Annotated in this window: 50 protein-coding genes (1 of these 50 only partly in view); 17 read left to right on the forward strand and 33 right to left on the reverse strand. The window is 69.8% G+C overall.

Going from position 1 to position 57,671, the window contains the following annotated elements; all coding sequences use genetic code 11:
• The 3 genes from FDO65_RS11355 to FDO65_RS11365 all read right to left on the reverse strand — a co-directional run.
• Nucleotides 1–838 carry the 5' portion of a FecCD family ABC transporter permease gene (locus FDO65_RS11355; protein ID WP_137449839.1) on the reverse strand. Its footprint begins 302 nt before the window's first position, so only the first 838 of its 1,140 coding nucleotides appear in the window; it begins with the start codon at nucleotides 836–838; its stop codon lies off the left edge, out of view.
• A gap of 7 nt (nucleotides 839–845) precedes the next feature.
• On the reverse strand, nucleotides 846–1,898 hold the full coding sequence (locus FDO65_RS11360) for an ABC transporter substrate-binding protein (protein WP_166442146.1): 1,053 nt from the start codon (nucleotides 1,896–1,898) through the stop codon (nucleotides 846–848).
• A gap of 105 nt (nucleotides 1,899–2,003) precedes the next feature.
• Entirely contained in the window at nucleotides 2,004–3,080 is a 1,077-nt protein-coding gene (locus FDO65_RS11365) for a LacI family DNA-binding transcriptional regulator (protein ID WP_137449841.1), read from the reverse strand.
• A 316-nt stretch (nucleotides 3,081–3,396) separates the two neighbouring features.
• Here FDO65_RS11365 and FDO65_RS11370 point away from each other — a divergent pair, with 316 nt between their 5' ends.
• Nucleotides 3,397–4,524 carry an ABC transporter ATP-binding protein gene (locus tag FDO65_RS11370; protein ID WP_137449842.1) on the forward strand — a complete coding sequence of 376 codons (1,128 nt, stop codon included), beginning with the start codon at nucleotides 3,397–3,399 and terminating at the stop codon, nucleotides 4,522–4,524.
• 218 nt (nucleotides 4,525–4,742) lie between these two features.
• Here FDO65_RS11370 and rlmB read toward each other — a convergent pair whose 3' ends face one another.
• From rlmB to FDO65_RS11425, 11 genes are all read right to left on the reverse strand, one after another.
• Nucleotides 4,743–5,771, reverse strand: coding sequence for a 23S rRNA (guanosine(2251)-2'-O)-methyltransferase RlmB (gene rlmB, locus FDO65_RS11375; RefSeq protein WP_137449843.1), 1,029 nt, complete (start codon nucleotides 5,769–5,771; stop codon nucleotides 4,743–4,745).
• Between the two features lie 25 nt (nucleotides 5,772–5,796).
• Complete coding sequence (gene cysS, locus FDO65_RS11380; RefSeq protein WP_137449844.1) at nucleotides 5,797–7,218, reverse strand: cysteine--tRNA ligase; 1,422 nt, start codon at nucleotides 7,216–7,218, stop codon at nucleotides 5,797–5,799.
• Nucleotides 7,219–7,337: 119 nt separating this feature from the next.
• Nucleotides 7,338–7,688, reverse strand: coding sequence for a histone-like nucleoid-structuring protein Lsr2 (locus FDO65_RS11385; protein ID WP_137449845.1), 351 nt, complete (start codon nucleotides 7,686–7,688; stop codon nucleotides 7,338–7,340).
• A 179-nt stretch (nucleotides 7,689–7,867) separates the two neighbouring features.
• A complete protein-coding gene (locus tag FDO65_RS11390) occupies nucleotides 7,868–8,713 on the reverse strand; it encodes a sugar phosphate isomerase/epimerase family protein (RefSeq protein WP_137449846.1) in 846 nt (281 codons plus the stop codon).
• A 94-nt stretch (nucleotides 8,714–8,807) separates the two neighbouring features.
• Nucleotides 8,808–9,485, reverse strand: coding sequence for a response regulator transcription factor (locus FDO65_RS11395; protein WP_137449847.1), 678 nt, complete (start codon nucleotides 9,483–9,485; stop codon nucleotides 8,808–8,810).
• The gene (locus tag FDO65_RS11400) at nucleotides 9,486–10,706 is read right to left on the reverse strand and encodes a sensor histidine kinase (RefSeq protein WP_240757564.1); all 1,221 of its coding nucleotides are present in this window, start codon (nucleotides 10,704–10,706) and stop codon (nucleotides 9,486–9,488) included.
• A 198-nt stretch (nucleotides 10,707–10,904) separates the two neighbouring features.
• Nucleotides 10,905–11,648 (reverse strand): phosphoglyceromutase, encoded by a 744-nt coding sequence (locus FDO65_RS11405; protein ID WP_137449848.1) that lies wholly within the window; start codon nucleotides 11,646–11,648, stop codon nucleotides 10,905–10,907.
• Between the two features lie 103 nt (nucleotides 11,649–11,751).
• Nucleotides 11,752–14,787: a C40 family peptidase gene (locus tag FDO65_RS11410; RefSeq protein ID WP_137449849.1), complete on the reverse strand. Its 3,036-nt coding sequence runs from the start codon at nucleotides 14,785–14,787 to the stop codon at nucleotides 11,752–11,754.
• 255 nt (nucleotides 14,788–15,042) lie between these two features.
• Nucleotides 15,043–15,531, reverse strand: a complete 489-nt coding sequence (locus FDO65_RS11415; RefSeq protein WP_137449850.1) for a type III secretion system chaperone family protein — start codon at nucleotides 15,529–15,531, stop codon at nucleotides 15,043–15,045.
• A complete protein-coding gene (mshA, locus tag FDO65_RS11420) occupies nucleotides 15,528–16,886 on the reverse strand; it encodes a D-inositol-3-phosphate glycosyltransferase (protein WP_137449851.1) in 1,359 nt (452 codons plus the stop codon). Before mshA ends, FDO65_RS11415 begins: the two co-directional genes overlap by 4 nt.
• Nucleotides 16,887–16,918: 32 nt before the next feature.
• Nucleotides 16,919–18,184 (reverse strand): L,D-transpeptidase, encoded by a 1,266-nt coding sequence (locus tag FDO65_RS11425; protein ID WP_137449852.1) that lies wholly within the window; start codon nucleotides 18,182–18,184, stop codon nucleotides 16,919–16,921.
• 101 nt (nucleotides 18,185–18,285) lie between these two features.
• On the opposite strand from FDO65_RS11425, the gene FDO65_RS11430 reads away from it, so the two are divergent.
• From FDO65_RS11430 to FDO65_RS11455, 6 genes are all read left to right on the forward strand, one after another.
• Complete coding sequence (locus tag FDO65_RS11430) at nucleotides 18,286–19,377, forward strand: UDP-N-acetylmuramate dehydrogenase (protein ID WP_137449853.1); 1,092 nt, start codon at nucleotides 18,286–18,288, stop codon at nucleotides 19,375–19,377.
• 47 nt (nucleotides 19,378–19,424) lie between these two features.
• Complete coding sequence (locus tag FDO65_RS11435) at nucleotides 19,425–19,844, forward strand: hypothetical protein (RefSeq protein ID WP_137449854.1); 420 nt, start codon at nucleotides 19,425–19,427, stop codon at nucleotides 19,842–19,844.
• A 147-nt stretch (nucleotides 19,845–19,991) separates the two neighbouring features.
• Entirely contained in the window at nucleotides 19,992–20,519 is a 528-nt protein-coding gene (locus FDO65_RS11440) for an RNA polymerase sigma factor (protein ID WP_205849984.1), read from the forward strand.
• A 239-nt stretch (nucleotides 20,520–20,758) separates the two neighbouring features.
• Complete coding sequence (locus FDO65_RS11445) at nucleotides 20,759–21,742, forward strand: hypothetical protein (RefSeq protein ID WP_137449855.1); 984 nt, start codon at nucleotides 20,759–20,761, stop codon at nucleotides 21,740–21,742.
• A gap of 286 nt (nucleotides 21,743–22,028) precedes the next feature.
• Entirely contained in the window at nucleotides 22,029–22,661 is a 633-nt protein-coding gene (locus FDO65_RS11450; RefSeq protein WP_137449856.1) for a hypothetical protein, read from the forward strand.
• A 134-nt stretch (nucleotides 22,662–22,795) separates the two neighbouring features.
• The gene (locus FDO65_RS11455) at nucleotides 22,796–23,197 is read left to right on the forward strand and encodes a hypothetical protein (RefSeq protein ID WP_137449857.1); all 402 of its coding nucleotides are present in this window, start codon (nucleotides 22,796–22,798) and stop codon (nucleotides 23,195–23,197) included.
• Between the two features lie 1,568 nt (nucleotides 23,198–24,765).
• On the opposite strand, the gene FDO65_RS11465 is transcribed toward FDO65_RS11455, so the two are convergent.
• From FDO65_RS11465 to FDO65_RS11485, 4 genes are all read right to left on the reverse strand, one after another.
• Nucleotides 24,766–25,422 carry a chymotrypsin family serine protease gene (locus FDO65_RS11465; protein WP_137449859.1) on the reverse strand — a complete coding sequence of 219 codons (657 nt, stop codon included), beginning with the start codon at nucleotides 25,420–25,422 and terminating at the stop codon, nucleotides 24,766–24,768.
• Between the two features lie 1,168 nt (nucleotides 25,423–26,590).
• A complete protein-coding gene (locus FDO65_RS11475) occupies nucleotides 26,591–27,856 on the reverse strand; it encodes a Mu transposase C-terminal domain-containing protein (protein ID WP_137449860.1) in 1,266 nt (421 codons plus the stop codon).
• A 151-nt stretch (nucleotides 27,857–28,007) separates the two neighbouring features.
• A complete protein-coding gene (locus FDO65_RS11480; RefSeq protein WP_137449861.1) occupies nucleotides 28,008–29,459 on the reverse strand; it encodes a WD40 repeat domain-containing protein in 1,452 nt (483 codons plus the stop codon).
• 2 nt (nucleotides 29,460–29,461) lie between these two features.
• Nucleotides 29,462–31,618: an nSTAND1 domain-containing NTPase gene (locus FDO65_RS11485; protein WP_137449862.1), complete on the reverse strand. Its 2,157-nt coding sequence runs from the start codon at nucleotides 31,616–31,618 to the stop codon at nucleotides 29,462–29,464.
• Between the two features lie 217 nt (nucleotides 31,619–31,835).
• On the opposite strand from FDO65_RS11485, the gene FDO65_RS11490 reads away from it, so the two are divergent.
• Entirely contained in the window at nucleotides 31,836–32,048 is a 213-nt protein-coding gene (locus FDO65_RS11490; protein ID WP_137449863.1) for a hypothetical protein, read from the forward strand.
• A 378-nt stretch (nucleotides 32,049–32,426) separates the two neighbouring features.
• Here FDO65_RS11490 and FDO65_RS11495 read toward each other — a convergent pair whose 3' ends face one another.
• Nucleotides 32,427–33,974: an APC family permease gene (locus FDO65_RS11495; protein WP_137449864.1), complete on the reverse strand. Its 1,548-nt coding sequence runs from the start codon at nucleotides 33,972–33,974 to the stop codon at nucleotides 32,427–32,429.
• A gap of 123 nt (nucleotides 33,975–34,097) precedes the next feature.
• On the opposite strand from FDO65_RS11495, the gene FDO65_RS11500 reads away from it, so the two are divergent.
• Complete coding sequence (locus FDO65_RS11500) at nucleotides 34,098–35,552, forward strand: gamma-aminobutyraldehyde dehydrogenase (protein WP_137449865.1); 1,455 nt, start codon at nucleotides 34,098–34,100, stop codon at nucleotides 35,550–35,552.
• Between the two features lie 30 nt (nucleotides 35,553–35,582).
• Complete coding sequence (locus FDO65_RS11505) at nucleotides 35,583–37,097, forward strand: fused MFS/spermidine synthase (protein WP_137449866.1); 1,515 nt, start codon at nucleotides 35,583–35,585, stop codon at nucleotides 37,095–37,097.
• A 15-nt stretch (nucleotides 37,098–37,112) separates the two neighbouring features.
• Here FDO65_RS11505 and FDO65_RS11510 read toward each other — a convergent pair whose 3' ends face one another.
• From FDO65_RS11510 to FDO65_RS11525, 4 genes are all read right to left on the reverse strand, one after another.
• Complete coding sequence (locus tag FDO65_RS11510) at nucleotides 37,113–38,057, reverse strand: serine/threonine dehydratase (protein WP_205849985.1); 945 nt, start codon at nucleotides 38,055–38,057, stop codon at nucleotides 37,113–37,115.
• 31 nt (nucleotides 38,058–38,088) lie between these two features.
• Nucleotides 38,089–38,814, reverse strand: coding sequence for a VOC family protein (locus FDO65_RS11515; RefSeq protein ID WP_137449868.1), 726 nt, complete (start codon nucleotides 38,812–38,814; stop codon nucleotides 38,089–38,091).
• Between the two features lie 514 nt (nucleotides 38,815–39,328).
• Nucleotides 39,329–39,961, reverse strand: a complete 633-nt coding sequence (locus FDO65_RS11520) for a hypothetical protein (protein ID WP_137449869.1) — start codon at nucleotides 39,959–39,961, stop codon at nucleotides 39,329–39,331.
• 35 nt (nucleotides 39,962–39,996) lie between these two features.
• A complete protein-coding gene (locus FDO65_RS11525) occupies nucleotides 39,997–40,773 on the reverse strand; it encodes a MerR family transcriptional regulator (RefSeq protein ID WP_338101048.1) in 777 nt (258 codons plus the stop codon).
• Between the two features lie 692 nt (nucleotides 40,774–41,465).
• Here FDO65_RS11525 and FDO65_RS11530 point away from each other — a divergent pair.
• Nucleotides 41,466–41,972 carry a DUF5994 family protein gene (locus FDO65_RS11530; protein WP_205849986.1) on the forward strand — a complete coding sequence of 169 codons (507 nt, stop codon included), beginning with the start codon at nucleotides 41,466–41,468 and terminating at the stop codon, nucleotides 41,970–41,972.
• Nucleotides 41,969–43,042 (forward strand): fatty acid desaturase family protein, encoded by a 1,074-nt coding sequence (locus FDO65_RS11535; RefSeq protein ID WP_137449871.1) that lies wholly within the window; start codon nucleotides 41,969–41,971, stop codon nucleotides 43,040–43,042. The genes FDO65_RS11530 and FDO65_RS11535 overlap by 4 nt, the downstream gene beginning before the upstream one ends.
• Nucleotides 43,043–43,074: 32 nt before the next feature.
• On the opposite strand, the gene FDO65_RS11540 is transcribed toward FDO65_RS11535, so the two are convergent.
• A complete protein-coding gene (locus tag FDO65_RS11540) occupies nucleotides 43,075–43,776 on the reverse strand; it encodes a GAF and ANTAR domain-containing protein (RefSeq protein WP_137449872.1) in 702 nt (233 codons plus the stop codon).
• Nucleotides 43,777–43,949: 173 nt separating this feature from the next.
• Here FDO65_RS11540 and FDO65_RS11545 point away from each other — a divergent pair, with 173 nt between their 5' ends.
• On the forward strand, nucleotides 43,950–44,993 hold the full coding sequence (locus FDO65_RS11545; protein WP_137449920.1) for a zinc-dependent alcohol dehydrogenase family protein: 1,044 nt from the start codon (nucleotides 43,950–43,952) through the stop codon (nucleotides 44,991–44,993).
• Between the two features lie 73 nt (nucleotides 44,994–45,066).
• Here the strand turns inward: FDO65_RS11545 and FDO65_RS11550 are convergent, their stop codons facing one another.
• The 4 genes from FDO65_RS11550 to FDO65_RS11565 all read right to left on the reverse strand — a co-directional run bounded on the left by FDO65_RS11550 (nucleotide 45,067) and on the right by FDO65_RS11565 (nucleotide 49,362).
• Nucleotides 45,067–46,209, reverse strand: a complete 1,143-nt coding sequence (locus FDO65_RS11550; RefSeq protein ID WP_137449873.1) for an ABC transporter substrate-binding protein — start codon at nucleotides 46,207–46,209, stop codon at nucleotides 45,067–45,069.
• Nucleotides 46,210–46,274: 65 nt separating this feature from the next.
• Nucleotides 46,275–47,321, reverse strand: coding sequence for an ABC transporter permease (locus FDO65_RS11555; protein ID WP_137449874.1), 1,047 nt, complete (start codon nucleotides 47,319–47,321; stop codon nucleotides 46,275–46,277).
• The gene (locus FDO65_RS11560) at nucleotides 47,318–48,082 is read right to left on the reverse strand and encodes an ATP-binding cassette domain-containing protein (RefSeq protein ID WP_137449875.1); all 765 of its coding nucleotides are present in this window, start codon (nucleotides 48,080–48,082) and stop codon (nucleotides 47,318–47,320) included. Before FDO65_RS11560 ends, FDO65_RS11555 begins: the two co-directional genes overlap by 4 nt.
• Before the next feature lie 89 nt (nucleotides 48,083–48,171).
• Entirely contained in the window at nucleotides 48,172–49,362 is a 1,191-nt protein-coding gene (locus tag FDO65_RS11565) for a winged helix DNA-binding domain-containing protein (RefSeq protein ID WP_137449876.1), read from the reverse strand.
• Between the two features lie 198 nt (nucleotides 49,363–49,560).
• On the opposite strand from FDO65_RS11565, the gene FDO65_RS11570 reads away from it, so the two are divergent.
• From FDO65_RS11570 to FDO65_RS11580, 3 genes are read left to right on the forward strand one after another with little or no spacing between them, the layout of a single operon-like run.
• Nucleotides 49,561–49,926, forward strand: a complete 366-nt coding sequence (locus tag FDO65_RS11570; RefSeq protein ID WP_137449877.1) for a group I truncated hemoglobin — start codon at nucleotides 49,561–49,563, stop codon at nucleotides 49,924–49,926.
• A 9-nt stretch (nucleotides 49,927–49,935) separates the two neighbouring features.
• Entirely contained in the window at nucleotides 49,936–51,075 is a 1,140-nt protein-coding gene (locus FDO65_RS11575) for a globin domain-containing protein (protein WP_137449878.1), read from the forward strand.
• Between the two features lie 52 nt (nucleotides 51,076–51,127).
• On the forward strand, nucleotides 51,128–51,994 hold the full coding sequence (locus tag FDO65_RS11580; protein WP_137449879.1) for a DivIVA domain-containing protein: 867 nt from the start codon (nucleotides 51,128–51,130) through the stop codon (nucleotides 51,992–51,994).
• On the opposite strand, the gene FDO65_RS11585 is transcribed toward FDO65_RS11580, so the two are convergent.
• Nucleotides 51,982–52,659: a TetR/AcrR family transcriptional regulator gene (locus FDO65_RS11585; RefSeq protein WP_137449880.1), complete on the reverse strand. Its 678-nt coding sequence runs from the start codon at nucleotides 52,657–52,659 to the stop codon at nucleotides 51,982–51,984. The genes FDO65_RS11580 and FDO65_RS11585 overlap by 13 nt on opposite strands.
• Nucleotides 52,660–52,715: 56 nt before the next feature.
• Between FDO65_RS11585 and FDO65_RS11590 the strand changes: the two genes are divergently transcribed.
• Nucleotides 52,716–53,279, forward strand: a complete 564-nt coding sequence (locus FDO65_RS11590; protein WP_137449881.1) for an ester cyclase — start codon at nucleotides 52,716–52,718, stop codon at nucleotides 53,277–53,279.
• Here the strand turns inward: FDO65_RS11590 and FDO65_RS11595 are convergent.
• The 4 genes from FDO65_RS11595 to ilvD all read right to left on the reverse strand — a co-directional run bounded on the left by FDO65_RS11595 (nucleotide 53,272) and on the right by ilvD (nucleotide 57,537).
• A complete protein-coding gene (locus tag FDO65_RS11595; protein WP_137449882.1) occupies nucleotides 53,272–54,654 on the reverse strand; it encodes an MFS transporter in 1,383 nt (460 codons plus the stop codon). The two genes, FDO65_RS11590 and FDO65_RS11595, sit on opposite strands and share 8 nt — an antisense overlap.
• Nucleotides 54,651–55,409 carry a glycerophosphodiester phosphodiesterase family protein gene (locus FDO65_RS11600; protein ID WP_166442150.1) on the reverse strand — a complete coding sequence of 253 codons (759 nt, stop codon included), beginning with the start codon at nucleotides 55,407–55,409 and terminating at the stop codon, nucleotides 54,651–54,653. Before FDO65_RS11600 ends, FDO65_RS11595 begins: the two co-directional genes overlap by 4 nt.
• A gap of 98 nt (nucleotides 55,410–55,507) precedes the next feature.
• Nucleotides 55,508–55,693: a hypothetical protein gene (locus FDO65_RS22175; protein ID WP_166442151.1), complete on the reverse strand. Its 186-nt coding sequence runs from the start codon at nucleotides 55,691–55,693 to the stop codon at nucleotides 55,508–55,510.
• 152 nt (nucleotides 55,694–55,845) lie between these two features.
• On the reverse strand, nucleotides 55,846–57,537 hold the full coding sequence (ilvD, locus tag FDO65_RS11605; protein ID WP_137449884.1) for a dihydroxy-acid dehydratase: 1,692 nt from the start codon (nucleotides 57,535–57,537) through the stop codon (nucleotides 55,846–55,848).
• Between the last annotated feature and the right edge of the window lie 134 nt (nucleotides 57,538–57,671).

Consider the following 57,671-nt stretch of genomic DNA (forward strand, 5'->3'; position numbering starts at 1 on the left):
CGACGACCCCGGCGACCAGGGTGGCCACCAGGAGCAGCAGCAGGACCCGGGTCCGCTGCGGGCGGAGCCCCAGGGCGGCGGCGGTGTCGTCGCCCAGCCGCAGGATGTCGAGGGCGGGCACGGTGAGCAGGGTGAGCGGGAGCAGCGCGGCCAGCCAGAGCAGCGCCGGGATGGCGGTCGCCCAGGTGACACCGGCCAGGCTGCCGGCGAGATAGGTGAAGAGGGCGGCGATCTGGAGTTGCTCGGCCGAGGCGACGACGGCGACGACCAGCCCGGACACGGCGGCGGCGATGGCCGCCCCGACGAGCAGCACGGCGGTCGGCCCGCTCACCGAGCGGGCCACCAGGACGGTCAGCCCACCGCCGGCCAACGCCCCCATCAACGCAGCCACGGGATACAGCGCAGCGGGGACGGCGAGCCCGGTGACCACGACGACGGCCATCACCAGGGCCGCCCCGGGCCCGACGCCGAGCAGGTCGGGGGTGGCCAGCGGGTTGCGCAGCGACTCCTGCAGCACCAGCCCGCACGCCCCCAGGGCGGCCCCGGCGACGAGGGCGACGAGCAACCGGGGCAACCGCAGCTCGGTGACGACGATGCCGGCCACCTTCGGCTGGGCCACGAGGTCGAGCAGAGCGGCCGGGCTGACGGTGGGCGTACCGAGACACACGGTTAGCACTGCGGTTCCGGCCAGCAGCAGCACCAGCACCGCCGTGACGACCGGCGCCCGACGGCGGGTCCGGGTGGGCCCGGCCGGGTCGTCACCGACCCGGCCGGGCGGGGTCGCCCGCCCCGTGGACCACGTGGGTCGCGGTTCGGGCAACCCGGTGACGTGACGCATCGACGGGTCAGGACGCCGCGGCGACGGCCTGATCGAGGACGAGGCCGAGGGACCGCGGGCCGCGTCCAGCGGTCCACAGGTCGGTGTCGACCTCGACGACCTTGCCGTTCTTGACGGCCGAGACCTGCTGCCACACCGGGTTGTTCGCGAACTGCTGGGAGCCGGTGGGGCCGTCGGGCCCGTCGGTGAAGCTCTGGATGAAGACGATCTGCGGGTCGACGGCGAGGATCTCCTCGAAGCTGTAGGCCTGGGCGGTGTCCCAGCCGCCACCCTTGTTGGGCCACGGGTAGGTGAACACCTCCCCCATCAGTCCGCCGAGCAGGTCGTCCTGCGTGTTGACGCCCTGCCCCCCGCCGCTGATGTACATCGTCAGGGCGGTGGTGTTCTTGAGACCCGCCGCGCTGGCCGCGCGGGCGGCGGCCAGCTTGGTGTCGAACGACTGCTCGGCCGCGACCTGCTGGTCCGGACGGTCGGTGAGCGTGGCGAAGGCCCGCAGGTAGTCGACGGAGCTGTGCCAGTCCTTGACGTCCAGCAGCCACAGCGGGGCGAACTGTTCGACGGCAGACCGCATCTGGTCGTGCGCGCCGGCCAGGCCGACGACCAGGTCGGGCTTGAGCGCGGCGATGCTCTCGACATCCTCGCTGCCGAACGAACCGGGGATGGTGGTGACGGTGGTCGAGTTCGCGCCCATGAATTCAGGCAGGGCGAGCAGGCCGGGGGTGCTGGTGCCGACCGGGGCCAGGCCGAGCTCGACGAGCACGTCGTCGCACAGGCCGGTAAGGCAGACGATGCGCTGCGGCTTGGCCGGCAGGGTCACGGCCTCCCCGCCGGGCCCGGTGATGCTGAGGGCCGGGGTGACCGGGGTGACGGCGACTGATCCGGTCGGCGCGGACAGCGACACAGCCGTGCCGGACACCGTGGCGCCCTGGCTGGAGGCCGTCGCGGTCGCAGCTCCGGTGGTGGCTGCCGTCGGGGCGGGGGAACCGCAGGCGGCCAGGCCGACGGCGAGCGCCGCGGCGAACAGGGATCCGGTCAGTCGCCGGACGAGGGGGGTGGACATGGGAGCTCCAGGGGGTCGAACCATCGGATGCTCACCATACGTTACTGATTCTCGTTATCAATGGTGGGAACGGTTCGGCCCCTCCAGACGGCGGTGCCGTCACGACTACAGACGGGGCGGGGCCGTCGTGCGACCCGGCATGAACGTGGTGGGCAGCACGAGCTCGCGCCCCTGAGCCCGCCGGCCCGGCTCCAGCAGCAGGCGACCGGCCTGCCGGCCCTTGTCGACCACCGGCTGGGCGACCGTCGTGATGCCGGCGTCCAGCGCGGCCTTGACCCCGTCGAAACCGGTGACCGAGACGTCCTCCGGCACCCGCTGGTGGCGGCGGGTGAGCTCCTCGACGGCGCCGAGCGCATACACGTCCGAGGTCGCGATGACCGCGGTGATCCCCGGGTCCATCGACAGGACCTCGGCGGTGGCCGACGCCCCGGCGGCCACCGAATGCTCGAAGCGTTCGACCACGGGCACGCGGTCCCAGGCGACCCCGGCCTCGGTGAAGGCCGCCTCCAATCCGGCCAGCCGGTTGCGCTGCACGTGATATCGCGCGGCGTGCTGCCGGGCCAGTGTCACCGCTCCGTCCATCACGGCGCGTCCGAGACGCATGCACACCACGCCGATGCGCCGGTGGCCGAGTCCGATGAGGTGGTCGGCGACCTGACGCATCGCCCCGGCATCATCGATGCCGACCAGGTCGGCGCCGGACAGTCCCGGCTGGTCGCAGATGACGGCGGGGACCGGCCGAGCCAGGGCCGCCTCCAGGTGGGGATCGTCGTCGGGCATGGAATAGACGATGAATCCGTCGACCGCGGCGCGACTGACGGCGGCGACGTCCTCGGCGTCCGGCCGGGCCGGGACCAGGAGCAGACCGACCCGGGCCCGGTCGCACTCCAGGGTGAGACCTTCGAGGAAGGCGACCGCCGCGGGGTCACGGAAGGCGTAGGAGACCTGATCGGTCAGCAGCAGCCCCACGGCGCCGGCCTTGCGGGTACGCAACGAGCGGGCCACCGGGTCGGGGCCGGGGTAGCCGAGCCGGCGGGCCGCCTCCATGACGCGCATGCGCAACTGGGGCGAGAGCTGGTCGGGCCGGTTGTAGGCGTTGGAGACGGTGGTGCGGGAGATCCCCAGTTCGGCGGCGAGCGAGGCCAGGGTGGCCGGCGGTCGCGTACGCGGTGAGGAGTCCATCGCTGCACGTTAACCGGTATGCCGTCACCAGCCCAAAGAGCCACGACGGGGGGTCTGCACCGTCTGGTGGAGGGGACCGGCCAACACGATTCAGCAGGCCGGATGGCGATGCCGAGGCAGGCCGACCGGCCATCTCACCGGCCGCGACGGTGACCGGCCGTCACCACCCGTCCGGCGCAGCGCCGAACCTCTGGAAAACCCTTTCCACACCCTTCCGTTGCGGTGGTGTTTCCGCTAGCGTTGCCGCACACCCCCTCCCGCGGCCGGTTCGCGTCGATGCGGACGACGGATGCGCGGGGTCTGAAAGGTCGTGACAATGGCTGACGTCAAGTACGAGGGCGCCTCGCGGGTCTACCCGGGCACCCCGCCGGTCCGCGCGGTCGACACCCTGAACCTGGAGATCCCGGACGGCGAGTTCCTCGTCCTGGTCGGTCCGTCCGGTTCCGGCAAGTCGACGGCGCTGCGCATGCTGGCAGGCCTCGAGGACGTCAACGAGGGCAAGATCATCATCGGCGGTCGCGACGTCACCCACGTCCCGCCGAAGAACCGCGACATCGCCATGGTGTTCCAGAGCTACGCGCTCTACCCGCACATGACGGTCGCCGAGAACATGGGCTTCGCGCTCAAGCTGCGTGGCGTCAACAAGAGCGAGATCGCCTCCAAGGTCAAGGAGGCCGCCGGTCTGCTCGACCTGGAGAAGTACCTGGACCGCAAGCCGAAGGCGCTGTCAGGTGGCCAGCGGCAGCGTGTGGCCATGGGCCGCGCGATCGTGCGTGAGCCCGCCGTCTTCCTCATGGACGAGCCGCTGTCGAACCTCGACGCCAAGCTCCGTGTCGAGACCCGCGCGAACATCGCCGAGCTGCAGTCGCGCCTCGGCACCACCACCGTCTACGTCACCCACGACCAGGTCGAGGCCATGACCATGGGTCACCGGGTCGCCGTGCTCAAGGACGGCATCCTGAACCAGGTCGACACCCCGCGGAACCTGTACGACAAGCCGGTCAACGTCTTCGTCGCCGGTTTCATGGGCTCCCCCGCCATGAACCTGCTGACCGTCCCGCTCACCGGCGAGGGCGCCCAGCTGGGCTCCACCACGTTCGCGCTGCCGCGCGACGTGCAGTCCGAGTGCTCGGGTAAGGGCCTCAAGGAGGTCACCTTCGGTGTCCGCCCCGAGAACCTGACCATGGGCTCCGAGGGCATCCCGGTCACCATCGACCTCGTCGAGGAGCTGGGTGCGGACTCGTTCGTCCACGGCCACACCCCCGAGGGCAACCGGCTGGTCATCCGCGCCGACGCCCGACTGCACCCGTCGCAGGGCTCGACCGTGCACGTCCTGCCGACCGACGCCGAGCACACCCACGTGTTCGACCCGGGCACCGGCATCCGCCTGAAGTCCTCGGGCGCCGTCCCCGCCGACGCCTCGATCGCGTCCGCCGGTCTCTGACCGACACCGCCTGAGCCCGAAGCCGGGTCACGCCTCCCGCGTGGCCCGGCTTCGCCGTTCCCGGGGCGGAAGTGTGACCGACGCCGACGGAACCCGCTGACGCTGATCACCTCCGCGCCCGAGCGAGGAAAACGCCCCCTCCGACGGAAAGACGATCAGCGTCAACATCATTCAGCCGCGTGAGCCACTTCGGGCGGCGTCGACCCACGTGGGCGGCGTCAGCCGCCGACCGCCTCCGCGCGACGCCGCCGGGCCACCTCGGCCAGCACGACACCGGTGGCGACGGAGGCGTTGAGCGACTCGACGTTGCGGACCATCGGGATGGAGACGGTGACGTCGCAGACGGTGCGGGTCAGGCGGGACAGCCCGCGGCCCTCCGAACCGACGACGACGACGAGCGGTGAGGTGGCCAGCTCGAACGTGTCCGTGTCGACGGTGCCGTCGGCGTCCAGGCCGGCGATCATCAGGCCGGCCTCGGCGTAGTCCTTGAGCACCCGGACCAGGTTCGGGCAGCGGGCCACCCGGATCCGGGCGGCGGTCCCGGCCGAGGTGCGCCAGGCCGATGCGGTCATCCCGGCGCTGCGGCGCTCGGGCACCACCACCCCGTGGGCGCCGAACGCGGCGGCCGACCGCACGATGGCGCCGAGGTTCCGGGGGTCGGTGACCCCGTCGACCGCCACGATGAGGGGGGCCCGGCCGGAGTCGGCGGCCCGGGACAGCAGGTCGTTCGGGTGCGCGTACTGGTAGGGCGGCACGGACAGGGCGACGCCCTGATGGACCGCCCCACCGGTCAACCGGTCCAGCTCGGTGCGGGCGACGTCCAGCTGGGCGATACCCCGCTCGGCCGCCGCGGTGATGGCCTCGGCGATCCGCTCGTCGGAGGCCAGGCCGGTGGCCACGTACAGGGCGGTCGCCGGCACCCCGGCGCGCAGGGCCTCGACGACCGGGTTGCGGCCGACCACCGTCTCCGGCAGGTCCGCGTGCCGGCCACCGCGGGCCTGGCCGACCGGCGCCCCGGTGGTGCGGGTGCGCGGAGCCGCACCAGCGGAACGTCCGGTCCCCTGCTTGTTGGCGACCTCGGCGCGCTTGGCCGCGCGGGCCTTGGCGTGCCCCTTGCGATCCTCCGCGGGCGGGGTCGGGCCCTTGCCCTTCAGGGCCCGCCGGGCCTGTCCGCCCGATCCGACCTGGGCGCCCTTCTTGGTGCCGCCCTTGCGGATCGCTCCGCGCCGCTGTGAATTCCCGGCCATGTCGTTTCTCCTCGATCGTCCGGTGTCAGCTGCGCGACTCGGCCACGGACCACTGCGGCCCGTCGGCGGTGTCCTCGATGGCGAAACCGGCGTGCGCCAACTGGTTGCGGATGGCATCCGCACGAGCGAAATCGCGGGCGGCCCGGGCGGCCGCCCGTTCGGCCAGCAGATCCCGGAGCAGCTCGCCGGTCGCCGCGACCAGCGCGCCCCCGTCGGCTCCGGCCCGCAGACCCGGGGTGGTGGATCGCCACGGCTCGGCGAACGGGTCGACCCCGAGCACGGCGACCATCGCCCGCACCGCTGCGGCCAGGTCGAGGGCCGCGGCCAGGTCCCGGTCGGCCAGCGCCGCGTTGCCCCGGCGGACGTGGTCGTGGATGACGGCCAATGCGCGCGGCACCGACAGGTCGTCGTCCATCGCTTCGGCGAACGCCGGCGGCACGGTTCCCACCGGCAGTTCCCCGTCGGCCTTCTCGGCCGCGCGCACGAGGAATGCCTCGATGCGCTCGTAGGCCTTGGCCGCGTCGTCCAGTGCGGGCCGCGAGTATTCGATCGACGACCGGTAATGGACGCTGATGAGGTAATACCGCAACGCGACCGGCCGGGTGTGCGCGGTGATCGCGGGAACGGACAGGATGTTCCCCAGCGATTTGGACATCTTCTCGCCGGCCATGGTGACCCAGTGCGAATGCATCCAGTACCGGGCGAACTCGTCACCGACGCCGTGCGACTGCGCCGCCTCGTTCTCGTGGTGCGGGAAGATGAGATCCAGTCCGCCACCGTGGATGTCGAACCGATCACCGAGATAGCTGCGGGCCATCGCCGAGCACTCGATGTGCCATCCGGGTCGCCCCGGCCCCCAGGGGGAATCCCAGAACGGTTCGCCGGGTTTGGCGGCCTTCCACATGGTGAAGTCGGCGGGATCGCGCTTTCCGCCGGCCTCCGTCTCCCCCTGGGTCATCTCGTCGATGCGCTGACCGGACAGGAATCCGTAATCGGACTGGGTGCGCACCGCGAAATAGACGTCACCCGCGGCGGCATAGGCATGGCCCCGCTCGATGAGGTCGCCGATCATGGCCAGCATCTGCGGAATGTGGCCGGTCGCCCGGGGTTCGATCGACGGACGCAGGCAGCCGAGTGTGTCGTAGGCGTCGGCGAAACTGCGTTCGTGGGTGGCTGCCCACTCCCACCAGGGTCGACCGGCCTCGGCCGCCTTCGCCAGGATCTTGTCGTCGATGTCCGTCACGTTCCGGACGTGCCACACCTCGTGACCGGAGTACTGCAGCCACCGGCGCAGCACGTCGTACACGATTCCGGCGCCCCGCAGATGTCCGATGTGCGGGTGCCATTGCACCGTCGCCCCGCAGTTGTAGAGGGTGACGATGCCGGGGCGCAGCGGCTCGAAGGGTCGGACGGACCTGGTCGCGGTGTCGTAGAGCTGCAGGGCCACCCGACGATCCTACGGGGACCGGGCCGCTCCGCCCGGCCCCCGCAGCTCCGTCACCGGCACGTGGCGGCACGATCCGCGCCGGTCGGCGCCGTCACCGCGCCGGCCGGTGACGAGGGAGGTCAGGAAGTGGCGGCCTGGTACTGCTCCAGGACGTCCGCGGGGACGCGCCCGCGCGCCGACACGGTGATGCCGTTCTCCTGCGCCCACTCACGGACCGCGCGGGCGTCCACGGAGCCGGTCGAGCCGGCACCCGCCGCGCCGCGGGCACCCCGGGACGACGACGCCTTGGCCCCGCCGCGCACCTTGCGGGCGGCGGCGGTGAAATCGGCCAGCGCCTTCCGGAGGGCGGCGGCGTTCTTCTTGCTCAGGTCGATCTCGTAGCTACGGCCGTCGAGCGCGAAGGAGACGGTCTCCACCGCCTTCCCGCCGTCGATGTCGTCGGTGAGCGTGATGGTGGTCTGCTGGGCCATGGTGCGGGCCTTTCCGGCTGGAAGCGGATACTGAGCGGGGATATGCAATCCCGGTCTCAGAGGTCGAATGCGGTGTCGAGCTGGACCAACAATAGCGCGCGACCGGGCGAAAGCTGCTCGCCCGCCGAGCATCTGCATTCACTCGATGCGTCGTGAAGGAACTGTCCGAACTCGAACCGTCACAGTTCCCGATGCTCGCCCGGGCCAATCACCGTATTCGGGGCATTCGACGGAATGGCCAGATGCAAACGCGCGAACGACAACGCTTCCGCCAGATCCGTCGACCGGTCGGCCTCCGAACGCCCCCGGGTCGATATCTCCAGCACGACGGCGCCGTCAAAACCGTTGCCCGCCAACAACTCCAACATCTGCGCGCACGGCTGACCGCCTCGCCCGGGCACCAGATGTTCGTCACGCGCCGAGCCGGATCCGTCGGCCAGATGCAGATGACCGAGCCGGTCACCCATCTGGGCGGCCATCGCCAGGGCGTCGGACTGCGAGGTCGCGGTGTGGGACAGATCAAGGGTGAACCACCGGTGGCCGGCGGGGATGGGATTCCAGTGCGGACGGTAGGAGTTGACCAGCGCGCCCCGCACCTTCAACGGGAACATGTTCTCCACCGCGATCCGGACGTCGGTGCGCTCCTGCAACTCGGCGACCGCATCGTCGAAATGGGCGGCGGCGCTGCGCTGCCAGACGAAGGGCGGGTGAGTCACCACGGTCGTCGCGCCCAGTCGTTCGGCCATCTCGACCGACCGCGCGATCTTGATCACCGGATCGGTGGACCACACCCGGGCGGTCAGCAGCAGACACGGCGAATGGACCGAGAGCACCGGGACCTCGTAGCGCTGGGACAGCTCGGCGAGCGCCGCGGCGTCCTGGCTGACCGGGTCGGTCTGGACGAGAACCTCGACCCCGTCGTAGCCGAAATCGGCAGCGGCCCGGAACGCCGTCTCGGCGTCCCCCGGGTAGACGCTGGCCGTGGACAGGCCCACCGGGATGCTGGGCACACGCACCGCCCGCATGCGGCGTCCTCCGAGTCGTCGACCGATCACGCGGAGGGCGGAGCCCCCCGCCCTTGCCGCTCTCGAACCTACCTGTCCGACCGCCGGATCGGGGTCAGACCTCGAGCTTGTACCCCAGTCCGCGGACAGTGACCAGGTGCCGCGGGGCCGCCGGGTCCGGCTCGATCTTGGCGCGGAGCCGCTTCACGTGGACGTCCAGGGTCTTGGTGTCGCCCACGTAGTCCGACCCCCACACCCGGTCGATCAGCTGCCCCCGGGTGAGCACCCGGCCGGCGTTGCGGATGAGGTACTCCAGCAGGTCGAACTCCTTGAGCGGCAACGACACCGGCTGCCCGTGCACGCTCACCACGTGCCGGTCGACGTCCATCCGGACCGGTCCGGCCTCGAGTACCGCCAGGTCCGGTTCCTCGGCGTCCGAGCCGCGGCGCAGCACCGCCCGGATACGGGCGATCAGCTCGCGCGACGAGTACGGCTTGGTGATGTAGTCGTCGGCCCCGATCTCCAGCCCGACGACCTTGTCGATCTCCTCGTCCCGCGCAGTCACCATGATGACGGGGACGGACGACCGGGTTCGCAGCCGGCGGCACACCTCGGTGCCGCTCATTCCGGGCAGCATGACGTCCAGCAGCACGATGTCGGCGCCGTTGCGGTCGAACTCGTCGAGCCCGCTGGGACCGTCCGGGGCCAGGACGGTGTCGAAGCCCTCCTTGCGCAGCAGATAAGCCAGCGGCTCGGCCATGGCCTCCTCGTCCTCGACGATCAGGACCTTCATTCAGACGCCTCCTAGCGGCGAAAGGGACGACCCGGGGCTCGGGTCGGCCGGGACACCGGCCGGGCCGGGTGCGGATCGAGGGGCGGTGAGGACCGGCAGGATCAGGGTGAACGTCGACCCGGTGCCGGGGCGGCTCCAGACCGTCGCCGTGCCACCGTGGTTGGCCGCGATGTGCTTGACGATGGCCAGGCCGAGACCGGTACCGCCGGTGGCCCGCGACCGGGCCGGGTCGACGCGGAAGAAGCGTTCGAAGATGCGGCGCTGGTTCTCGCCGGAGATGCCGATCCCGCGATCGGTGACCGCGAGCCGGACCATGCCGTCGCGCTGGGCCCGGCTGATGGAGACCGGGGTACCGGCCGGCGAGTACTGGACCGCGTTGTCGATCAGATTGGTCAGGGCAGTGACGAGCAGGGTGCGATCGCCGCGCACCACCAGGCCACTCGGACCGTCGCTGGCCAGGGTGATGCCGCTGGCCTCGGCCCGGGTCGCGACCCGGTTCAGAGCCTCGTCCACGACGCCGTCGATCTCCACCGGCACCAGGTCGAGCAGCGGTTCGGCACCCTGCAACCGCGACAGCGAGATCAGCTCGTTGACCAGAGTGCCGAGCCGCACCGACTCGGAGTGCAGCTTGGCGACGAAATGCCGTACAGCTTCCGGGTCGTCGCTGGCGTCCAGGGCGGCCTCGGCGAGCAGGCCCATGGAACTGACCGGGGTCTTGAGCTCGTGCGAGACGTTGGCGATGAAGTCACGGCGGACGTCCTCGACCCGGCGGGCGGCGGACTCGTCGGTGACCGAGACCAGCACCCGGCCGCCGTCGACGGCCTGCACGATGGCCGTCACCGCGGTCGGGGTGCGGGTGATGACACCGGCGAGGTTCGGTAGGGCGGGCGGCGGGTTGAGCTTGACGTCGATCGGTTCCCCGGACACCCGGGTGCGGTCGGCGGCGTCCGCGATGGCCTCGTCGATGACCCCGGCGCGCAGCGCCCCCAGTTCGGACGCCCGGTCGTTGGCGAGCTCGGTGTGGCCCTCGGCGTCCAGCACCAGATAGCCGGTGGCCGAACGGCGGACGACCTCGACGGCCAGGGCGGCGTCGGACTCGGCGCGGCGGGCTTCCGGCCGGTTCTCGAAGCGGCGTTCAGCGACGACCACACCGGCCACGAACCCGGCCGCCGCACCGGCGATCCCGACCAGTGCGACCACCAGATACGCCCAGGCCGACACAACCAGAATGGTAGGGGCCGACACCTGCGGTGACCGTCGGCTGACGCGGTCGGTGACCAAGAACCGCAGGTCGCCGCGGGGCCCTTCACCGACTGTTCATCCCCCGGTCGCCCGGAGGCCCCCCACGACGTCGTGTCGAGGGCATCCGGGTGACCGGTGCGCACACCGTTCGGGTGGCGGGTGACGGACGGCTCGGGGTCAGCGCCCCTGGTTGGCGACGGCGGTGATGGCGGCGGCCGCCGCGTCAGGGTCGAGGTACTCACCGCCGGCGGTGACCGGCTTCATGTCGTCGTCCAGTTCGTACCGCAGCGGGATACCGGTCGGCAGGTTCACCTTGGCGATGCCCTCGTCGGTGATGCCGTCGAGCATCTTGACCACGGCGCGCAGCGAATTGCCGTGCGCGGCGACCAGCACGGTCTTGCCGGCGCGCAGGTCGTCGAAGATCGGGCCGTACAGGTAGGACTCCATACGGGCCACGACGTCGGCCAGGCACTCGGTCTTGGGCGCCTCGTCGCCGAGGTCGGCGTACCGGGGGTCGCCTGCCTGCGAGTACTCGTTGGTGTCGCTGATGGGCGGCGGCGGGGTGTCGTAGGAGCGGCGCCAGAGCATGAACTGGTCCTCGCCGTAGGTCTGCAGGGTCTCCTTCTTGTCCTTGCCCTGCAGGTCGCCATAGTGCCGTTCATTCAGGCGCCAGGAACGGCGGACCGGGATCCACAGCCGGTCGGCCGCGTCCAGGGCCAGGTTGGCGGTGGTGATGGCGCGCCGCAGCAGCGAGGTGTGCAGCACGTCGGGCAGGACTCCGTTGTCCTTCAACAGTTCACCCGCGCGGGAAGCCTCGGCCGTGCCCTTCTCGGACAGCGGCACGTCGACCCAGCCGGTGAACAGGTTCAGCTTGTTCCACGTGCTCTCGCCGTGACGCATGAGGATCAGAGTCGCAGTCATGGCTGTCAGTGTGCCCGAGTGACCGACGCCGGGCAGGGCGGACCCCCCGGTTGTCTGAGCACGCCGCGGAACGCCTGCGCGGACCGTTCGGGAAGCGCCCGGATCAGCTGTGGCGGGCCTGGCTGCGCCGCGGCTTGGCGTCCGCCGGCAGCGCCGCGGGCGAGGTGTTGGCGGCCGGCCGCGGCTCGCTGGGGTGACGGTCGCCGTCCCGGGTCGCGCCTCCCTGATCGGCCCCGTCCGCCGCCTCGACCGGCCGCTCCACCCCGCCGGGAACGACACACGGCGGCGCCGTACTGGTCGTCGGGGTCGTCGTCGTCGGTATGGCCGTCGTCGGCGAGGTGGCCGTCGTCGGCGAGGTGGCCGTCGTCGGGGTCGCCGCCGTACTGGTGGACGACACCGGTCCGGTCGTGGTCGGCGCGCCGAGGACGGCGGTCGGGCACACCAGCGGCTCGGCAGTCGCCGCCGACGGAGTGGTCGTTGTCGGGGCCGCGCTGCTGGACTGGGCCGGCCTGCTGCCGACCGACGTGGTTGGCGCCGGAACGGACGACGCGGTCGTCGGAGTCGAGGCGCTGGACGGCGCGGCCGCACTGGACGAGGCAGCGCTGCTCGACGACGTGGCACTGCTGGCCGACGTGGCACTGCCGGACGACGTGGCACTGCCGGACGACGACGCGGTGGCCGACCCCGTCGTGTGGGGCGCGGTAGTCACCGGCGTGGATGCCTGCGGTGCCGCGCTCGCGCCGGTGGTCGACTCGGCCGCAGACGACGGGCCCGTCGGGGTCGGCGCACTCGTCGGGGTCGAGGTGACGGAGGAGGCCGCTTCCGTAGCCTCCCGGGTGGAAGCCGCGGCCGAGCTGGACGCGACAGTCGTCGAGGGCGTCACGTCCACGCTGGTCGTGACCTCGGGGGCCGGGTCGGGCGCGGTGACCGGTGCCGGGAACGGCCGCGGAGTGACCGCCGGCGAGGCCGCGCCGGTGGTCGGATAGGGCACCGGGACGATGTGCGGGGTCCAGACGAGAGAGGCGCCGACGGCCGCGCCGCGGTCACCCGCGGGCCGCGTAGTCGAGCCGGTCACGGTGCTACCGCCGGTGGCGGAGTTCACGGCGTCGGAGACGGCCCGTCCGGCGGCGGCCAGACCGGCCGCCAGGTCGGAACCGGCCGCGCTGCCCGACGGGGCGCTCGGGCTCGCGCTGTCGGTGATCGGAGCCCCGGAGGACGGTCCGTCCCAGAACCGGTAGAGCCGGGCGTCGACGTCGGTCCGGGTCAGCGGGACGATGTGCACCGGGGTGCCGACCCAGGACGCCTCGAGGATGTAGGGCCGTCCGCCGAACGTGCCGAGGTAGACGGCCACGTGGCCGGGGAAGCCGACGACGTCACCGGGCTGGGCCTCCGCCCAGCTGACGGTGCGGGCGGTCGCCCGCTGCGAGCCGGAGTCACCGGGGATGGTGTAGCCGGCCTGGCCGAGCACGTAGGCGGTGAGGCCGGAGCAGTCGAAGCCGATGGCCGGGCCGCAGCTGTTGAACTGTCCCCCGCCGCGCTGGCAGCCGTTGTTGGCGCCGGCACCCGATCCGCCGCCGCCCCACACGTAGGGCAGGCCCAGGGAGGCGAACCCGGCGGCCAGGCCCTTGGCGACCTGCTCGTTGGGGGCGGTGATGGTCTGTCCGGCCAGCGCGGCCGAGACGTAGGGGCTGCGCGGAATGGTCAGGGTGGGGCCGGTGGCCAGGGTGGCGGAGGTGGTGCCACCGCCGGTCGAGGAGAAGTAGGTGCGGAACAGGTAGAAGAAGTTGCGGTTGCCGTAGGCCGAGCACTTGTCGCCCGTGCCCGGGTAAGCGGCCAGCGCGGCGGCGTTCGGCTGGTACGGCGTGTAGTTGTACAGCGAGGCGGTGGCGGTGTTCTTGATCGTCACCGGGGCGGCACCACAGCCGGATTCGGCGACGTTCCACAGGATGTCGACGGTCTGTCCGGCCCGGTAGTTGTACTTGGCCGGGTCGACCTTGTAGCGGGCCCACTGCTTGGCCATGCCGTAGCCCTGGTTGAAGAACCCGGCGTGCTCGGGGTCGCAGTTGGCCGTCCCGCCGGGCCCGGTGTCGGGGCAGTGCCAGCCCCAGGCGGCGTCGTAGGTGCTGGCGTCGACCGTGGTCCGGTCGAGCAGGCTGGACTCCTTCTGCAGGGTGACCAGCATGACCTGCGGGTTGATCCCGCAGGCGGTGGAGACCTTCGCGATGACGGCGGCCGCGTCCTCGTTCGCCGCCCCGGCGTAGGCGGTGCAGTACTGGTCGGCCGGCTGGTCGGTGGTGGTGACCCGCAGGTTCTTCAGACACCAGGCGCCGGTGCAGTTCTCGCCCTGCCGGGCGATGAAGGCCCGGATGGCGTCGACGGTCATCGCGCCGGTGTTGTAGAAGACCTCGTCGCTGACGATGTTGCCCGGGTCGAAGACGGACCCGGTGTCGGTGGCCGCCGAGGTCGCCGCGGGGATGCAGACGGCGTCGTCCTGCTGGAGGGTCACCTTGTCGCCGAGTTCGCGCACCATCGCTGCGGCCATGCCCTCGTAGGGCTCGAACCGGTAGCCGGTGGTGGTGAGCTGGACGAGGTCGCCGATCTCCCAGTCGGTGCGGGTGTCGGTGTCGTAGCCGGGGTCGACGGCGAGCAGCCGCTGGTAGAACATCCAGGCGGCGCCGGCGGGGTCGGTGCGCTGGTACTCGGTGTATTCGACCGGGTTCTGCTGGAACAGGCCCAGCCAGTCGTTGTTGACGGCGTCCGAGCGCAGGCTGGACTGCTGGGCGGCGACGGCGATCCCGACGCGGATACCGCGGTCGGTGATACCCATCTGCCGGCCGACCGCCGTGATGGTGGCCGCGTTGCGGAGCTGCTCGCCGTCGACGGCGATCCGGTCGAAGACCCCGCCGTCCGCGGCGTCGTCGGGCAGGCCCTGCAGGTTGCCCAGCGGGGCGGGCGTGCCGGTGCCCGCCGCAGTGACGGCCTCCTGGCCGGGGATGCAGACGGGGAGCTCGGCGGCGCCGACGGTGCCGGCTCCCGTGACCATTCCGGCGCTGAAGAGCCCGGCCGACACTGCGAGCACCGTTCCCAGGGCGGCCAGTCGACGACGCCATGACGCCGCGACGGTTTCGCTCCGACCCACCGGCACTCCCCCAAGCACCTCGAACTACACCCGCCGCCGTTGCGAGAGGTCTGCCCTTCGCACCCCGGGGCTTCGCTCGTGCATCCGTCCCCCCGGGCGGATGACGACCCGAACGGCCGACCGTGGTGCTGCGGCAAACTCTACCCAGCTCGGACCGAGTGAGTCAGCCGCCCGAGGCATCCTTTCGGGGTACTCGCACGGGGGTTTCGCCGATGTTCACGCGACGGTCGCCCACGCATCGACGTCGGGTCCGGGTCAGTCGGCGACAAGATGCCGGAAGGCCTGCAGGTTGCGGACGGACTGCCCCGTGGACGTCCGCCAGGCCCACTCCCGCCGGATGGCGGAGGCGAAGCCGCGTTCCAGGATGGCGTTGAAGTCGGCGTCCGAGGTGGCCAGCACCATCCCCAGGATGGCGTCCACCTCGTCGGCGGTGACGGCCGCCCGGGCGACCCGGCCGACCAGGTGGATGTCCCCGGCGGCGTCGATGGCGTAGGCGACGGAGCGCAGGGTGGCGTTGCGGCGCAACAGGAAGGCGTGCACGTCGGGTGCGTTCTCGTCCGGGGCCCGGCAGACGAACGACTCGATGAGCAGGTGGTGGCGGCCGAGCATCAACCAGACCAGGGTGCGGTGGCGGCGTTCGCCGGGCAGCGTCACCAGGAAGGCGCCCGGTTCGGTCTGCTCGTAGGCCACGGCCAGTGCGTCCAGGGTGGCCGCGAGGCCGTCGGCGTCCAGCGGACTGGTCATCGGCCGGCCTGCAGGATGCGTCCGGGCGTGGTTCGGGCCCGGTCGACGTGTCCGCCCAGGAACCAGCCGGCCTGCTCGCGGCGGACGCTGTCCGATCGGACGGCGGCGACGGCCCGCGTGTAGCTGTCGATGAGTCCGTCCACGGTGACCTCCCAGGAGAACCGGGCCGCGTGCCGGGCGGCGGCCTCGCCCATCCGGGCGGCCAGGGCCGGGTCGAGGGCGACCCGGGCCAGGGCGGTCGCCCAGTCCGCGGGATCGTGCCCGTCGACGAGAACGCCACTGATCTCGCCGGCCACCGCCGTCGTCAGCCCGCCCACCGCGGCGGCGACCACCGGGGTGCCGGTCGCCTGGGCCTCCAGGGCGACGAGCCCGAACGACTCGTTGTGGCTGGGGACGGCGACGAGGTCGGCGGCGGTGAAGACCCGGGCCAGCTGCGCCGCGGGGACGGGGGGCCGGACGTCGACGTGGTCGCGGACACCCAGCTGCTCGGCGAGGTCGACCAGCCAGTTGTTCTCCGTGGAGCCGCCGGACCGGCCGCCGACCACGACGAGCCGCCACGGCTCGTCGGGGTGCCGGGCGAGCAGGACGGCGAGGGCGGAGACCAGGACGTCGGGGGCCTTGAGCGGTTGCACCCGGCCGGCGAAGACGACGATGCGGTCGTCGGCGGGTAGCCCGAGCTCCGACCGGGCCGCGGCGCGGGCGGCTCGTCGGTCCGGGGCGGGACGGAAGACGTCGAGGTCGACGCCGGGCGGCACGACGTCCACCCGCGCCGGGTCGGCCCGGTAGAGGTCGACCAGTTCGCGGGCCTCGGCGGAGGTGTTGGCCACCAGTCGGTCGGCCTCGGCCACGACCTGTTCCTCGCCGAGCAGCCGACCCCGCGGTTCAGGACGGTCGCCCTGGGCCAGGGCGGCGTTCTTCACCTTGGCCAGGGTGTGGGCGGTGAAGACCAGGGGCACGCCCCAGCGGTCTTTCGCCAGGTACCCGACCTGACCGGACAGCCAGTAGTGGGCGTGCAGCAGGTCGTAGTGGCCGGGGTCGCGGCGGGCTTCCGCGCGGAGCACGCCGGCGGTGAAGGAGCACAGCTCGCCGGGCAGCTGGTCCTTGTCCAGGCCCCCGAACGGGCCGGCCACGATGTGCCGGACCAGCACGCCGGGGGCGACCTCGGTGACCGGTTCCTGGTGGGCGGACGTGGCCCGGGTGAACACCTCGACCTCGATGCCGCGGGCGGCGAGCCGCCGGGTGGTCTGGTCGATGTAGACGTTCATGCCTCCCGCGTCACCGGTGCCCGGCTGGGCCAGCGGCGACGTGTGCAGCGAGATGGTGGCGATCCGGCGGAGCGCGGGGGCAGTGTCCATGATCGTTGGTCACGGTACCGCTGACGGTCGGGTCAGAGCGCCGAGAGGGCCTGCCACTTGTCGTACGGGTACGTCCAGTCGTAGATGTAGTCCTTCTCCGACATGGCCACCCCGGTGTTGGTGACTTCGACGGGGTCGCCGTAGAGCGCGGAGTTGTAGTACTCCTCGGCGTCGGGTGAGCCCATGTTGATGCAGCCGTGGGAGACGTTCTCCTTGCCCAGGTAGGGCGCGGCCTGCGGGTTCTCGTGGATGAACTCGCCGTTGTTGTTGATGCGCACGGCCCATTTCTCGTTGACACCGCAGTAGTCGAACTGCTGGTTGCACATCTCGAACGTCGGGTGCTTCTCGGTGACGACGTGGATGCCGCTGACGGTGGCCCGGCCGGGCACCGACTCCTTGCCGTAGGAGACGGGGTAGTTCTTGACCACCTTGTCGTCGACCAGCACGACCATGTGGAACGAGGTGACGTCGGCCTGCACCACCTGTTTGCGGCCGATGGTGAAGTCGGTGCTGATGTCCTCCTCGCCCCAGGCGCCGTTGCCGTAGTTGACGCCGGCCAGCTTGGCCTCGACGTGGACGTTCGTGTACGCGGGCCAGTACTGGGCGGGTCGGAAATGCACGATCGACTGTTTGGTCCCGGTGTTCTGGATGTCCTCGTCCTGCAACCAGCCCCAGGACCCGTCGATGTCGCCCTTGTCGGTGGTGACGGTGAAGGTCCGTTGCGCGGCGGCCTTGTCCTCGATGGGTTCGGCGAACGTGATGACGATCGGCGCGGCCACCCCGACGGTGGTGCCCGGCGGGATCTGGAACGAGGCGCGGATCGTGTTCTGCGGTTTGACGGTCGTCATGGTGCCGCTGATGGGGATGGATCCGCTGCCGTCGCGGGCGGCCGCCGTCCCGCTGAACGTGTAGACGGTGTTGTAGGCCAGGCGCTGGTCCAGGGTCCACGTCGACTTGTCGTCGGACAGGGCACCGGTGACCGTGGTGCCGTCGTCGGCTTTGACGGTCAGGTCGGCGATGGTGCCGGAGAAGACGGTCAACGAGACGGTGGCGTCCGGGGCGAGATCGGTGGTGCCGAAGGCCGGGGTCGCGCTGAACCGGACCTTCGTGGTCGGGGCGGCGGACGAGGCGGGGGCGGCCATCGCGGTGGACGTGACGGTGACGACCTCGTCGCGCAGGGAGCCGGTGGCGCAGCCGGAGGCCAGCACGGTCAGGGCCAGCAGGAGCACACCGAGCGCCGGCCGGAGTCGGCTGGTCCGGGCTCGCCGGGGGCCGGTGCGACGTGGGGTCACCGTCATCGGTCGAGGGTAGGTCCCGCACCCCTGACGTGGGTGGTCGTCCACCGATCGGGTGGCGCGGGCGGGCCGCGACGTCGCTGCGCGGCCCTACCCTGGGCTGCGTGTCGACCACAACCCCGCCGGCTGCCGCCCCCACCCCCGTCGCCCTGGCCGAACTGACGACCCTGCGGTTGGGTGGCCCGGCCCCGGAGTTGCGGATCGCGGCGTCGGTGGACGACGTGGTGGCCGGGGTACGGGAAGCGGTGCGGTCCGATTCCGGCCTGCTGGTGCTGGGTGGCGGTTCGAACCTCGTGATCGCCGACGCCGGGGTCCCCGACCCGGTGCTGCGGGTGGCCGTCCCCGGCGTGCACGTGGTCCCGGACGCCGGGTCGGCCGATGCGGTCGTCGCCACCGTCGGTGCCGGGGTGGACTGGGATGCCGCGGTCGCCGAGCTGGTCGACGCCGGGTACGGCGAGCTGGCACCGCTGTCCGGGATTCCCGGGTCGACGGGGGCGACGCCGGTGCAGAACGTGGGTGCGTACGGCACCGAGGTCTCGGACGTGCTGGTCGCCGTGCAGGTGGTCGACCGGGCGACGGGTGAGGTGGGGCGGCTGACCGCCGACGAGCTGCGACTGGCCTACCGGTCGTCGGTGCTGCGCGGCACCGATCGCGCGGTGGTGACGGCGGTCGAATTCCGGCTGACCACTCGCCCGGTGACGGTGCGGTACGCGGAACTGGCCCGCACTCTCGGGGTGCCGGTCGGTGGCACCGCCCCGGCGGCGGCCGTGCGCGAGGCGGTGCTCGGGCTGCGCCGCGGCAAAGGCATGGTGCTGGATCCGGAGGACAAGGACACCTGGAGCGTCGGGTCGTTCTTCACCAATCCGCTGCTGACCACCGAGCAGGCCGCGGTGGCCGGTGACGCGGTCCGCGTGCGGCTCGGCGCCGAGACGGTCTGGCCGGCCTACCCGGCCGAGGACGGCAGGGTGAAGTGGTCGGCCGCCTGGCTCATCGAGCGCGCCGGATTCGCCAAGGGCCACCCCGGCCCGGGTGGCCGGGTCAGCCTGTCCACCAAGCACACGCTGGCCCTGACCAACCGCGGTGACGGCACCACCGAGGATCTCGTCGCGCTGGCCCGGGAGATCCGCGACGGGGTGCGCGACGCGTTCACCGTGACGCTGGAGCCGGAGCCGGTGTTCGTCGGCGTGCGGTTGTAGCGGAACGGCCTTTTGTTCGCCGGGCGACGCGGGCAGGATGGAAATCCATGGACGTTCTCGCGGACGGCATCTCTGTCGACGGCGACCGCTGGGTCCTCGAAATCGATGGCCGCGCCGACCAGGTGACGACCGCGCTGCGCGTCACGACTGTCGGCGGTCAACGGCTGTGGGGCCTCGGCAGTCGGGGTCCGGGACGACCATCGTCGGGACACCTGCAGCTGACCTGGGGCGCTAACGACATCGGGCCGTCTCAACTGATCATCCGAGCCAGCCCGACGGTCTCGGCCATCGTGGTCGTCCTGTCCGACGGCACCCGGGAGGATCTGATCCTGCACGGGGACGCCTCCCGCCTGGGCGGTCGGGTGGCTGCACTCGTGTATCCCCGCAGGCTCGATGTGCACCGCATCGATGCGTTCAGCGCGGACGGTTCGGTCCTGAACGACACGTCACCGGCAGGGTCGAGTTAGTCGTCACGGGCCGTCGTGCCCTCTGAGATCCGGGTGCTGCTGTGGCGCCGCCCCCCTCCGCAGCGAGAGGGTGGGGTGTCACGTTCAGCGCGGTCCGGACATGTCACGAGTGTGGATGTCGTGGATGGTCGTCAACGCTTCCGGGCGTTGTACGAGGAGCACTGGCAGGCGTTGTTCGGTTTCGCCTGCCGCCGGGCCGAGACGGTAGAAGACGCCGCCGATGTGACGTCCGAGGTGTTCCTGGTGGCGTGGCGTCGGATCGCTGAGGTCCCCCTAGGGCAACAGGCCCGATTGTGGCTGTTCGGGGTGGCCCGGTTGACGATGAGCAACCACCTTCGCGGAGAGCGTCGTCGTGAACGGTTGGGGGATGCGCTGCTGTCGGCCGTCCGTGAGAACCACGGCGATGCGGACCGTTGGTTCGATCGCGACGAGTCCGCCGAACGGATCCGCACAGCCCTGGGGAAGCTCAGCGAAGCCGATCGCGAAGTGATCTGCCTGGTGGCCTGGGAGGACCTCACTCCCGGGCAGGCCGCACACGTCCTCGGGATCAACGCGACCGCGGCCCGCACCCGCCTCTCCCGGGCCCGCCGGCGCCTGAAGGCTCTGTTGGATCAGCAATCCCCGGTCGAGCTGAGTCGGTTGGCCATCGGTTCGCCATGGAGGGGGCAATCGTGATCACCATCCGACAGGCGGGGACGCCACGTGACCACGAGCTGCCCACCCTCCGGCCGGCACAGATCGACGCCTTGGTGGAGCAGGTGATCGCGGCGTCTTCAAGCGGCTCGACCGCACCGCAGTCAGCGCCAGACAGCCGAGAACGGGTGGACCCGCCCCGGACGCGCACGAGGACGTGGGAGAGGCGGGCCAGCCTCGGTGCGGTCGCTGCGGCGGTCACGGTCATCACCGTGGGGTCGGTGGTCGGACGTCCCGCGCCGTCGGTCGGAGGTGGCGGGACGACGGCGGTCGTGCAGGCCCCGGCTCCCGGTTTCAGCTGTCCCCAGCCGGGCGGACCGGTCACCACCGAACGGGCCGTGTACCTGCCGACCGCGGTTTTCGGCGAGGGTGCCAGGTTGGGCGTCGTCGGGTCGACCGTGTGTTTCGACCAGTCCCCGCGCGGTGGCGCCACCTTCAGCCAGAATGCGTCGGGGCCCGTCCACTATTTCCTGACCACTGATGCACTGCAGGATCAGATCGTCTTCGGCCTGGTCGACAGCTCCGTGACCCGAGTCGAATTCGTACCGACAGACGTTTCCGCGCCGACTCGGGACTCCGCCGAGCTGATCGAATTCGGGGCGGACCGGGTGTTCACCATCCCGCACGCCGACGAGGGGGTCGTACGGTTCTACCGCGACTCGAGCGTTGTCGCCGAGAGGACGGTCACACCCTCACCCGAGCCCTGGGACATCCCTCAGCCGGCTCCGACCGGTCAAACCTGCGACCCCACCGCAGTCGGCGCCCTGCTGAACACTTCGGACATCGAATTGGCCGACAGCAATGGCGGGCCGCTCTTCGCGGCCGTCTACTTCGAGCCGCTGAACCCCGATCAGCCGATCGACGAAGGTGCCCGAACACTCTGTCTGCTGGTGCGGTCCACCGCCCCGGCGATCTCCGCCAGCGCCGCCCCACTCGGAGCCGACCAACCGATCACCTACCTGGCCACGACACCGGGAAACGGCGGAACCTACGTGTGGGGACGAATGACCGGCGACGCCGCCACCATTTCCCTGACCGACACGGCCGGTGTCGTCACCACCCTGCCTGCCGCGCAGTTGGACGCGGGCAGATCGGACCAGACCACCTTCGTCACCTTCATCCCCGACACCGCTGCACCGGTCGCCTCCGTCCAGGCCGTGGACAAGGACGGTCGCGCGCTCGGCCGGCCGATTCCCCCACTCTGACGTCGTCCGCAATAGATCCGGGTTCGGCGGTCCGGATCCCGTGTCGGCTTCTCATGGCGTCAGCGCGACCTGCGACGGTATGGTTCGCGATTCAAGCCTAGCCAGGGTTGGCTCGTCGACCGAGCTGACCGAATGCGCCCCAGCAGCTCGACGGTCACAGGTGAGCCGAATGTGGAATCGAACGCGAGTCGTGACGCGAATGACCTGCGGTCTCGGGTGCTTCGCCGCAGGAACGCTTCTGATCGCTGGGTGTGGGACAGCCGCACCCACAGCCCAGGCTCCGGGCGTGGATGTGTCCCCGACGAACTCGACGGCCCGATCGACAGAATCGACCGACGGGCCGACTCGGATGGCAGACCTCCCCCGCGAGACGGTCGTTGATGGAGTGACGGCGATCCGCGCTGATCTGGTGCCGCCAGTACCGGTCGAGCTGAAGCCGGAGTCCCCTCGGTTCGACACGTTCTGGTTGATCGCGGCAAATGTCGCGGGATATCCCAGTTTCCAACCGCAGTCGTTCGAGGATCTGTCGCAGCGTTCGGACGTCAGATTCATCGGGAAGATCGTTTCGCTGTCTCCCGAGACAGAGGAAAAGCCCTTCGGCTCGGTGGGTCTCATCGTCCGACCGGAAGAGGGGCCGGTCGACGGTTCCACGGAACTGCGGGTCGTCTTCAGCTATCCACAGACGGTCACCAGCGAGAACGCGGAGATCCAGGTACCCGGTCTGCCCACCGAGCGTGTCCTCTGGCTACTCAAGCGCGACCCTGCCACCGGGGAGTATTACTGCACACAGCACCAATTCTGCGCATTTGTGGACACCGACCAGGGGGTGCGGTCGGCCACCGCCCCGAACTCACCCCTGCAATTCGTGTGGGGCGGATTCGACCCCTCGATCTCACTGGACGAACTTGCTCGGCCCTGATGATCGGTCCGGCCCTAGGGCGTCCGGGGGCAGCCGGCTCGTTCGCTGTTCGACTGAGAAGTCTGGTCAGGACCACTTCGCTTGTCGGAGCTCCTCTCCGCACATCCTCGCCGGCCGCTACCCTGCTGTGCTCGATGGAGAGCCTGCTGACCGCAGGCGCGCTGTTCCTGGCCTCCCGGGTCGCCGGTCGCCGTGAGCTGACCCAGATGCGACGCCGGCAACGAGCCCTGGGACAAGCTGACACCCCGCCGCCGCTCAGTCCCCTCACAGTCGCCACCCTCTACGCGATCGCTGCGTTCTTCATCTTCGCGGTCGTCCTGATCGCTGCAGTGGTCGCGTTCCCGCCGCGCAGCGACGCGGACGCCCATGAGTCGCCGTTCATGTGGTGCTGCATGACGACGGTGGTCCTACTCGGAGCCGGCGGGTACCTGCTCTACCGGCGGGCGCAAGCGCGCTGGGCCCGCTGGGAACGAGGAGTCAGCCAGCCCCCGCCGACGCTTATCGATTGCCCCCTTTCCTTCCTCATCGCCGGGTAGCAGCGGGAAGAATGATCTAGCCCGTTTCAGAGAGGTTCCAAGGTGCCCAGACCGTCCAGGAAGAGCCTAGGTCGGGCAACCCTGCACCAGATGTACATCGTCAAGTCGCTGCCCGTGGCCGCCCTCGCCGATCACTTCGCCGTCGCCCAGATCACCGCAAGTCAGTAGCTCGTCGACCGGCATCCAGATCCGTTCGGTCAGCAGCGGCGGGTACAAGCGGCAACTGACCCCACCCGCCCGTGAGGTCCTCGCCCAGCTGGGCCTCGAAATGACCGCGCCGGCCATCGCTCGCCGTTTAGCGGTCTCCCCCATCACCGTTCGCCGGTGGTTCGCCGAAGCAGGCCTGCCCCCACCGGTCGCCACGCTCAAGAACCGGCAACACGGTTCCGCAGTCCCTATCGATCGACCGACGGCCATGCAGCTGCGCCAACTGTATGAGGATGACCGTCTGTCCATCGCAGCCGTCGCTCGAGAGCTGAACGCCACCGTCCAAGCGAGCGGTATCGCACGACCGGGTACCAGCGTTCGATCTCGTCCGGGGTGTACCCGGCGTAAACCCACACCACGTAGAAGTCGTTCGGGTAGCCGATGGCGTCGCGATGCTGCCGTTCATCGGGGGTCAAAGCCCTCAAATCCTCGCGGGTCAGGCTCTCGTACGGGGCGGCGTCGGGCCGTTCGTACCACCGTCCGGCCTATAATCTGGTCGACCCATTAACTCGGTTAAGACCTGTTGAACAGGATATTAAGCGCCTGGCGAGCATGGTGGCCACCGAATGATCGATTGCTAGCCGGAGGTCTCCACCGTTGTGGACAAACTGGGTGCCCCTAACGTCATATCTCCCACTAGAAGCTTGCTTCCGCCGTTACAAGGCAGGTCTTTAGGGCCGGAAATTTTACTAGTGGTCGCCGGATCGTCGCTCAAGTTTCCTCCGACTAGGCTCACCAGCGGCGACGGAGCGCCGTCGGACGGTATCCGAAGCCGAATTTCTTTAACATCGAGCTCGTCGTTTTCGATTGATGCATTAAGTGCCTCGTCGAATACTAAAACTCCGCGGCCCTCACTATTGCCAGACCCGTGGAATTCGAGGCACTGGCCCACACGCACGAGTGAGCCGTAGGACAGAGCCGCAGGGACGATGCCGTTGGCAGGAAACTCCAGAAGCTCGATCTCCGACTGCTGCGGGGAGCGCGCGCATGAGGCAGCAACTGCCGCAACCGCTACCGCGAGTACAGTCGCGGTAGCGGTTGCAGCAGGTTTCGAGTTACGCACGTCCCACACCGCCAGTCCTGATGCTTTGTTTTACCAGCAATGATTCGAGGTGGTTAGACACGACCTAGCTCGTGTAGGTGGCCCATCGCGGAGAACCGCTAGCGGTATAGATGACCATGTTGCCGTCATCTTGGACAAGCAACTCGCTTGCGCCTACCGGACTTAGACCGTCCCAGCTCGCTGCCCATGTTGGAGTATTATTAGGCGAATAGACCACCAAATTCCCGTCAGACTGCATCGCTACCCGGCTACCCGAAACTCCCTGGAATCCCGAATAGAAGCTGGTGGCCCAGATAGCTCAGTTGTTTTTGTAAAGAACTAGATTGCCGTCGGGTTGCATGGTGAGCTTGTACTGTGAGTTGAAGGCGATCCGGTAGTTCAAAAGATCCGGATTAATCGTTTCGCCCGACGTCAAGTCGTTCGCAATTAGGATCCGTTTACCGTTATCGAATAGGTAACCGGCGCGGTTGTAAATCATGTCGCCATTACTGTTGACCACCCCGGAGATCAGACCGAATGCGATACGTCCGACGTACACCGGTCCGCCACTGTCCCCCCCTGCGGTTACCGCATACGCATCGCTGTGCACCTTGATAAAAGTGTTGGTCGCGTTAGGTACATAGGAAGGTGCTTCGATCGTGCTGATCACTCGACCGCAGCGCGCGCCTAAGGTTCGCCCGTACTTGCAAACGAGGTCATTATATGCGGGCACCCCGGGGGAGTACCCTAATACGGGTTGATACTGTGAACCGTCGTAGAACCTGGCCCGGATGTCCATCCCGGACCCCCGCCACAACTGCCAGTCGTAGTTGGTGAAGTAAAATTCGCCTTTATATTGCAGCGTAACGCCTTGATACGTACCACTGTTGTCGCAGTGTCCGGCGCTCATCATTGTCACTTCGCCGTCGGAATCTCTCGTCGCCCAGCTGGTTGTGCAAGCGTATTGGGTACCCACCTAGAGATCGCCACCCCGAAACCTTCGAGCGGCCGGTTGCGGTAGCTGCTGTAGTGGAACCGAGTTCATCTCTAGGCTGACAGCCGGATTTCCTATAGAAGATTCCAGTTTCCCTTTAAGACTGGTAGGTAGATCTCCCGCGTAGTTGACAGTAACGACCGCGGTTCGGTCGTCTGCAGTGGTCTCAAAGATCACCTTCGCCGCCCGCAAGATGCCGGCAAGTCGATCCGCGACAGCCACGAGGTCGTCGTGTCGTATCTTAGAAGTTGTTTGGACTACCGGATACCCCTCAATATCTTGGGGCATTTTAAGATTACCATCCACAGATGCAACGATGCAAGGTAAACGGGTCGTGCTTCAATTCGACGTAGTCGATCGCCGGACTTGACCGGGCGAATGTTGCATAAAATGCCTCTCGGGCATGCAGTCTCTTTAGGGCCTCGCCATATTCAATATCAAACTCTTTGGCGTATGCTTCTGCTTGCGGATCGTTTCCTGTTTGAGAGATCGGGTTGTTCGGTAACGGATCGCCGGGACTCGACGTGTTGGTCCCGAAGCTGGGATCGGCGCCTGACCCGTCTACAGAGCTGGTCGCAGTCGTCGGCTCCGGTGCGGCTGAAACTGCCGGCGCTGGAGGCAGCAAGCTTCCGAAAAGCACAAGAACAGCCGGAACACCTAGTTTAGAAACCTTCATCGCGTGCTCCTCGCCAAGCGCCGTTGGAGGACTATGGCATATCGGTGCTCTGTCCGCATGAGATGAGCCAAATCGTTATAGAACCGGACGTGTTGGTCGTCAATAGAAGCAGCGATCGTGACGTGTCACAGTGGCTAGTAGTCGTCGGCAACGAACGCTCGACCGGGGGCGTCGAGCTGCGAGACCGTCAACGCGGGCTCGCTTATCGGTTTGCCCTGATTGCTAGGCCGGGATGGGCCAGGGCAGGGTCGGTAGCAGTTCGGTGGTGATGGTGCCCAAGAACCGCTCGACCTTGCCGCGGCCGCGGGGGCGACCGGGAGACGAGTGGATGATCTCGACTTCGAAATCGGCGCAGACCTGGGCGATGTGGCTGCTGGTGAAGTCGGAGCCGTGATCGGAGTAGAGCGCGCGGCGGGCGGGGTAGATGGGCCCATTGCACCTGCTCAGCCATGCCGTTCGCCCTCCGCTGTCCGATCAATCCTCTTGGTAGAGCTTCAAGCGCAGTCCGTCAGCCGCGTCCGGCGCGACCGGGGCCGCCGCCGTATTCCCTCGCGCCGGTTGGGGGTTGTTGAGCAGTTCGGCCAGGCTTCGGCGTGCGGTGAGGTGCTGACGAGGCTCGCGGCGCCGCTCGTTGCGGGCGGCCTGCAGGTCGTGCATCGAGATGGCCGCGGCGGCGATTTCGGGGGCAACGGCCCGGCAAAGGAACTTGTCACGGTGGTAGACCCGGATCTCGGCGAGGTCCCGGGGGTCGTACCGGACGGTGACTGCTTCTCCGACGTAGGGCGCCAGTGTGGTGGCGAAGTACCGCAGACCGTGCAGGTGGATCCCGTCGCGTTGCACCTTCCGCGGGGTTCGCACGGTGAGCAGCAGTAGGTCGAGCGCCTCTAGTGACTCGGGCATGCGCGGGAGCCAGCCTCCGGTGGTCCACCGCTGCGCCGGACTCTGCTGGGTTTCGGGATGCTCGCGTTGCAGATAGGTGCCGACGATCCACTCTCCGACCGCTTCGTCGAGCTGCGTGACCGTCAACGAAGGTGGAGTCACCGGCCGGCCGTGGTTGCCCGGCGGGATGTGCCCCGCAAGCGTGGGGAGCAGCTCGGTAGTGATGGTCCCGAAGAACCGTTCCCCTTTGCCGCGGCCGCGTGGTCGACCTGGAGTGGAATGGACCAGTTGCATCCGCAGGTCCGCGCAGACGTGTGCGATGTGGGTGCTGGTGAAGTCGGCGCCGTGGTCGGAGTACAGCGTCGCCGGGATCGCGCAGACCGGCCACCGGGGATCAGCTTTTCGCCAGATCGCCTGTCGCAACGCCAATGCGGTCTGTATAGCAGTCGGGCTGCCCAGGAACAGGGCGTAGCCGGCGACAGCCCGTGAATGTTCGTCCAGAACGACCGTCAACCACGGCCGGACGGCCCGACCCGACCCGTCCCGTATCTGGACGTCGAGCTCGGTGTGGTCGGCCTGCCACACGTCATTGGGCTGTAGGGCCTCCCGCCGCAGCACCAGTTCGAACTGGTCGCGATAGACGTACGGGTCGTGATGGGCCAACGCGACCAGGCCGCGGTCCAGCCGCCTGATGACCCGCCGCACCGAGTTGTACGACGGCGCCGGCAGACCGCGCTCGACCGCCACCCCCGCCACGATCCGATGGACCTGAGCGATCTGCGGCGGCGGTCGCCGCAGCGCCAAACCCTCGATCAGCTCGACCAGCTCAGCAGGGATCCGCCGCTCACCCCGATCCGACACTCTGGCTGATCCGGAGGCGCCTTGGACGGCCCCCACTGGTTCCTAGCTCTCCTTCCGAGACATTCACCCCTCTGACCAACAGGTCACATTAGGCTCAGTTGAGAGCGGTGAAACGGCGACAACGCAAGCCGGGGCTGTAAATCCGGGTCGGTTAGGGGAAACGCCAGGCGACAAGCGCTGGCCCGACCGCCGCGTACACCAGTGATCCGCTGATGACGGCAGCAGAGACCCGCGAGATTGATGGAATGCAGTGCGTTTCGGTCCAGTGCTGGTTCCAGGTTCGAAGGGTGTAGTCCGCACCCGCGGTGACGATGGCGTTCTGGCCGCCACGCGATCTAATCGCGATCGCGTTGATTCGGCGGTGGTGGCCGGTGAGGGTGCCGACGGGTCGGCCGTCGATGTCCCAGATCCGTGCGGTGGCGTCTTCGCTGCCGGTGACGATGACGTCCTGGCCACCGACCGGTCCGATCGCGACCGCAGTGATCCGGCCGCGGTGGCCGGTGAAGGGGGTGTCCGCGGGGTGGCCGTCGATGTCCCAGATCCGTGCGCTGCCGTCGGCGCTGCCGGTGACGATGACGTCCTGGCCGCCCAGCGATCCAATCGCGAGCGCACTGATCCGGCGGTAGTGGCCGGTGAGCGGGGCGCGCAGGGGCCGGCCGTCGAGGCTCCAGATCCGTGCGGTGCCGTCTTCGCTGCCGGTGACGATGACGTCCTGGCCGCCCAGCGATCCAGTCGCTACCGCACTGATCTGGCGGTCATGTCCGGTGAGGATGCCGACGAGTTGGCCGTCGATGTTCCAGATCCGTGCGGTGCCGTCGGCGCTGCCGGTGACGATGACGTCCTGGCCGCCCAGCGATCCAATGGTGACCGCAGTAATCCGGCGGTGGAGGTCGGTGAGGATGCCGACGAGCTGGCCGTCGATTTTCCAGATCCGTACGGTGCCGTCGGCGTCGCCGGTGACGATGACGTCCTGGCCGCCCAACGGCCCAGTCGCGAGCGCACTGATCCGGCCGTGGTGGCCGGTGACAGGGGTGTCCGCGGGGTGGCCGTCGATGTTCCAGATCCGTGCGGTGCCGTCGGCGCTGCCGGTGATGATGACGTCCTGGCCGCTCAACGATCCAACGGCGGCGGTCAAGATCGGCCCGTCGTGGCCGGTGAGCGGGGCGCGCACTGGTTGGCCGTCGATGTTCCAGATCCGTGCGGTGCCGTCGGCGTCGCCGGTGACGATGACGTCCTGGCCGCCCAGCGATCCAATGGTGACCGCAGTAATCCGGCGGTGGAGGTCGGTGAGGATGCCGACGAGCTGGCCGTCGATTTTCCAGATCCGTGCGGTGCCGTCGGCGTCGCCGGTGATGATGACGTCCTGGCCGCCAATCGCGATAGCGTTGATTCGGCGGTGGTGATCGGTGAGGATGCCGACGAGCTGGCCGTCGATGTCCCAGATCCGTGCGGTGCCGTCTTCGCTACCGGTGACGATGACGTCCTGGCCGCCGATCGAGCCAATCGCGATAGCGTTGATTCGGCGGTGGTGGCCGGTGAGGATGCCGACGAGCTGGCCGTCGATATCCCAGATCCGTGCTGTGCCATCCCAGCCGCCGGTCACAATCACATCTTGGCCACCGAACGACCCAATCTCGACCGTGTAGATATTGTCATTCGGTCGGTAACGCCGCCGACGAGTTGGCCGTCGATATCCCAGACTCGTACGCTGCCATCCCAGCCGCCGGCGACAATGACGTCCCGGCCGCCGATCTGCCCGGTAGCGACTCCGCTAGCAACGGTTGCGTGCCCGAAAGCGACACCTCTAGCACTGATCGCATCACCGATGAGGATTTGGTGGGCGGCCCCCGATAGGGCCTGCGCCCATAGCAGTGTCGGTCCGCCTAGTACCCCAACCTCGTTGGTGAACAGACGTTGCCAGGCCGTAAAACCAAGGTGGGCTGCTGCCTGGGCGAGCAACAACGTCCGCTGAAGCCGATCCAGCCCGCCGGTCCGGTGAACGCAGCTACGTAGAATCGCCGCCACTTCTCGGAGTTCGCCGACGGGCTGGGAAGGTAGGGCCGGTACGACACGGGTGAGGTCGGCGACGGCGAGATACCCGGGCTGTTGCAGCAGGGTGAGCAGTTCATTGGCGGCGGCTGCGTGGTCGGCCATGTAACGCTGAAGGTAGGTGTTGGCTTTTGCCCAGCCGTCAGGACCAATGGGGGTGAGTCGCCGGAAGATGCGGAGCGCGTCGTCGGGTTCGGCGTAGTTCGATGGTTCGGCAAGGTTGAGTAGCTGGTCGACCAGGGCTTGGTGATAGAGGCGGGTGCGAACACCCAGGCCGTGCCCGTCGGGCTCGGTTTCCAGGAGGTAGTCCGCAACGGATGAGTGGCGCAACTGCTGAACGTCCTCGCGGGTGGCGGCCAGGCCGAGGGCGTCGGCGAAGAGCAGCCAGGTGTCGTCGTCCAGGCCTGGGCCTCGAGCGAAGGCCAGTGCGGTGAGCATGCGGCCGGTCCGGAACCGTTGTCGCTCGTCGCTGATGGTGTCGAAGTACTTGCTGAACGCCTCCGCCACGCTGGAGGGGATGCGATTGTCGTCGAAATCTGGGTCGGCCGGGTCCCATACCTCGCGCATGAGCGACAGGGAGTGGGCGGCGAACGCGGCAACTAGGAAGTTGCGGTCCGCGCGGCGGGCGACGACCGCCGCCAGGCGATCGGCCAGGATGCGGTCGGCGCGGTACCGCATCCAGGCGCCCTCCGCCCATCCCGGGTATTCGTTGGCGGCGGCTTGGGTGAGATGTCTGGTCGCCACCCGCTGCAGGTCCGCAGGGTCGAAGTAGGTGTCGCTGTCCAGGTCGACCAGGTTGGCGTCGTCGTTGTTCCGGATTCCGATGTGACGCAGCAGCTGGTCGCCGCGGCCGCGGCGGGTGGCGACGACAACCCGGGACGCGGGCTGGGCGGCGACCGTGGTTAGTAACTGGCTGATCCGGGTGATCTCCGAGCGGCTGATCGCTTCGTCGAGCGCATCGACCACTACCAGCATCGGCGGCGTCCCGCCGGCGATCTGTCGTCGCAGGTGCGAGAGCCACCCTTCGGTGTCGGTGATGCTCGGGTCCCCAGCCAGGGTCTGAACGGCGGTAAGCAGCTCGTCGCTGGTGCTCCCGCGGGCGTGGAAGAACAAACCGCCGCCAACGCCGGAGGTCTCCAGGTCCCGGGCCGCGCGGGCCACCACCGAAGACTTGCCCGCGCCGGGTTGACCCGTCACCACTAACGGCGTTCCCGGGGGGCTCGCTGCGGTTAGCCAGCCTCGGACCCGGTCGACTGCCAAGGACCGGCCGGTGAATAAGTCGCCGCTGTGCCCATCACCGGGACGGCGACCAGCTGCCCGCATAGAGACATGGTCGCGGGGCTTGTCCCCGCCCAGAACCCACGGGGCCGGCGTTCCGATGAGTCGAACGAGTTCCTCGGCCCGGTGCCGTTGCTCTTCCGTAGCACCCAGCGCCCGGGCGATCCTTCCAACCGTGTCCGGGGAAGGGGGATCCCCAACTCCCCGCAAAGTTTCCGAGACCCTCGATGGGACCACAAACGCTAGGTCGGCGACTGCGCGCTGCGTCTTGCCCGTCGCTTGGAACAACTTGTCCAGCAGCTCGGTCAACTCCCGGCGGTAGGGGTCAGCGATCGCTGCCGGGAGCGCCCGCTTCCCACCACCGCGGCGACCAGCCCGCTGGCCAGCGGCGATCGCGTCTGCTTCTCGCCCGCGATCGCCGGGGGGCTGCTGCATCCGTCACCTCGCCGAGCACCGCCCGAGACCGTTCGGGAACCTTCGGGACGGTATCGCACTTGGAGCCCGTTTCCGCAGCTCCAGGGGATGCGCAGAACTCCGAAGGAAGGCCGAAGTTCCCGAAGGGTCCCGGCGGGAGATTCGGCCCGATGCTGGTCCTACTGAGCCGGCCGGCTGGTTGACAGAACGCCCCACCGCAAGATCGGAGACACCCGTCATGACCGCCACTAATGACGCGGGGCGCACCCCGGCCCGACCGACCGCTCCCCGCCGCCGCACCGCGATCCTGCTGATCATCCTGCTGCTGGTGGCGATCCCGTTGATCACCATCGCAGTCATCTACCCGGCCTACGGCGCCGGCTGCGCGATCACCGTCGGCACGCTCACCGTCGTCCTGCAGAACGTCCACGACCGGCACCACCGCACCTGAGCCCAACGTCGGTGCCGGGTCGGCGCATCCTCGCCGACCCGGTGCCAGCGGCGGCAGGCACACCGACCCGCCATCGTCCACAGCCACGGTTCCTGACCACTCCGGGTACGAACCGATGCTGTGACCAGCGCTGTTCCCCGCGAATCGGACAAATCAAAGATGAGACCGGGGATCACCGGTCCTGGGGCTACTTAGCGCACATGGGGCATATCTAGCCCTGCATAATCGAACATTATGCGACCTGGCCACCGGCTGATCAGCTGAAACGCGGAACAAGCTGGCCATACAACCCTTATGTGCGTACCGACTTCCCACGGGTCCCGCGAAGGGTCCCCGGCTGGGTCAGCGAAGCAATCGAGTCCGCAGTCAGCCGCGCGCCTACTCCGGCACGATCAACGACGGCGTGTCCTTACGGAGCGTCTCCCCACGGAAGAACGCCGGCTGCCGGGCCCGCAGGACGAGCATGAGGACCGCGCCGAGGACGATCAACCCGACGCCGATGACGAAGACGAGACCCACCCCGCCGACGGAGGAGCCGCTGCCGTAGTCGGGGCTGAGGCTGTCGCGCAGGGTCACGAAGAAGACGAACCACAGTCCGATGCCGCCGAGCAACGGCAGCAGGAACTTGAACGTGAAGGCGTTCAGGCTGGTGAAGGCGTCCTTGCGGAAATACCAGACGCAGCCGATGGCGGTGAACCCGTAGTAGAAGCAGATCATCAGGCCCAGCGCGAGGATCGTGTCGTCCAGGACGTTCTGGGACAGGAACCACATCACCGCATAGAAGACGCCGGCAACGATGCCGGCGACCACGGTGGCGTATCCCGGGGTCAGGTACTTCGGGTGGATCCGGGCGAAGCGCGGCGGCAACGCCCCGTAGGCGGCCATTCCGAGCATGGTCCGGGTGGTCGGCAGGAAGGTCGTCATCAGGCTGGCCGCCGACGACGCGAGCACGGCGAGAAACAGCAGGTTGTTCCAGGGCTCCCCCATCACCGGCCCGGCCAGGGCGCCGAAAACGTTGCTCTGGATGTCCTCGTTGTTCAGGCCCAGTTCGCCGGTGCCGTCGCCGGCGTACATCAACGCGGAGATCGAGACCAGCAGATAGGTCAGCAGGATGGAGATCACGCAGAGGATCGCCGCCCGACCCGGGGTCTTGTCGGCATCCTTGGATTCCTCGTTGACGGTCAGGGCGGTGTCCCACCCCCAGAACGAGAAGATCGATGCCGAGAGTCCGATGACGAAGGCTGACATGGTCAGTCCGGTGAACGGGTTGAACCAGTCCCACGAGAACGAGATGCCGTTCGGGTCGTCCGGCCCGCCGGCCTGGGTGAACGCCGCCACCGCGAACCAGATGAGGACGATCATCTGGAAGGTCACCAGGACGAACTGCACCTTCTCGGTGGTGGTGATGCCGCGATAGGCGACCCAGGTGGCGGCGGCCAGGAACACCAGGCAGGTCAACACGTTGACCGGCCGGTTGGTGTAGAGGTTCGCCAGATCGTCGTTGTGGAACAGGCTGCCGAGCAGTTGGTAGAAGAACTGCACGCCGATGCCGGCCAGGTTGGTCAACACGATGATGGTCGCGAGGATCGCGGCCCACCCGCCGAGCCAGCCGACGTACGGGCCAAAGGCCCGGGTGGTCCAGGTGAACGAGGTGCCGCAGTCCGGGTCGACCCGGTTGAACTCGCGGTAGGCGTAGGCGGCGAAGAACATCGGGATGAACCCGGCGATGAAGATGATCGGGATCTTGACCCCGGCGGCCGCGACGACCAGACCGATCGTGGCGGTCAGCGTGTAGGCCGGGGCGACGCTGGAGATGCCCAGGACTGTCCCGCCGAGCAGGCCGACCGAGCCGCCGGCCAGGCCCTTGTCGATCTGCGGTTGAGCAGAAGTGCCGGACGATTCGGGGTGGGGCGGCGTGATCGACATAAGACTCTCACCATTCAGCGGTGTAACCCGGATGATCGGCACACCCTAGATCGGTAGATCCGGCCGATCCAGACCGGGTGACGTTCCCCTCCCCGAAGGGGCGGACGGGGCTATCGTCTGGCCATGACTGGGCAGACCGAGGCGAAGAAGACCTTCACGAACATCATCGGCGGCCAGCCGGTGCCGGCGGCGGACGGCTCGACGATGGACGTCCTGGACCCGACGACGGGCGCCGTCTACGCGACCGCCCCGCAGTCGGCGGCCGAGGACGTCGACCGGGCCTACGCGGCAGCGTCGAAGGCGTACGAGACCTGGCGATGGGCCACCCCGTCCGAACGTCAGCTGGGCCTGCTGAAGTTCGCCGACCACGTCGAGGCCAACGCCGAGGAGCTGGTCGCCGTCGAGGTGCAGGACACCGGCAAGCCGTCCGGGCTGACGATGTCGGAGGAGATCGGCCCGATGGTCGATCAGCTCCGGTTCTTCGCCGGCGCCGCCCGGGTGCTGGAGGGCCGGTCGTCCGGCGAGTACCTGCGCGGCCACACCTCGTCGATCCGCCGGGAGCCGGTCGGAGTCGTCGGCCAGGTGTCGCCGTGGAACTACCCGATGATGATGGCGGTCTGGAAGCTCGCCCCGGCCCTGGCCGCCGGGTGTTCGGTGGTCATCAAGCCGTCCGACACCACCCCGGCGTCGACGGTGTGGATGGTCAACGCGCTGCAGGAGTTCTACCCGCCGGGCGTGGTCAACGTGGTCTGCGGTGACCGCGACACCGGCGCCGCCCTGACCTCCCATGCGGCCCCGGCCCTGGTGTCGATCACCGGGTCGACCCGGGCCGGCATCGCGGTCGCGACCGCGGCGGCCAAGAACCTGACCCGCTCGCACCTGGAGCTCGGCGGCAAGGCCCCGGTCGTGGTCTTCGACGACGCGTCCATCGAGGCCGCGGTCGAGGGCATCGCCACCGCCGGCTACTTCAACGGCGGGCAGGACTGCACCGCGGCGACCCGCGTCATCGCCCAGGCCGGCATCTACGACGACTTCGTCGCCGCGCTGACCGCCAAGGCCAAGGAGACCCGGACCGGCGCCCCGGACGACGAGGACGTGCTCTACGGGTCGATCAACAACGCGAACCAGCTCAACCACATCGCCGGGCTCGTCGAGCGGGCCGCCCAGTCGGCCGACGTCACCGCCGGTGGAACGCGGATCGACGGTCCCGGCTTCTACTATCCGCCGACCGTCGTCGCCGGCGTGCACCAGGACGACGAGATCGTGCAGACCGAGGTTTTCGGCCCGGTCATCACCGTGCAGAAGTTCGCCGACGAATCTGAAGCCCTCCGGGCGGCCAACGGCACGGAATACGGTCTGGCGTCGTCGGTCTGGACGACGAACATCGACACGGCGGCGCGGATGTCGGCGCAGCTGGACTTCGGGTGCGTGTGGATCAACACCCACATCCCGTTGGTCGCGGAAATGCCGCACGGCGGGTTCAAGAAGTCCGGCTACGGCAAGGACCTGTCGATGTACGGGTTCGAGGACTACACCCGGATCAAGCACGTCATGCATTACCACGGCCTGGGCGCCTGAGCCGGGGCGCCGGCCTGGTAGCAAGGGGGCATGAGACCTGTCACCGCCGGCGCGCTGGTGTTCGGAACGTCCGCCGCGGTGCTGGTGCTGGAGATCCTGGCCGCTCGGCTGCTCGCCCCGTACGTGGGCGTCACGCTGGCCACCTACACCGGGATCATCGGCACCATCCTGGCGGCCATCGCGTTCGGTACGTGGCTGGGTGGTCGACTGGCCGACCGGTACGACCCGGGCGGGCTGCTCGGCCCGATCCTGGTGCTGGGCGGCGGACTGTCGCTGACCATCGTGCCGATCGTGCGGCTGGTCGGCGGGCTGCCGATCGGCACCGGCCCGACCGCCGTGGTCATCCTGGTGACGCTGGCGTTCTTCGCGCCGGCCGCGGTGCTGTCCGCCGTCCCGCCGACGGTGGTGAAGATGCAGCTGGCGGACCTCCGCACGACAGGCTCGACGGTGGGCCGCATCTCGGCCCTGGGCACGGCCGGTGCCATCGTGGGGACGTTCGCCACCGGGTTCGTCCTGGTGGCGACGTGGCCGACGACGCCGATCATCGTCGGAGTCGGCGTAGCCCTCCTGCTCAGCGGGGTGGTCGTCGAGGTGGCCCGGCGCCGGTCCCGGCGGGCCGGCTTCCCGGGCGCACTGGCGGCGGCGGTGGTCGGCGTGGCCGCGGTCGGTGGGGCCGGCGCGATCGGGGTGAACGCGGCGCTGGACCCGTGCGAGCGGGAGTCGGCCTACTTCTGCGCCCGGGTCGTGCCGAACCTGGCCGGTTGTCCGGACGGGCTGACCCTGTACCTGGACACCGTCCGGCACAGCTGCGTGCACCCGGACGACCCGGCCCGGCTGGATTTCGGCTATGCCCAGCTGTTCGCCGAGGTGGCCACGGCCAAGGCGCCCGACGGCGGCCCGCTGGACGTGGTGCACGTGGGCGGCGGCGGGTTCAGCCTGCCCCGGTGGCTGGAGGTGACCCACCCGGGTTCGGTCAGCCGGGTGCTGGAACTGGATCCCGCGCTCGTCGACATCGCCGAGCAGCAGCTCGGTCTCGCACTGTCCGACGACCTGACGGTGACGACGGGGGACGCCCGGCTGGGGCTGCGGAACGAGCCGTCCGCGTCGGCGGACATGGTGTTCGGGGATGCCTTCGGCGGACTCTCGGTGCCCTGGCACCTGACGACGGTCGAGTGGACCGAGCAGGTCGAGCGGGTGATGCGACCGGACGGCGTCTACGTCCTGAACGTCATCGACTATCCGCCGTTCGGGTTCGCCCGCGCCGAGACCGCCACCCTGCAATCGGTTTTCGAACACGTCGCCGTGCTGGCTGTCCCGGGACGGGTGGCCGGCCAGTCGGGCGGCAACCTGGTGTTGATCGGATCGAATGGCCCCATCGACGCCGCCGGTATCCGCGGGGCGAACGCAGCGGCGGTCGCCGCGGGCGGGGTGGCTGCCGAACTGACCGAGGGCGACGCCCTCGACGCGTTCGTGCGTGGGGCGGACCCGTTGACCGACGACTTCGCCCCGGTCGATCAGCTCATCGCGCTGGGCCGCCGGCCCTAGAGCGTTCTCACTCCCTCACGAGCTCGGGCGACCGACCAGATCGGACGGGTCGGTGTTGGCCCCGCACAACACGGTCACGATCCGCTCCCCCGGCTGCGGCCGATAGGCGCCGGAGTCGAGCGCCGCCTGCGCGGTCGCCGCAGCGTGCTCGACCACCAGCCGGTGGTCCTCCCACAGCCGGCGGCGGGCGGCGACGATCGCCGCGTCGTCCACCAGCACGGACGTGACCGATCCGCTGGCGGCGGCGTCCAGGGCGAGTCGGGTCGCCGTGGTCGCACCCAACGCGTCGGCCGCCACCGACTGCACGTCCACCTCCACCGGCTCACCGGCGGCGAGGGCGGCGGCGAAGGCCTGGCTCCCGACCGGCTCCACCGCGACGACCCGGACGCCGTGACCGGCGGCGACCGTGGCCAACCCGGCCAGCAGACCACCGCCCCCGACCGAGACGACCACGGTGTCTACCCCGCCCGGGGTGCGGGCCAGGATCTCCTGCATCAACGTGCCGGCCCCGGCGGCGACCAGCGGATCGTCGTAGGCGTGGGAGGCCAGGGCGCCGGTCGCGCGGATGTACTCCCGCGCGGCGGCAGCCGCCTGGGCGTACCGGTCACCGACCTGGACGACGTGGGCGCCGTAGGTGTGCAGCTTGGCCACCTTGACCGGCGGCGCGGTTGCCGGCAGGAAAACCGCCGCCGGCACCCCGATCTCGGCCGCCGACCACGCGCAGGCCAACCCGGCGTTACCGCCGGAGGCGATGGCCACCCCGGCAGCCGGGAGGCCGCCCGCCTCCTGATGGGCCGCCAGCAGGTTCACCGCGCCGCGGGCCTTGAACGTCCCGGTGTGCTGCAGGAACTCAGCGGCGAACCACCGGTCGGGACGATCGGTCGGCAGGACGGTCAGCGGTCGGGTGCGGCCGGCGATGCGGACTGCCGCAGCGTCGACGTCCTCGATGGTCAGGGGCACCCCAGCATCGTGGCAGACCGGTGTCGGCGGTTCAGTCGACGGCGGTGGACGGGGCGGCGGGGCGTTCCCGGTCCTGCCAGGTGCACAGGCAGACCTCGTTGCCTTCGGCGTCGGCCAGTACCCAGAAGGCGCGGGCGTGCGCATCGGAGAGCAGGGTTCCGCCGGCGGCCACGGCCGCAGCGATCCGCTCGTCCACGTGGTCGTGGGGCACGTCGACGTCGAGATGGATGCGGTTGCGCTGCCCGCGGGGCGCGTCCATCTGCTGGAACCACAGCGCCGGTCCGAGCCCGGTCGGATCGATCAGCCCGCCGTCGACCGGGGAGTCCGTCGGGTCGTCGACGTAGGCCAGGACCGTACGCCAGAACGGCCGTACAGCGGGGATGTCGAGCGCGTCGATGGCGATCTCGGTCAGTTGGGCGGCGCTGTCGCCGGTCGGGCCGGGGACGAATCCGGCGTCGGTCAAGGCCGTGGTGACCGAACGCACCACGGCGAGGTCGGTCTCGGTCAGGCGGCCGGCGCGCCGGTCGACGACCGTCAGCGCCACCCGGTCGTCCCGCAGGTCGATGGTCAGGCGTCCGGTCGTGTCCGTTGCGGCCCCCGCGGCGACCGCGGCCACCCGCACCGCCTCGTCCAGCGAAGTCACCGGGACGATCGCGCGAACCCGGTTGAGCAGGTAGCGCCAGCCCAGCGGGGTGACCGCGGCCGACGCAGCCGGACGGGACACGGGCGCAGCTCCGGGTTGGTCGGCGTTCGTCATGCCGTCCAGGCTGCCGCAGGCGTGCGGTCGACGCTCCCCGAAGGACCGAATCGTGGGTGACCGGGCTCACAACGTGGTCGGGGAAGGTCCGCAGGAGTGGCATGGTTGTAGCCAGCGACGGTCTCCGGTACATGCCCCGGGTACCACCCCTTTTGCCGCTACGTGCGGCCTCGTGCCGAGAGGCGCACTGTCCGGGGATCGTCGCCCTACAGGACCGACGGTCTCCCGGTACATGCCCCGGGTACCACCCCTTCGCCGCCGCGAGCGGCCTCGTGCCGAGAGGCGCACTGTCCGGGGATCGTCACCTGTGAACGTCAGACAGCCGCCCGGTGCCTCCCGCGTCGGGCGGCCTTTCTATTGCGGCCATGCCGCCCCATGCCTCACAGAGACATGGCGGCTGTCGCGTATCCGGTACCACCATGACTTCGCGGCAGCACCATGACGACGCGGCTGTCGCGGACCCCCACGGGTCTTGGGTCCCCTCGTTCCCCCTGAGGCGCACTGCCGCCGCTCCCTACTTCGCCGCCCCGGACATCGAGACCCGTCGGATGGCGTCGGCCATCTCGCGTGGTTCGTCGACCCAGATGCGGATGTCGGTGACCTGCGCCGTGCGCCCGCGGGGCAGCACGACGCACAACGGCTTGGTCAGCGCGAGGTGCAGAGCGGTCCCGCCGTTGTCCACGACGTGCAGGACGTCGTCCTGGCATTGAAGGCTGGCCATCCGGGGACGACTCTGCCGGTCGACGTGGACCGACTCGATGAGGTCGGCGGGCACGCTCACCTCTGTGCTCAACCCGTTCCGGATGACCACGGCCGTGCGGCTGACCAGGTGCGGGCGGACGGGGCCGGATCCGAGGAGGTAGCCGAGGACCCAGATCAGGCTGTACACACCCAACGCCAGCAGAACCAGACGGACGGGTCCGCTGGGCATCAGCAGGTGAACCACCCCGACTTCGAGAACCAGGACGCCCATCCCGATCCATCGGACCGGGGCCAGCGTCCGGTGGTGCGTGAACGGCACCGACCGTTCCGGAACGTCCGGTCGACGCAGGACACCCCTCACGAGTCCCCGCCAGATGCGGCCTTCGAGGCGAACACCGGCCAGGACCGCGGTCAGGACGACTGCCTGCGACGGCAGAATCGTCACGGGCCGCCACCGTCGCCGGCGATCGAGCCGGCCCCTCATACGACGGAGCCGCTGCCGCGGAGGAGGGCGATGAGGGCGTCGATCACCAGTTGTTGACCGGGCGAGAGTTCACCGGTGATCCACGTCAGGTCGGTGGTCGCTCCCGTGGCGAGTTCCGCCTCGGCCTGCTCCACCAGCGGGGCGGGAAGCGCGGCGAGGATCCCGGTGGACAGTTCGGCGATCAGTTCCGGTCCCGGTAGTGGTCCGTCGGCCACAGCATCGAAACGCTCGTAGAGGAAGGCCAGCCGAGCGGCGGCCTGATCGTCGGCCGCCGCATCGGCCAGCATGTCCGACACCTGCGCTGCCGCCGCACCCGGCAACACCGACAGGAACTGGCGGTCCTTGTCCATCGTCGCGGTGCCGGTGCCTGCGCCGCGGACGGCGTCGAAGAATTCGACAAGGCCCGCCGGGTCGAGTGCGTCACCCGTCGCTACCGACGCGTCCACCCGGGACCGCAACTCCACCACGCGTTCTCGCTGTTCCTGAAGTTCCCGCTCGCGACGGTCGAGGTCGTCCATCACTTCGGCGAGAAGTTCGTCCAGTCCGAGACCGCGCTCTCCGGCGAGAACGTCGGCGATGTCTTCCAACGCCAGACCGACGGCCACCAGCCGTCGCGCTCGCACCAACAGAACGGCATCCGACACGCTGTACTCGCGATACCCGTTGGCAGAACGGATGGGCTCGGGAAGTACACCGACGCGGTGATAGTGCCGGACGGTGCGGGGCGACACCCCGACGAGTCGAGCCAGCTCTCCGATACGCATGCGATCCATGCAAAACCATGACGCACGGTCAAGGTCAAGCCGGAGCACCGTCGGGCCGACCGGTCATCACTGCCAACGCCGGAAATGAGCGCCGGAGAAACTGCGCTCCGTCCGTACTGTCGCTTCAATGACGCCGCCTTGCGATCCGATGGAGGTCTCTTCGTTGTTCGACACTCCCGAAGAAGCAGCTCTCGACACCTGGCGTTCCTGCCCGGCGGCCCGCGCCCATGTCATCTCGGTCGCACCGAGCCCCCACGCTGACGGTGCACTGTGGGTCACCGTCCAGACCGACGGACACCCGGGGCATCACGACCAGGACATCAATGTCTGCGAGCAGGCGCCCGACGGTCGATGGTTCGCGACCGCGAGCTTCCCGGTCTGAGAGTCATCGCTCGAGGTGTCCGGGACTGTGCGAGCGGGAAACGCGTCACGCCACCTCACTGTCGACCAGGTCGTCCCCTCACCCCCGAGCAGCAGTTGCAGGCCGAGACTAGTGCGGTCGCGGAGCGAGCTTGGTGGTGAGCAGTCACGGTCTACGGCACTTGCCCAGGTCGCTGGGACGACATCGCCGGACGCTGTCCGGTATGTCGGAGTAAGATCGAGATTGCTGGGGAGTTTCTCGTACGTCGGTCACCGACGTCGCTGGCCAGGCACGAATACTGCCGCCCCCAGCGAACGGGGCGGGGACGGGAACGCCGGCTATGACCGGATTCGTTCGACTGCAGGAAAAACCCTCCGACACCTCCCCTGATGCCGCTCCCCGGCTCACCCTTCACGATCCCGGACGGACCACCGGTCAGGTCGACGGCGCCTGGTGGCCACGCTCGGACGTGTTGGCCGACGAATTGCCCGGTCTGCTGGCCGTACTGACCGAACGGATCGGGCCGGTCGAGAGACTGTCGTACGACCTGGCCGACTGGTCCCCGGCCGAACGGCGTCTACTCGCCGGCGGACGCCGCGTGCGGCTGGACGGTTTCCGGTCACGTACCCCCGCCGCCACCGTGCACGCCGTCGGAACCCGCCGCGATGTCGTCACGCTGGCCGTCATCCCGCCCGGCACCCCCACCGACACCGCCGAGGCAATGCTGCGGATGGCCGCCGACCCGGACGTGACACTCGCTGCGCTGCAACGCGACAGCCTCCGCGAGGGGGCGTCGCTCCGCGCGGAACCGCACTCCCGCGCGGCGACGGCCACGGTGTCGGAATGACCGTCCGAACGGAGGGCGCCTCGCCGCCCGCCCGTACACGCCGACCTCCGACCGAGTACTCGGAGTTGCTGGCCACCGTCCAGGGCCTGGGCCTGCTGCGCCGGCGGCACGTGTACTACGCCATCAAGGGAGTGGTGCTGGCATCCGCACTGGCCGCGGTGATCGTCGGCGCCGTTCTGCTCGGCCACCACTGGGCCCAACTCGCCCTGGCCGCTGGGCTGGCGGTGGTCCTCACCCAGATCATCTTCCTCAGCCACGACGCCGCTCACCGACAGATCTTCACGTCGCCTCGGGCGAACGAGATCGCCGCCCTGGTGATGGGCACGGGGATCGCCGGCGTCAGCCTGGCCTGGTGGAACGCCAAGCACACCCGACATCACGCGGCGCCCAACCAGATCGGTAAGGACACCGATATCGCTCCGTCGATCGTCCACTTCTATCCGGCGGCCCAACTGCCCCGTTCCCGAGTGGGCCGGCTACTGCACGAACGGCAGGGGTGGTGGTTCTTTCCGCTGCTCGTCGTCGAAATGCTCAATCTGCACGTCCAGAGCGCGCAGGCCCTGCTGACTCGACGAGACCTGCATCGCCGTCGAACCGAACTGACCGTGATCGCGGTGCGACTCGTGGGCTACCCGGCCATCCTCGTGTGGCTGATGCCCCTGGGCATGGCCATGGCCTTCCTGGGCGTGCAACTGGCCGTGACCGGCGTGTACCTGGGGATGTCGTTCGCCGCGAGCCACATCGGGATGCCGGTGCTGCCCTCCGGAGCCAAGCTGGACTTCCTGCGGCGCCAGGTGCTGATGTCCCGCAACATCAGTGGTGGCCGGGCGGCCAGCCTGGCCATGGGCGGGTTGAACTATCAGATCGAGCACCACCTCTTTCCGAGCATGCCGCGCCCCAACCTGCGGCGCGTCCGCCCGGTAGTGCAGGAGTACTGCCGACAACACGAGATTTGCTACCAGCAGGTCACGATCCTGCGGGCCTGGCTGGTCGTCGCCGCTCACCTGAACCGCGTCGGCCGTTCCGGCCGGGATCCGTTCCGGTGCCCAGTGGCGGCCGCCCTGCGCTGACGCCCGACCCAGGACAGCCGCGCGACGCAGTCTCACTCCCACAGGTGCGGACCCAGCGTGCCGTCGACGATGTCGGCGGCGACGTCGTCGACGGAACGGTCACCGGCGAACGCGTGCCCACGCAGGATGGCCAGGGCGTCGGGCGCGGTCACGTGAAGCGCAGCGACCAGGATGCCGACAGCGACAGGCACCTGGGCGCGCCGTCCGCCGACGGCAGCGGGCGTGCCGCTTCTCGGGTCGATGACCATCAGGGCGTCGTTGTCGGTGACGGCCTGCCACACCTGGCGGGCCACCTCCGTCGCGGCTCCCACGTCGACCGCGAGAGCCCCCTGCTCCTGACAGAAGTAGACGTCGAGCACCCCGATGCCGTCGATGGGGATGGCGAACACCGAGCGGAACGGTGTGCGCAACAGGAAGGGTTCGGCGAACCCCGGCCAGAATCGCGAGATGATCAGTCGGCTAGCCATTACCGCCTCACCACCGGCGAACGCGTCCAGGCAGGGTCCCTGGCCGGCGGTGAATTGCAGTTGTTCCGCCACCGCAGCTACCTCGTCGCTCGCTCCCCATGGCAGGCGCAGCATCTGGTCGACGGACAGGCCCACCCCTGCACCGTCGGCCTGGAGAACCTCGGCCGCCGCCCAGGCCACGCGGGCGCCCTCGCCGCCCGGTCCGGCCAGTTCCGGTCTGTCCCTGGCGCGTAACAACGCTGCCTGGAACTGGTCCGCCACCGTCACTCGACTGTCCTTCCGCCGGGACGCGGCGGGTCATCCGGCCCCGGCTCGTCAACCGCACAGCGTTCCCGACTCGAGGGGCGTTCACACGGTCACCGGCTGGACGGGGTGCCGAGGCTCGGCGTCAGCGACGAGATGATGGTCCGATGCCACCCGCCGCGACTCCCCCGTCGACCATGCCGGCCGTTGTCTACGACGCCGTCGGGGAGCGCCCCCGGGTCGTTTCCGTCCCCGTGCCCGAGTGCCCGCGAGACGGGGTGCTGGTGCGGGTGGCCGCCACGGGGGTCTGCCGGTCGGACTGGCATGCCTGGCGCGGCCACGACCCGGTCCCGCTCCCGATGATCCCCGGGCACGAATTCGCCGGGACCGTCGCCGCGGTCGGCGACGACGTGACCGGAATCAGCGTCGGCACGCGGGTCACCGCCCCGTTCGTCAACGGCTGCGGGCACTGCGCCTGGTGCGCCTTGGGTGAGGCCCAGGTGTGCCCGGACCAGACCCAGCCCGGGTTCACCCATCTCGGCTCGTTCGCCGAATACGTCGCGGTGCGGGCCGCCGCGACCAACCTGGTGCCCCTGCCGGACGGCGTGGACATGACGACCGCCGCCGCCCTGGGCTGCCGGTTCGCCACCGCCTTCCGGGCGCTCACCGCCCACGCCGAGGTGGGTCCGGGCACCGAGGTCGCGGTGTTCGGCTGCGGCGGCGTCGGGCTGTCCGCGATCATGATCGCCGTCGCGCTGGGCGCGCGGGTCACCGCCGTGGACGTCAGCGCCACCGCGCTGTCCCGGGCTCGCGAGCTGGGGGCCGCCATGACGGTCGACTCGTCCGCCGCCCAGGAGGGTGTCGCGACTGCGGTCGTCGCCGCCACCGACGGCGGGGCGCACATCACGGTCGACGCGCTGGGTTCGGCGGCCACCGCCGAGACCGGGGTGCTGAGCCTGCGGCGCCGAGGCGTGCACGTGCAGATCGGATTGATGTTCGGCGACGCGGCCCGCGCGCCGCTGCCCTGGGACCGGGTCATCGCCTGGGAGCTCCGCGTGGCCGGGTCGCACGGTATGGCCGCCGCCGACTACCCGGCGATGCTGGCCCTCATCGAGCAGGGCCGGCTGCGGCCGGCGGAGTTGGTCGGCGCCACCGTCGATCTTGGCGGCGCGGTCGACGCGCTGGTGGCCATGGACACCCCCGGAGCGGGGGCCGGCGGCATCGTGGTGGCCCGCCCCTGAGTCCCCGGGCACGGCGAAGGCCGGTCCCCCCGGAAGGGGAACCGGCCTTCGCGCGACGTGAGGCTGAGCGGGCTCAGCAATCCGTCTTGTAGATGTACTGCTGCACCGTCGGGTCGTCCACGTTGTCCTTGGTGGCGATGACGAACGGCGTGGTCTGCTGACGCTCGACGGTCTCGCCGTTGAGCAGCTTGACGGCCGACTGGACGCCGAGGACGCCCTCGCCGTACGGGTACTGGACGACGACGCCGTCGATGGCGCCGTCACGCAGGCCCTGGACGATCGGGTCGGAGGTGTCGTAGCCGACGAGCTTGACGTCGCCGGTGCGGTTCGCCTCGGCGATGCCGGTGATGGCGCCCTGGGTGTTGTTGGTGTTCATCGTGTAGACGCCCTTGAGATTCGGGTTGGACGTCGCGGCGGCGGACACGATGCTGGCGGCCTTGTCGGCGGCGTTCTGGGTGTACTGCTGGCCCAGGCTCTTGATGTTCGGGTACTTCGCGGCCAGCTGGTCCTCGAAGCCCTTGGCGCGCGCGTCACCGATCAGCGAACCGGCGGCCTGGTTCAGCAGCAGCACCTCGCCACCGTCCGGCCCGATGGCGGCGGCCAGCGCATCGGCGGCCAGCTGGCCGCCGATGATGTTGTCGGACTGGATGTTCGTGGCCATGACGCTCTCGTCGGTCAGGTCGCCGTCGATGCCGATGACCTGGATGCCGGCGTCCTTGGCCTCCTGCAGCGGGCCGATCATCGCCTCGGGGTCGGTGATCGAGATCATCATCGCGTCGGGCTTGTCGGCGATCAGGGCGTTGACGATCGCGGTCTGCTTGTCGACGGCGAACGTCGGGTCCCCCTGCGTGGTGAACTGCAGGCCCAGCCGGTCGGCCTCGGCCTTGGCGCCGCAGGACACCGAGGAGTAGAACGGCACCCCGGTCAGGCCCGGGACGTAGACGACCTTCTTGCCGGCGGCGTTCCCGGCGGCCAGGTTCGGGTCGGGGGTGGCGAAGACCTCGCTACCGGACGCGCCGGTGACCGCCACTGAGCCCGAGGCGCTCGCAGAGGACGAGCTGCCCGCGGTGGTCGAGCCCGCGGTGGTGGTGCCGGCCGGGGTTCCGGTCGCGGAGGAGCCGGACCCGGTGGTGCTGTCGCTGCTGCAAGCGGCCAGGCCGAGCGCGGCGGCGAGCATCGCCGCGGCGAGGGCGGTGCGTCGTCGTGCTGTGAACATGGGGTTCCTTCGGGGGTGGATGGGGCAGGTCGCGGAGAGGGAGAAACGCTGGGCAGGGAAGGACGTCAGGGTTGGTCGCGGCGTTTGCGCCGGAGCTGGTCGACGTACACCGCGGCGATCAGGATCAGACCGATGGCCACCTGCTGCCAGAACGCCGGCACGTTCATCACCACGAACCCGTTGTTGAGCACGGTGGGGATGGACAGGCCGACCACGGTGCCGGCGACGATGCCGATGCCGCCGAACAGGCTGGTGCCGCCGAGGATGACACCGGTGATGACGGCGAGACTGTCGGTGCCGTGCCCGCCGATCGTGGTGGTGCCGTAACGGATCAGCGAGAGCATGCCGGCCAGTCCGGCCAGCGCCCCGGTGATCGCATACAGCTTGATGAGGTGGCTCTGCACGTCGATGCCGGCGCGCCGGGCGGTCTCCTCGTTGGATCCGATGATGTATGTGTGCCGGCCGAACCTGGTGTACGCCAGGATCAGTCCGCCGATCACGGCGACGATCAGGGCGATCCAGACGATCCACTTCAGGCCGAGGAAGTTCTGGGCGTTGAAGGTGCGCAGGATGCGCGGGACGGTGCGGACGTCGTTGCCGTTGGTCAGCAGGTAGGCGACACCCAGCGCCGCCCCGAGCGTGCCCAGCGTCGTGATGAGCGCCGGCACCTTGAGTTTGGCGATGCACCACCCGTTGAACAGACCCCACAGGACGCCGCCGCCGACGGACACCGCGAGACCGGCCAGCATGGTGCCGATCCCGTCCCCGCCCATGGCGCCCATCACCTTGGCCGCGCAGACCTGACCGAAGACCAGCACCGAACCGATTGACAGGTCGAAGCCGGCAGCGACCATCACGAAGGTGACGCCCACGGCCATCACCAGCAGGATCGCCATGTCCATGAGGATGTTCCGGGCGTTGGCGAACGTCGGGAAGCCCTGCGGCGCCATGATCGAGAAGAAGATCACCAGCAGGATCAGCACACCGGTCATCAGCAGCGGTGAGCTGCCGAAGAGCCGGCGGCGCAGTCGCCCGAACCGGTCAGAGGCACCGGCCGGACCGGACGGCGACGCGGACACCGCGCCCTGGGTGTCGGGAATGGCCTTGGTCATGCCGCCGTCCCGTCCAGTGCACCGGTCATGGCTCCGACGAGGGTCTCCACGTCGGCCTCACCGCGTCGGTACTCGGCGACACGGCGGCCCATCCGCAGCACCTGGACCCGGTCGGACACCTGCAGCACCTCGGGCATGTTGTGGCTGATCAGCACGACGGCGACCCCCTGGTCGGCCACCCGCCGGATGACGTCGAGGACCTTGCGGGTCTGCCGGACGCCGAGCGCGGCGGTGGGTTCGTCCATGAAGACCAGGTCGTTGGCCCACATGACCGACCGGCAGATGGCCACGCTCTGGCGTTGACCACCGGACAGGGCGGCCACCGGCGCGTCCATGTCCTTGACGTCGGTACCGAGGGAGACGAAGGCCTCCAGCGCCCGCTTGCGCATCGCCGCCTTATCGATGACCCCGAGCCGGCCCAGCAGACCGGACTTCATGATCTCCCGCCCGGCGAACGTGTTCTCGGCCGGGCCGAGATCGGGCGCGAGCGCCAGGTCCTGGTAGACGGTCTCGATGCCGAGGTCCCGGGCGTGCAACGGCGACGTGAACCGGATGGACTGGCCCTTGTAGACGATGTCGCCGCCGTCGAACGACTGGACGCCGGACAGGATCTTCACCAGCGTCGACTTGCCGGCTCCGTTGTCGCCGATGAGCGCAGTCACCTCGCCGGGATGCACCGAGAAGTCGACGCCGCGCAGAACGTCGACATGGCCGTAACTCTTGTAGATGCCCTGAGCCTCGAGCAGAGGGGTATCGCTCACGGATGCGATATGCCCGTCACCTGGCGTGTTCACGCGGTGGATTCTGGGGCATCTCTGCGGGTTTCGGTTGACGGCTGTCCGAGTTGCGATCAGCCCGTGACGGAGGACTTGGCCAGCTCCCGTTCCAGCGGGGTCCGGAACTTGGGGGTCACCCGGGTCCCCGCCAGCCAGCCGGTCAACCGTTCCGCCTCCCCGGCCACGGCCGTCCGTGCCGCCGCGCCGATGTCACGCAGCAACCGGTGGACGACGACCCCGTCGGCCCGTTGACTCCACCCGCCGACGATCTCGCCCCGGCACCAGACGGAAGGGCCGATGTTGCCGGACCGGTCGAACAACGTGGCCCGCAGATCCGGGCCCAGGTACCAGTCGCGGTCCTTCCAGCCCATCGGCGTCGGGTCGAGGGCGGGCAGCAGCGCCACTGCGGGGCCGCCGTCGTCGACGTCCGGCGGGAGATCGGCGAGGACGAGACCGACCTGCCCGTCGCCCAGATCGACCTCCTCGACCGGGAGCGCGGCCATGGCCCGGCGGGTATCGGTCAGGGACCAGCCGGTCCACCACGCCGCGTCGGTCGGCGTGACCGGGCCGAACCGGTCCAGGTAGCGGCGGAGCAACTCGACCCGCGCGGTGTCCGGGTCGAGTCGGGGCAGTCCGTCCGGGAACCACCGGGACATCGCCGACCAGGCGTAACGGCTGGCTGTCCAGCCGCCCCCCGGACGGCCGCGGACGATGCGCCCCTGAGCGCCGAGCACAGTGAGCACCCGGCTGGTGATGGCGACCGCCCCGTACCGGCCGTCCGGGTCTCCGATCCGGGTGCCCAGTCGCGGCTCGTGGCCGACCAGGGCGGTGGCGGTGGCGTCGCCGTCGGTGACCAGCCGTTCGACGACCGCGTCCTCCACGTCGGCCAGCCAGCGATCCGCCGCGGGCACGACGGGCGCCAGGTCCTTGACCAGCGACCGGCGGATGCGGACCGCGACGGCGTCGGCACTGGAGTGCTGGACGATGGGGGCCAGGGCCCGCGGGACGATGAACAACGTCCGCCGCATCCCCATCATCCGGACGAGATCGCGGCGCCCGTAGAGACTTTCGGCCAGCTCATGCCCGCCGGTGCCCGGTCGGCGGGCCGCGACCGACAGGTGGACGCTGGCCGGGTCGGTGGCGTGCAGGGCGACGAGATCATCGACCAGCTCGACGATCCCACCGCCGAACGGCCGGCCGACGTGCTGGCGCGCGACGAGCGCCCGACGGCGATCGGCGACGGTGATCCGACGGCGGGCGGTCATGCGTGGCGTGGCCCCATACCGTCGATGGTGACACTTCACGGAGCGTCACCGGTCGTTGACCCGAGACCCGGTCGTGCTGCGCTCGGCCACCGTTTGACCACGGCTTGTGGTCACGGATGCCCGGATCGGGTTACGCTGAGCATCCAGCCGTATCCGCCGTTGTCACTCGATCAACGGACCGACCGCCAAGGAGGGCGCGTGACCACGTCCCCCACGCTGTTCGAGGCCCTGGGCGGCACGCCCGCGCTGAAGGCCGCCGTCGACGACTTCTACCGCCGCGTGGTGGCCGATCCCGAGCTGGCGCCGTGGTTCGCGGACGTCGACATGGGCGCGTTGCGCCGCCACCAGGTGCTGTTCCTGTCCGCCGCGACCGGCGGCCCCGCCGCCTATGACGGCCGTGACATGGAGCTGGCCCACCGAGGGCTGGGCATCACCGACGCCGCCTTCGACCGGGTCGCCGGGCACCTGCGCGACACCCTGATCTCCCTCGGCGTCGACGAACCGACGACCCAGACCGTCCTCGGAGCCATCGGCCCGCTGCGCGCACCCATCGTGCAGGCCTGAACTTCACTGATGGCCGACATCGACACCGCTGCCCTGCAGCGCAGTTTCGCCGCGGTCGCCGCCCACGGTCCCGACGAGGTCGCCCAGTACTTCTACAGCTACCTGTTCCTGCGCTACCCCGAGACCCGGGAGATGTTTCCGCCGGGCATGGCCCGGCAGCGTGACCGGCTCGTCGGCGCCCTGGTCCGCATCGTCACCCAGGTCGACCAGCTCGACGAGCTCGTGCCCTATCTGCAGGACCTCGGCCGTGACCACCGCAAGTTCGGGGCCCTGTCGGCCCACTATCCGGCGGTCGGCGAGGCGCTGCTGGCCGCGCTCGCGCACTTCAGTGGCCCGAGCTGGACCCCCGAGCTGGCCGCCCAGTGGTCCGCGGCCTACGGCCTGGTCGCGGCGACCATGAGCGGAGCCGCCGAGCAGGTCGCCGCGGACGAGCCGGCCTGGTGGGACGCCGAGGTGCTGGAGGTCGACCGCCGCACGTTCGACATCGCCGTACTGCGGGTCCGCACGGACCAACCCGTCCCCTACCTCGCCGGCCAGTCGGTGTCGGTGGAGCCGACCGAACGACGCCCCCGCGAATGGCGGTTCTACACCCCCGCGGTCGCCCCGGGGGGCCTGGAGATCGAGCTGCACGCCCGGCTGCTGCCCGGCGGCCCGGTGTCGACGGCGCTGGTCCGGTCGGTGGACAAGGGCGATGCCCTGCGTATCGGGCCGCCGTTCGGGCGGATGGTGCTCGACCCCGCCGACCGTCGGCCCGTCGTGATGATCGCGGGCAGTACCGGCCTGGCCCCGATGAAGGCGTTCGTCGACCAGCTCGGCCGGTGGGCGGCCGAGTCCGCGAACCCGCCACGGCCGGTCGAGCTGTTCTTCGGCGCCCGCAGCCGCCGCGAGGACTACGACGCGGCCGATCTGGCCGCCCTGGCCGGCCGGTACGACTGGCTCACGGTGACCACCGTCATCAGCGACGACATCCGTTGGACCGGACCCCGCGGCCTGGTCGGGGAGGTCGCGGTGGAGCGGGTCCGCGACTGGCCGGCGCACGAGGTGTTCGTCTGCGGATCGCCCGAGATGGTCGCGACCACCCGGGATCTGCTCGCCGCCGCGGGAGCGCCACCGGAGCAGGTGCACAGCGAAGAGTTCGGACAGGCCTGATGCCGGGCCACATCCAGTTCCATCAGGTCGGGGATCCAGCGGGAGGCTTGCGATGACGAGTGCCATTCACCCGGACGGCGCGCCCGGAACCGGCGCACCGATCACCGGTCGGGACATCCACACGGTGACGTTCGCGGGCGCCAAGGGCCGCAACCAGGGATACGACACCGAGGAGGTCGACGCCTTCCTGGAGCGCTGCGCCGACGGTGTCGAACGCCTGCACGCCGACCTCGCCGCCGCCCGGGCCGAGATCGCCCAGCTCCGCGACAAGATGGACCGGGACAGCCGGAGCACGGAGGTCGAGCAGGCCATCAGCGTGCTCACCACCGCGCAGCAGACCGCGGACCAGACCGTGGCGGACGCCGACGACTACAGCCGCCGCGTGATGGCCGAGGCGCAGAGCACCTACGAGGACGCCCGCCGCAACGCCGCCGTGCTGGAGCAGGAGGCCGAGGAGAAGGCGCGCGCCGTCTACGACGAGGCCCTGCAGCGCGCCGTCAGCATCAGCCGCGAGAACGCCGACTATGTCGAGCTTCTCGAGCAGAACGCGGCCGCGGCCCAGCAGCGGCTCGAACAGCAGACCATGTACCTGCGCACCCTGCGGGACAGCACCCGGACGCAGATGGAGTCGTTCCTGGAGGGGCTGCTCGACCATCTGGCCACCGAGTACGGCAAGGCCGATCCGGCCGCCGCGCAGGCCGCCTCCCCCGCGTCGACCCGATCCGGAGCACGGCGGGGCCGGCGGCGCACCGCCGAGCGGGCGGCGCTGGCCCGGGGTGCGGCCGGCCGCAACGGTTCCCGACCCAGCACCGAGGCCTCGACGGTCACGGCCGGCCGCAGCAGCTCGCCGGCCGCCCCGCGGGCGACGCCGACGGTCCTGCCCCAACAGCGCGGCCCGGTCGACCCCTACGGCCGCTGACTCCCTACTCCGGCGACGGGGTCGAGCAGTGACGTGCTGAGGATGCTGTCGAGCCAGTCGGCGTAGGCGGTCAGCGCCCACCCCCGCTGGTGGACCAGCAAGTCGTAGACCTCCACCGCGGTACACGTCCAGAGCACGTCACGCGCATACTCGACGTCGACTCCCGCCGCCAGACAGCCGGTCTCGGCCAGGTGCCGGGCGAACATCGTCATGCCGGCCAGCCGCTCGTCCTGCACCTGGGCCCACAACCGGGCGACCGCCGGGTCGGCCTCGGCGCCGTTGCGCAGCACCAGCTGGATGCCGGCCGACCGCGATGCCCGCTCGGCGGCTCCCTGGACGTAGAGCCGCATCTTCCGGCGGGCGTCGGGTTCCTGCTGAATGCGGTGCACCTCAGGGCGGTCGGCCACCGGTACGGGTTCGTCGTCCCCGGCGATGGTGACGTCGAAGACCTCCTTGACCAGGGCCGCCTTGGACCCGAACGCCTTGTAGACGCTCTCGGCGGAGACACCGGCCCGCCGGGCGACCGCGGCCATCGACGTGCCGGTGAATCCGGACTGCTCCAGCAATTCCCGGGCGGCGGCGACGATCGCCCGACGGGTCGACCGGGCCTTCTCCTGACGGCCACTGCCGTCGTAGCTCCGGCGCCCGCCCTTGACGTCAGCCACCCGAGCCCTCCATCCTCTTTGGATACAGTCGGACTGCATCGAAAGGCGGACCCGTCATGGCGACCACCCCCGTACCCCCGACCACCGCGGATCCGCTCCTCCGCGCAGCTGCCCTGCGCAGCATCGCGATCATGGCCGACGGGGACCGGGCCGCGTTCGACCGGGTCATCGCCGACGGAGCCGTGAACCACGAGGCCGCGAGTGAACCACCCGCGGCCCGGGTCGGCGGCCCCGCCGGCTTCCACGCCACTGCCCTGTGGTTGCGGGGCGCCTTCGCCGACCTCGGCCACCGGATCGACCACGTCGTGACGGACGGCGATCTTGTCGTCGTCGACACCACCATGAGCGGGCGGCATGTCGGCCCGTTCGCCGTCTTCACCCCGGACGGTGACGTGGACCAGGTGTGGGCGCCGACCGGCCGGACGTTCGCGGTCAAGCAGACCCACTGGCTGCGCGTCCGCGTGACCGACGGCCAGGCCCGGGTGACCGAGCACTGGGCGGTGCGGGACGACCTCGGACAGGGCCGCCAGCTGGGCTGGGTCCCGCCCACCCCGCTCTACCTACTGCGCTGCGCCCGGGCGAAGCGCCGGGCTCTCCGGACGCCGGCCGCGGTCAGCTGACCGACGGCAGGTCCGCCGAGGACGCCCGCGACCCGGCCGCCGCGTCCCGTTCGCCCCGCTCGACGTCGACCTTCCACAGCACCAGCCCGCCGGCGAGGAAGAAGACGACCAGGATGCCGATGGCACTGCGGTAGGACCCGGTCCACTGCAGGACCAGGGTGAAGACGAGCGATCCGATCCAGGCCGTGCCCTGCGCGCCCAACCCGTAGAGGCCGAAGTACTCGGCCTCCCGGTCCCGCGGGATGATCTTGGAGTACAGCGACCGGGACAACGCCTGGGTCCCCGCGATCACCAGCGCGATGAGGCCGGTCATCAGATAGAAGGCGATCGGACTGTCGGCCGGCACCAGCACCCCGTACAGGCAGACGAGCACCCACACCACCAGCGAGCCGAGGATGGTGCGCTTCGTCCCGGCCCGGTCGGCGATCCGCGCCATGACCAGCGAGCCGAGCACCCCGACCACGTTGAGCACGAGAACACCGACGACGATGACACTCTGGCTCAACCGGAGCTCGGACGAGGCGAAGGTGGAGGCCAGCGAGAAGATCGTGCCGATGCCGTCCTTGTAGAGCAGGAACGCCAGCAGGAACAGGAAGGTCATCGGATAGCGGGGCGCCTGCCGGGCCGTCGCGGCCAGCGAACCGACGGAGGCCCGGACCGCCGGGCCGAGGTCCAACGGCTCCCGGGGCCGACGATCGCGGAGCCGGGCCATCGGGATGCCCAGCCACAGGGCCCACCACAGACCGGCGGTCAGCAGACAGAGCCGGACCGCGGTCTCGGTGGACATCCCCGTGTACCGCGGCAGCAGCGCCACCATGGCCAGGTTGATGCCGAGCATGACCGCGCCCGACGCGTACCCGAAGGCCCATCCGGCCGCGGACACCCGATCGCGCTCGTCGACGGTCGCAATGTCCGGCAGGAACGAGTTGTAGACGACCCCGGCGCACTGGTACGCGGCCGAGGCGACGATGGTCAGCAGACCGCCCAGGACGTAACGGGTGTCGGCGACGAGGAAGAAGGCCATGGTCGACACGGCACCGATCCCGGCCAGCGCCCCGAGCAGCACCCGCTTGTGCGGGGTCCGGTCGGCCACCGCGCCGATGACCAGCATGAGCGGGAGGGCGATCAGCGTGGCCGCGGTGACCACCGCCGGATAAAAGGCCTCGGGCCGCAGCGCGATCCCGAGTACGGAGATCCGGCCGTCCGGTTGGTCGGCGGCGGCGGTCTGGGCGATACCGGTGAGGAACGGTCCGAGCATCACCCCGAGGACCGTGGTGATGAACGTCGACCAGGCCCAGTCGAACATCTTCCAGCCGAACTGTTCCCGTCGGCGGGCCGGCAGGTCGGCCTGCGGGCCGGGCGGCAGGAGGTTCATCGGGCGACCGGGAACGGCTGGAAACCCTCGAAGATGACCGTGTCGGCCCAGTCGGCCGCATCCACCGCGGCCAGCGGCGAGGTCACCGTCCAGAGCAGAACGGGGACCGGATGTTTGCGGTGCAGGGTGACCATCAGCGGGCCCTGCACCGTCTCGAGGTCGAGCGCGAGGAAGTCGGGACGCACTGCCGAGATCAGCGGCAGCCGGCCGACCACGTAGCGCTGCACCGCCGAGTACTCCGCCGCCGGCAACCGGCCGCCGATCAGCCCGGTCGGCTCCGGACGCAGCCGCCGGACCCGGCGGGCGACCAGTGGGTGGAAGCTCATGAAGGCCACCCGGACGGCCGCGTCCGAGGCGGCCACGGCAGCGGCCACGGTGTCGACGAGCCGACGCCAGTCCCGGGCCGGTTTCAGTTCGATCAGCAGCCCCGGTCCCCCACGCGCGGCGCTCAGGGCTTCATCCAGGGTGGGGATGCGGGCGTCGGTCCCGAGCAGTCGCAGGCCGCTGATTTCCTTGCGACTGAGGTCCTCGACCCGCAGGGGGACACCGGCCAGGCGGCGTAGTTCCGGGTCGTGCACGACGACGGGCACGCCGTCGGCGGTGAGCTGGACGTCGATCTCGGCGACGTATCCGGCCGCCCGGGCGGCAGCGACGGCCGGGGCGGTGTTCTCGACGACGTCCGGACCGTGCAGGCCCCGGTGGGCGACGGGCCCGGCGACGAGCCACGACACGTCCCGGGATGAGCTGTGCGCCACTGTGTTCCCCCCAGAGCAGGTGCGACGGGCGGACCGTAACACCGGTACGCCGGCGCGCGTGGGACGGGCGCGCCCACCTTCCCCGTTCGGGGGTCGGCTCAGGAGCCGACGGCGGCGGACAGGTGGTCCGCGACGTCGACGACGTGCAGCAGCGTGGCGGAGTGACCATGCAGCACGTGGTGGATCTCGGCGGTGGCCAGTCCGATCACGAGGACGCAGATCACGGCGGCGAAGACGACGGCGACGCCGACACGAACGATCTGGGCACGGACGGTGAGTTCCATGGCGTTCTCCCTGCTGATGGACCCCCCACGCTGGGGATCCGGACAGGTCTCACTCTCGGCCGCTCGACCTCCGAGTCCCCTCGGGTGATCTGGTGACGCAGGGATGGAAAACGGGGTCCACCGATCGGTGGACCCCGTTCGCCTGCTCGGGTTCAGGAGGTGATGGCGCCCTTCGCGGCGGACTGGACGAGCTTGGCGTACTTACCGGTGACACCGAAGTCCAGGTGCTGCTCCCGGGGCTGCCAGCGGGACCGTCGACGCTCCAGCTCGGCCTCGTCGACCAGCAGGTCGAGGGTGCGCGCGCCCAGGTCCAGGCGGATCTGGTCGCCTTCCGCCACCAGGGCGATCGGCCCGCCGTGCGCCGCCTCGGGGGCGATGTGCCCGATGCACGGGCCGGTGGTGCCGCCGGAGAACCGGCCGTCGGTGAGCAGCAGGACGTCCTTGCCGAGACCGGCGCCCTTGATGGCGCCGGTGACGGCGAGCATCTCGCGCATACCGGGGCCGCCCTTCGGGCCCTCCCAGCGGATGACGATGACGTCACCCTTGCCGAGGGTGCCGTTGGTGACGGCCTCCAGCACGCCGGCCTCGCCGTCGAACACCCGGGCGGGCCCGGTGAACTCGTCGTACTCGATGCCGGCGCTCTTGATGACCGCCCCGTCCGGGGCCAGCGAGCCGTGCAGGATCGCGATGCCGCCGGTGGCGTGGATCGGGTTGGACAGCTGCCGCAGCACATCGCCGTCCAGGGCCGGCGGGTTCAGGTCGGCCAGGTTCTCGGCCATCGTCTTCCCGGTGACGGTCAGGCAGTCACCGTGCAGCAGACCGGCGTCCAGCAGGGCCTTCATGATCACCGGGATGCCGCCGATGCGGTCGATGTCGGTCATCACGTACCGGCCGAACGGCTTGACGTCGGCCAGGTGCGGGGTGCGGTCGCCGATCCGGTTGAAGTCGTCGAGGGTGAGCTCGACCCCGGCCTCGTGGGCGATGGCCAGCAGGTGCAGGACGGCGTTGGTGGAACCGCCGAGGGCCATGACGACGGTGATGGCGTTCTCGAACGCCTCCTTCGTCATGATGTCGCGCGCGGTGATGCCGGCGTCGACGAGGGCCACGACCGCCTCGCCGCTGCGTTCGGCGTAGGTGTCGCGGCGACGGTCGGGCGCGGGCGGGGCGGCGCTGCCGGGCAGCGACATCCCCAGGGCCTCGGCCGCGGCGGCCATGGTGTTGGCGGTGTACATGCCGCCGCAGGCGCCCTCGCCGGGACAGATGGCCTTTTCGATCTCGGTCAGCCGGTCCCGGCTGATCTTGCCGGCCAGGCAGGCACCGACACCTTCGAAGGCGTCGATGATGGTGACGGTCTCGCCGTCGAGCTTGCCCGGCAACGTGGAACCGGCATAGAGGAACACCGCCGAGATGTCGAGGCGGGCGGCGGCCATCAGCATGCCCGGCTCGGACTTGTCGCAGCCGGCGAGCAGGACCCCGCCGTCCAGCTGCTCACCGCGGAAGACGGTCTCCACCGAATCGCAGATGACCTCGCGGCTGACCAGCGAGTAGTGCATCCCGCCGTGGCCCATGGAGATGCCGTCGGAGACCGAGATGGTGCCGAACTCCATCGGGAATCCGTCGGCGGCGAAGACGCCCTTCTTGGCGGCCTTGGCCAACCGGTCGAGCGACAGGTTGCACGGGGTGATCTCGTTCCACGAGCTGGCCACGCCGATCTGCGACTTGCGCCAGTCGTCGTCGCCCATCCCGACGGCGCGGAGCATGCCGCGGGCCGGGGCCCGCTCGATGCCGTCGGTGACGATGTGGCTGTGGGGCTTGCGGTGCTGGCGCGGCTCGGTCGTGCTCATGAACGGTGACTGTACGGCGCGGCGATACCACGCACGCCCACGGTCGTGTGCCGGCCACCCACAGGGCCGCCCGACCCGGCCGGGGGTACGACGTCCTCGCCGTGGTCGACCCCGCCGGCCGTCGGAGGTCGCGG

This window comes from Nakamurella flava, from assembly GCF_005298075.1.
GTDB classification, from domain to species: Bacteria; Actinomycetota; Actinomycetes; order Mycobacteriales; family Nakamurellaceae; genus Nakamurella; species Nakamurella flava.

Excerpts from the sequence above, each read along its gene's own strand:
- FDO65_RS11360 (WP_166442146.1), bottom strand. The coding sequence starts at position 1,898 with ATGTCCACCCCCCTCGTCCGGCGACTGACCGGATCCCTGTTCGCCGCG.
- FDO65_RS11365 (WP_137449841.1), bottom strand. The coding sequence starts at position 3,080 with ATGGACTCCTCACCGCGTACGCGACCGCCGGCCACCCTGGCCTCGCTC.
- FDO65_RS11370 (WP_137449842.1), top strand. The coding sequence starts at position 3,397 with ATGGCTGACGTCAAGTACGAGGGCGCCTCGCGGGTCTACCCGGGCACC.
- rlmB (WP_137449843.1), bottom strand. The coding sequence starts at position 5,771 with ATGGCCGGGAATTCACAGCGGCGCGGAGCGATCCGCAAGGGCGGCACC.
- FDO65_RS11385 (WP_137449845.1), bottom strand. The coding sequence starts at position 7,688 with ATGGCCCAGCAGACCACCATCACGCTCACCGACGACATCGACGGCGGG.
- FDO65_RS11390 (WP_137449846.1), bottom strand. The coding sequence starts at position 8,713 with ATGCGGGCGGTGCGTGTGCCCAGCATCCCGGTGGGCCTGTCCACGGCC.
- FDO65_RS11395 (WP_137449847.1), bottom strand. The coding sequence starts at position 9,485 with ATGAAGGTCCTGATCGTCGAGGACGAGGAGGCCATGGCCGAGCCGCTG.
- FDO65_RS11405 (WP_137449848.1), bottom strand. The coding sequence starts at position 11,648 with ATGACTGCGACTCTGATCCTCATGCGTCACGGCGAGAGCACGTGGAAC.
- FDO65_RS11415 (WP_137449850.1), bottom strand. The coding sequence starts at position 15,531 with ATGACCAGTCCGCTGGACGCCGACGGCCTCGCGGCCACCCTGGACGCA.
- mshA (WP_137449851.1), bottom strand. The coding sequence starts at position 16,886 with ATGGACACTGCCCCCGCGCTCCGCCGGATCGCCACCATCTCGCTGCAC.
- FDO65_RS11425 (WP_137449852.1), bottom strand. The coding sequence starts at position 18,184 with ATGACGGTGACCCCACGTCGCACCGGCCCCCGGCGAGCCCGGACCAGC.
- FDO65_RS11435 (WP_137449854.1), top strand. The coding sequence starts at position 19,425 with ATGGACGTTCTCGCGGACGGCATCTCTGTCGACGGCGACCGCTGGGTC.
- FDO65_RS11455 (WP_137449857.1), top strand. The coding sequence starts at position 22,796 with ATGGAGAGCCTGCTGACCGCAGGCGCGCTGTTCCTGGCCTCCCGGGTC.
- FDO65_RS11485 (WP_137449862.1), bottom strand. The coding sequence starts at position 31,618 with ATGCAGCAGCCCCCCGGCGATCGCGGGCGAGAAGCAGACGCGATCGCC.
- FDO65_RS11490 (WP_137449863.1), top strand. The coding sequence starts at position 31,836 with ATGACCGCCACTAATGACGCGGGGCGCACCCCGGCCCGACCGACCGCT.
- FDO65_RS11495 (WP_137449864.1), bottom strand. The coding sequence starts at position 33,974 with ATGTCGATCACGCCGCCCCACCCCGAATCGTCCGGCACTTCTGCTCAA.
- FDO65_RS11500 (WP_137449865.1), top strand. The coding sequence starts at position 34,098 with ATGACTGGGCAGACCGAGGCGAAGAAGACCTTCACGAACATCATCGGC.
- FDO65_RS11505 (WP_137449866.1), top strand. The coding sequence starts at position 35,583 with ATGAGACCTGTCACCGCCGGCGCGCTGGTGTTCGGAACGTCCGCCGCG.
- FDO65_RS11515 (WP_137449868.1), bottom strand. The coding sequence starts at position 38,814 with ATGACGAACGCCGACCAACCCGGAGCTGCGCCCGTGTCCCGTCCGGCT.
- FDO65_RS11525 (WP_338101048.1), bottom strand. The coding sequence starts at position 40,773 with ATGGATCGCATGCGTATCGGAGAGCTGGCTCGACTCGTCGGGGTGTCG.
- FDO65_RS11530 (WP_205849986.1), top strand. The coding sequence starts at position 41,466 with ATGACCGGATTCGTTCGACTGCAGGAAAAACCCTCCGACACCTCCCCT.
- FDO65_RS11535 (WP_137449871.1), top strand. The coding sequence starts at position 41,969 with ATGACCGTCCGAACGGAGGGCGCCTCGCCGCCCGCCCGTACACGCCGA.
- FDO65_RS11545 (WP_137449920.1), top strand. The coding sequence starts at position 43,950 with ATGCCGGCCGTTGTCTACGACGCCGTCGGGGAGCGCCCCCGGGTCGTT.
- FDO65_RS11550 (WP_137449873.1), bottom strand. The coding sequence starts at position 46,209 with ATGTTCACAGCACGACGACGCACCGCCCTCGCCGCGGCGATGCTCGCC.
- FDO65_RS11555 (WP_137449874.1), bottom strand. The coding sequence starts at position 47,321 with ATGACCAAGGCCATTCCCGACACCCAGGGCGCGGTGTCCGCGTCGCCG.
- FDO65_RS11565 (WP_137449876.1), bottom strand. The coding sequence starts at position 49,362 with ATGACCGCCCGCCGTCGGATCACCGTCGCCGATCGCCGTCGGGCGCTC.
- FDO65_RS11575 (WP_137449878.1), top strand. The coding sequence starts at position 49,936 with ATGGCCGACATCGACACCGCTGCCCTGCAGCGCAGTTTCGCCGCGGTC.
- FDO65_RS11580 (WP_137449879.1), top strand. The coding sequence starts at position 51,128 with ATGACGAGTGCCATTCACCCGGACGGCGCGCCCGGAACCGGCGCACCG.
- FDO65_RS11590 (WP_137449881.1), top strand. The coding sequence starts at position 52,716 with ATGGCGACCACCCCCGTACCCCCGACCACCGCGGATCCGCTCCTCCGC.
- FDO65_RS11595 (WP_137449882.1), bottom strand. The coding sequence starts at position 54,654 with ATGAACCTCCTGCCGCCCGGCCCGCAGGCCGACCTGCCGGCCCGCCGA.
- FDO65_RS22175 (WP_166442151.1), bottom strand. The coding sequence starts at position 55,693 with ATGGAACTCACCGTCCGTGCCCAGATCGTTCGTGTCGGCGTCGCCGTC.
- ilvD (WP_137449884.1), bottom strand. The coding sequence starts at position 57,537 with ATGAGCACGACCGAGCCGCGCCAGCACCGCAAGCCCCACAGCCACATC.